Below are 56429 nucleotides of genomic sequence, written 5' to 3'. Positions count from 1 at the left end.
GAGGCCGAGGCCGTGGCCGAGCGGGCCAAGGGTGAGGCGCGGGGCGCGGCGATCAAGGCAGAGTCCGACGCCTACCAGGCCTTCCCCGAGTCCGCCCGCCTGCAGATGGTCCTCGACGCGCTGCCGAGGATGGCGCAGCCCTACGCGGACGCGCTGAGCAGCATCGACGACATCACCGTCATCGACAAGGACGGTGCCTCCAGGCTCACCTCCCAGGTCGCCGTCGGGGTCCAGGAGCTCGGGACGCTCCTGAAGGCGCAGACCGGCATCGACCTGCTCGAGCTCGTCCGCGGCGACCGGTCACGGCCCGACGGGTCCGGAGGGGAGGGTGCTCCCGACCGGGACGAGGACGGTCCTGCGGCGACCTAGACTGCTGGGCATGTCCTCCTCCCGCTCCGTCGCCGTGGTCACCCTCGGGTGCACCCGCAACGAGGTCGACTCCGAGGAGCTCGCGGGACGGCTGGCCGCGGAGGGGTGGACCCTGGTCGAGGACGCGTCCGAGGCCGACGTCGCCGTCGTCAACACCTGCGGCTTCGTCGAGCAGGCCAAGAAGGACTCGATCGACGCGCTCCTGGAGGCCAACGACCTCAAGCGCACCGGGCGCACCCGCAAGGTGGTCGCCGTCGGGTGCATGGCCGAGCGCTACGGCGAGCAGCTCGCCGCCGAGCTTCCCGAGGCGGACGCCGTGCTCGGGTTCGACTCCTACGCCGACATGTCAGGGCACCTCCAGCGCATCCTCGCCGGTGAGCGCCCCGCCTCCCACGTCCCCCGCGACCGACGCACGCTCCTCCCGCTCGCCCCGGCCGCACGGCATACCGCCGGGCAGGGGGTGGCGCTGCCGGGTCACCAGCAACCCACCCCCGAGCCCGAGGTCCCCCTCGGGCAGGTCGCACCGGCCAGCGGCCCCCGCGTGGTGCGCGCCCGGCTGGACGGCCGGCCCTGGGCCCCCCTGAAGATCGCCTCGGGGTGCGACCGTCGCTGCGCGTTCTGCGCGATCCCGATGTTCCGGGGCAGCTTCGTCTCCCGGCGGCCCGAGGAGATCCTCGCCGAGGCCGCCTGGCTGGGGGAGCGGGGCGTCAAGGAGGTCTTCCTGGTCAGCGAGAACACCACCTCCTACGGCAAGGACCTCGGCGACCTGCGGCTGATCGACGCCCTGCTGCCCGAGCTGGCCGGCACACCCGGGGTCGAGCGCGTACGGGTCTCCTACCTGCAGCCCGCGGAGATCCGTCCCGACCTGCTCGACGCGATGGCCCGGACCCCCGGTGTGGCGCCCTACTTCGACATCTCCTTCCAGCACGCGAGCGGGCCCCTGCTGCGCCGGATGCGCCGGTTCGGCGACCGTGCCTCCTTCCTCGCGCTGCTGGACCAGGTGCGGGAGCGGCTGCCCGAGGCGGGTGTGCGCACGAACGTCATCGTCGGCTTCCCCGGTGAGACCGAGGACGACCTCGCCGAGCTGACCGCCTTCCTCGAGGAGGCGAGGCTGGACGTCGTGGGGGTGTTCGGCTACTCCGACGAGGACGGGACCGAGGCGGAGGGCTTCGGGGGCAAGCTCGACGCCGCGACCGTCGCCGAGCGGGTCGCGCGGGTGGGGGCGCTCGTCGAGGAGCTCACCGCGCAGCGGGCCGAGGAGCGGATCGGCAGCGTCGTGGACGTGCTCGTCGAGGGTGTCGACCTCGACGATGCGCAGCCCCGCCTCGTCGGCCGCGCCGGGCAGCAGGGGCCTGACGTGGACGGGGTCACCTACCTGGTCACCGACGACGGGGGTATGCCGCAGCTCGCCCCGGGCGACATCGTCGCCGCCGAGGTGGTCGCCACCGAGGGCGTCGACCTCGTCGCCGTCCCCCTGCCCGGTGCGGGCACCCGACGCGCGGCCGGTGGTCCGGCCCACCCCGAGGAGGGCTGAGCGGTGCTCGGACCCCACGACCCCGACGGCCCCGAGATCGCCACGGCGCCCGAGGCCCCGCAGGCCTCCGCGTGGAACCTGCCGAACGCCCTGACCATGCTGCGGGTCGTGCTCGTGCCCGTCTTCGTCTGGCTGCTGATGCGCGACGCCGGCTACGACGACGACGGCGGGGTCACCGGGTCCTGGGCGGTGGACCGGTGGTGGGCGACCGGGGTCTTCGTGGTCGCGACGGTGACCGACTGGGTCGACGGTGACCTGGCGCGGCGCAAGGGCCTGATCACCGCCTTCGGCAAGCTCATGGACCCGATCGCGGACAAGGCGCTCATGGGGTCGGCGCTCGTCTGTCTCTCGCTGCTGGGTGAGCTGCCGTGGTGGGTGACCGTCGTCATCCTGGTCCGTGAGGTGGGCATCACCCTGATGCGCTTCGTCGTGATCCGCCGGGGCGTCATCCCCGCCAGCCGCGGCGGCAAGCTCAAGACCGTCCTGCAGGCCGTGGGCCTGATCCTCATGCTCACCCCTCTCCTGGGCCTCGTCGGCACCCTGGGGCTGTCGGTGATGTACGCCGCGCTCGTGGTGACCGTGGTGACCGGCGTCGACTACGTCCGGCAGGCCTTCGGCCCGCCGTCGACGTCGTCCGGATGAGCGCCGCGGCGGCGCGCGTCGTTGACCTGCTGAGGGAGGCGGGACAGACGGTCGCGACGGCGGAGTCGCTGACCGGCGGGCTGGTGACGGGGGCGCTGACCGACGTCCCGGGCTCCAGCGACGTCCTCGTCGGTGCGGTCGTGGCCTACGCGCCCGAGGTCAAGGTGCGGCTGCTGGACGTGCCGGCCGAGCTGCTGGCCGTCGAGGGGGTGGTGTCGCAGGCGTGCGCGGAGGCGATGGCCGAGGGGGTGCGGCGCCTCCTCGGGACGGACTGGGGCGTCGCGACGACCGGGGTCGCCGGGCCCGGGCGAAGCGACGGGCACCCGGCGGGGACCGTGCACGTCGCCGTCGTCGGGGAATCCGGGCGGACCCACCGGGCGTTGCACCTGGACGGCGACCGCGACACGGTGCGCAGCAGCACCGTGGAGCTGGCCCTCCGACTGCTCGAGGGGGTTCTGCTCAGCGTCCTGTCAGTGCCGGGAGGTACGGTAGAGGTCTCAGAGCTGGACGTGTCCGGATGAGCGGAGGAGGTTGACGATGGTGCTGCTACGACGTGAGCTCGGTGACGTCCTGCGCGAGAAGAGGCAGGGTCAGGGGCGCACGCTCCGCGAGGTCAGCTCCCTCGCCGCCTGCTCCCTGGGTTACCTGTCCGAGGTCGAGCGCGGCGAGAAGGAGGCCTCCTCCGAGCTGCTGGCCTCGATCTGCCGGGCCCTGGACGTGCCGCTGTCGGAGATGCTCTCCGACGTCGCCGGCCGAGTCAGCCTCGCCGAGGCGTCCCAGATCCAGATGACCGCGCTCCTGAACGACGGCCTGGCCCAGCCGATCCGCTCGCGGTCGGTGTCCCCGGGCCGCAACGCGGTCGTCTCCGCCGCCTGACCGGCAGCAGACGCCGACTCTCCCCGGGTGGTTGGCCCCCGCACCCTCAGGCCGGGACCGGTGTGACCCCCACCCGGTAGCCCCACGCGGGCAGCTCCCACACCGAACCCTCCGCGTAGTCCACCGGCGCACCGTCGAACGCGTCGACATACCCCAGCTCCTGCCCGGGCGCCGCGGCGAGGGTGACGCGCGCGGGTCGGTCGGAGAGGTTGAAGGCTGCCACCACCGCGTCCCCGGTGCCGTGCACGCGCACGAAGCTGATGACCTGGTCCTCCCCGTCGTTGGGGACCCGCTCCATCCGGGCGCCCCAGGCGGCGTTCCACAGCGCCGGGTGCGCCTTCTTCAGCGAGAACAGGGTGCGGTAGAGCTCGCCCTGCGGGTCCTCGCGCCAGGTGATCTCGTCCTTGTCGAAGAAGGTCAGCCGCCGGTCGTTGCCGGCCTCCTGGCCGTTGTAGACCATCGGGATGCCCTCGGAGACGACGGACATCACGACGGCGGCGTCAAGCATGGGGCCGAACTGCTCGTACTCCGTCCCCTCCCACGCGTTCTTGTCGTGGTTGGAGACGAACAGCATGCGCATCGCGTCGGCGGGGTGGGCCCGCTCGTTCCAGGCGTAGTAGACCTTGAGGTCCGCCGCGCTCGCGCGGCCCGTGGCGATGTGGTGCATGGTCTGGTTCCACGACCAGGCGTAGGTGGCGTCGAAGGCCCCGACGTGCAGGTCCCGGTTCTCCCACTCGGCGAGCAGGAACACGGGCTTGACCGCCTCCAGCTCGGCGCGGGCCGTCTCCCAGAAGTCGACCGGCACGTAGCCCGCGACGTCGCAGCGGAAGCCGTCGACGTCGGCCTCGCGCACCCAGTAGGCCATCGCCCCCGCCATGTACTCGCGCAGCCCCGGCTGGTCGTAGTCGAGGTCGATGACGTCGTCCCAGTCCCACCACGGGGTGGGCACGAAGTTGCCGCGCCAGTCCTTGCGGTACCACTCGGGGTGCTCACGGGTCAGGGGGTTGTCCCAGGCCGTGTGGTTGGCCACCCAGTCGACGATCACCCGCATCCCGAGGTCGTGCGCGGCGGCGACGAAGGCGCGCAGGTCCTCGAGGGTGCCGAACTCGGGGTTCACCGCGAGGTAGTCCTGGACGGCGTAGGGGGAGCCGAGGACGCCCTTGCGGTTCTCCTCGCCGATGGGGTTGACCGGCATCAGCCAGAGGATGTCGACACCGAGGTCGCGCAGGCGGGGCAGGTGCTCCTGCGCCGCGGCGAAGGTGCCCTCGGGCGTGAAGTGGCGCTGGTTGATCTGGTAGATCACCGCGTCGCGGCTCCACTCGGGGTGGGTGAGGCGGACAGGGGCAGCAGGGGTGAATCGCTCGTCGACGGGCACGGTCGACCAGCCTAGTGCCGGCCGGGGCCGGCCGCTCACTCGTAGCTGCGCCTCCCGTGGCCCAGCGGCGTCTGCCGGGCGCCCCCGTCGGTCGGCGCCCGCCCGCCCTGGCAGGTGGGGCAGTAGAACATCACCCGTTCCTGGGGCTGCCGGCCGATGGTCGCCAGCCGGACCGTGGTCCCGCATCGCTTGCAGGGCAGCCCGACCCGGCCGTGGACCCAGGCGTCGTCGGCGTTGACGTCGGCCCTCCCGGTGATCGTCGTCCGACCGGTCCGGCAGCTGAGCACGAGCATGCGCCGCGCGGTCGCGAGCAGCTGGCCGACCTGCTCCTCGCCGACCTCGCCGACCGGTGACCAGGGGTGCACGCCGTGCACGAAGAGCGGCTCGGCCGTGAAGATGGTGCCCATCCCCGCGACGTTGCGCTGGTCGAGCAGCGCCTCCGTCACGGTGCGCCCCGGGTCGGCGAGCACGTTCGCCCGGGCCAGCGCCTCGTCATACCCGGGGTCGAGGAGGTCCGGGCCGAGGTGGCCGACGACCCGGTCCTCCTCGCTGGTGCGGACCAGGTCGAGCATGCCGAGGCTGTCCCCGACCGCCACCCGCTCGCCGGTCCACAGCAGGGCCCGCACGGTATGCCGCGCGGACAGCGCGTGCCGGCGCGCCACCGGGTGCACCCGCCAGGAACCCTCCATCCGCAGGTGGCTGTGCAGGGTGAGGTCTCCCTCCACCCGGTGGAGAAGGTGCTTTCCCCGGGGCACGACCTCGATGGTGCGGCGGCCGGACAGGTCGCTGGTGGCCACCGCGGGCACCCGCAGGTCGCTGCCCTCGAGGACCTGCCCGGCCAGCCCGCGGTGCAGCCGGCGGGCGGTGCGCCAGACGGCGTCGCCCTCAGGCACCCGGCGCCCGTCCCTGCGCGTGGTACTCGACGTTCGGGACCATGGCCAGGGCGGTGGAGATGCGGTTCGTCATGTTGAACATGCCGATGACCTGGACCGCCTCGAGGATCTGGTGGTCGTCCAGCCCGACCGCCCGCAGCGGCGCCAGGTCCTCGGGGGTGACGTCGGCGGGGGTGAGCGTGAGCTTCTCCGCGTAGTCCGCGAGCGCCGTCTCCCGGTCCGGCAGGTCCGCCTGCCGCCAGTTCACGGCGACGAGGTCGGCGGTGACCGGGTCCCCGGTGTGGTGGCGCAGCGCCGCCCCGTGCGAGACCGCGCAGTAGGTGCACCGGTTGAGCCCGCTGACCACGACGGCGAGGAGCTCTCGCTCGGCGTTGGTCAGGTGGCCCTCCTTGTTGACGAGGAGGTTGAAGTAGCTCCACCAGGCCTGGAACTGCTCGCCGTTGTACGCCTGCGCCACGAAGACGTTGGGCACGAAGCCGAAGACCTCCCGCGACCTGTCCCACAGCCGGCGCACTCCGTCCGGCACGTCCTCCGCGGAGGGGAGGGGCAGGGCGGAGATCGAGGGGTCGGCGGCGGTGCTCATGGGGTCAATCTAGGACGCCGCGCCGGCGGTCCCGCCCCGGGGGAGCCGTCCCGGCCAGCCGCTATGCTCGCGACCACCGGCCGCCAGGTCGGACCCGCCGACGACGTCGAGGAGGGGCCGGGCCACATGGACGACGACGCCGAGGGCCGGCCCTCGCCGCTCGCCGCCTGGGGCGTGGCCGCCGGCCTCGGGCTCCTGGCGCTGCTCGCCACCTCGCTCGCCAACTCCCTGCTGGCCGAGCGCTTCGCCGACGCCGTCCGGCCCGACGACCTGCTCTTCGAGCTGCTCCCGTACGTCCGCCCGGCGCGCTGGCTCACCGTCCTCGCGCTCGTCCTCGGCTTCGCGATCCTCCTTGTCGACCTGCTGCGGCGAGACCTGCACCGGCTCCCTGCCGTCGGCACGGTGTTCGCGGTGATGTACCTGCTGCGGGCCGGGATCATGGTGCTCACCCCCCTCGCTCCCGCCCAGGGGGAGGGGCCCTTCATCTTCACGCCGCAGAACTACGGGATGTTTCCCTCCGGCCACGTCGCCGCCATGACCCTGCTGGCCCTGCTCACCCCGGTGGACCGGCCCGGTCTGCGGCGGCTCCAGTGGCTCCTGGTCCTCCTCATGTCCGCGGGGCTGCTGCTCGCCCGCGGGCACTACTCGATCGACGTGGTCGGCGGCTTGCTCCTGGCCTCCTTCGTCGTGCACACGTGGCGGCACGGACGGCTATTCGCGCGGCTGTCGCGGGTCACCGGCGCCTGACCGGTGCCGCACCCGTAGGCTCACCACCATCGGTCGCTGCCGCGGATCGCGGCTGTCACCGGAGGAGGACGGATGTTCTGGACGGGTCGACGGCTGGCGCGCGGGCGGCGTGACGGGCGGCTCGTGACGGACCTGCCGACCATGCGCCGGGTCGTCCCGCACCTGATGCGGACCCGGGTGGAGTCGACGGTCTACTACCCCCAGCGCCTGGACGTGGACCGCCTCGTCCACTGGCTCGAGGTCGTCAACGCCGACCGTCCGCAGCAGGAACGGCTGCGCTTCTTCCACGTCTTCCTCACCGCCCTGGCCCGGCTCTACCTCCTGCGGCCCGAGCTCAACCGGTTCATCGCCGGGGTCGGCGGGCGCACCTACGAGCACCGCGACATCACCTTCTCCTTCACGGTCAAGCAGGCTCTCACCGACGAGGCGCCGGAGGTGCAGGCGCAGCTCCGCTTCACCGGGACCGAGACCGTGGACGAGGTGCGCGAGATGGTCGACACCGTCCTGGCGCGCTCCCGCGGCGCTGACCGCGACGACACCGACCGGCTCGTCGACACCCTGGGCCGCCTCCCCGGTCCGGTCCTGGCGGGAGTCGCCCGGACGGTCTGGACCCTGGACGGCCTCAACCTGCTGCCGCGTGTCCTGCAGGACGCGATCCCCGTCTACGCCAGCGCCTACCTGGTCAACCTCGGCTCCCTCCAGGCGGAGGCGCCGTTCCACCACCTCTACCAGCAGGGCACGGCCACGGTGTTCGTCTCGATCGGCACGATCCGGCCCGAGCCGGTGGTCGACGCCGACGGCGCGGTCGTGGCGCGCCGGCGGGTCGACGTGGTCTACACCGTCGACGAGCGGGCCACCGACGGGTTCTACCTGGTGCGCAGCGCCCAGATCCTCCAGGCGATGTTCGAGGACCCCGACGTCCTCACCCGGCGGCCCGGCTGAGGCGGCGTCCGGGCACGGCCATGACCAGCAGGCTGAGCACGACCACAGCGATCCCCGTGGTTGTGAGCGGCGCCAGCCTCTCGCGCAGGACCAGCACCCCGAGCAGCGTCGCGGTCACCGGTTCGGCGAGGGAGAGGGTCGCCACCGTGCGTGCCGACAGGTGCGAGAGCCCCCGCTGGAACAGCAGGTAGGACACACCGGTCGCGACGACACCCAGCCACAGCACCATGAGCACGCCCGGGCGGGTGGTCAGCCAGCCGAGGTCCGTCACGAGGAGGGTGGGGGCCAGGAGCACGGCACCCAGGGCGAAGAAGGCGGCCATCACCGTGGTCCCGCGGACCCCACGCACCAGGAGGGTCCGGGCGGCGACGGTGTAGCCCGCGTACGACACCCCGGCCCCCGCGGCAGCGACCAGCCCGAGGGGGTCGGGCGTGTCCGTTGCGGCGCCGGCTCCCGTGCCGAGCACCAGCAGGCCGACCCCCACGACCGCGCCGCTCGTCGCGACCGCCCAGCGGGCGTCCGGCCGCTCCCCGAGGAGGAGCCCGAGCAGCCCGGTGGCCAGCGGGGCGACCCCGAGCGCGACGACGGTGCCGACCGCCACGCCCGCGCGGTCGACGCCGACGAAGAAGCACGCCTGGTAGGCCGCCACGCAGACCCCGCCGAGCAGCACCACCGCGGGGCCGGGGAGCCTGCCGGGGAGCCCGGAGCCGGTCAGTGCCGGCCCGGAGGGGCGGCGGAGGGCGAGCACTCCGAGGACCAGGGCACCGAGCAGGATGCGCAGCGCGCCGACGGTGACGGGGTCCGTGCCGTCCGGGCCGAGTTCCTGTGCGGTCCCGGTCGTCCCCCACAACGCGGCGGCGCCGACCGCGGCCAGCGCCGCACCGGGAGAGCTGTTCCGTCGCGTCACCGGCACAGTGGACCACACGCCTCAGCGCTGGTCGGGCGGCCCCTCCAGGTGGAGCCGCTCCCCGGCCCAGTCCTCCCGCAGCCACCGGTCGTGGGTGGCCACGAGGACGGCGCCGGGGTAGTCGGGCAGGGACAGCTCGAGCTCGGAGACGAGCAGCAGGGACAGGTGGTTGGTCGGTTCGTCCAGGAGCAGCACGTCCGGCGGGTCGGCGAGCAGGACCGCCAGGTCCAGGCGCCGGCGCTGACCGACGCTCAGCGTCCCGACCGGCCGGTTCTCGTCCCGTCCGGCCACCAGGCCGAACGACGACAACGGGGTGAGTCCGGCCAGGCCGGCCCCGACCGCGGCCGCGTAGCTGGCCCGGACGCTCCGTCCGGGGTCGCGCCGGACGGGCTCCTGGGCGAGCAGCCCGACCCGCAGCCCCGGGATCCGGGTCACCGAGCCGGCGTGGGGTGAGAGCTGGTCGGCCAGGACGGAGAGGAGCGTGGACTTCCCGGAGCCGTTCGCGCCGGTGACCAGCAGGCGCCCACGCGCGGGGAGGCTCAGGCTCGTCGGTGCCAGGCGCCCCGGGACCGACACGGCGTCCGCCGAGAGCACGGGCGGGGCGGCGTCCGCCCGGGCGGCCGGACGGCTCCCGGGCGGCCCGAGCCCGCGGAAACGCAGTCGCGCGGGGGGCCTGCGGACCTGTCCCTCCTCCAGCCTCGTCAGCGCGGTCCGTGCGTCGTCGACGCGGCGCGCCACCACCTTGGCGTTGCGGTCGGCGTAGAACTTCCTGCTGCTACGCACCTCGCTGGGTGGCGGCCGGTCGACGTGACCGACGGTGTGGACGTCCCGCAACCGGGCCCGCAGCCGCGCCAGCTCCGCCTGCTCCTCCCGGTACCTGCGCGACCACCGGGCCCGCTCGTCCCGCCGCTGCCGCAGGTATGCCGTGTAGCCGCCGGTGAACCTGGTCACCCCGAAGCCGGAGCCGGGTGAGTCCAGGTCGTACCGGACGAGCGCGTGGGGCGTCGGCGCGGGGTCGAGGTCGAGGAGAGTGGTGGCGACCTCGTCCAGGAAGGCCCGGTCGTGGCTGGCCACCAGCACGGGGCCGGACCATCCGCGCAGCAGCTCGACGAGGAGGGCGGTGCCCTCGTCGTCGAGATGGTTGGTCGGCTCGTCGAGGAGCAGCGTGTCGGGGGAGCGCAGCAGCAGCCAGGCCAGCGACAGGCGGGACACCTGCCCGCCCGAGAGAGCCTCGGCCCGTCGCCCGCGTGCGAGCCCGCCCAGCCCCAGTCCCGCCACCACCCGGTCGACGCGGTGGTCGACGTCCCAGGCGTGGCGACGACCGGCGGCCTCGATCGCCTCGGGGAGGCGGGTCGCCGCGCCGTGGTCGCCGTCCGCCAGGGCCTGCCCCTCGTGCTCTACGCGGAGCGCGAGACCGCGGACCTCGGCCACGGCGTCGTCCAGCACCTCCGCGACGGTCAGGCGAGGGGAGAAGGGTGGTTCCTGGTGGAACAGCCCGACGGTGCCGGGTGCGGAGACCGTGCCGGCGTCGGGCACGTCATACCCCGCGGCGATGCGGAGCATCGTCGACTTCCCCGAGCCGTTCTCGCCGACGAGGCAGGCCACCTCGCCCGCGGGCACGACGAAGGACACGTCCGTGAGGACGCGACGGTCGGGGAAGGAACGTGAGACACCGTCGACGCGCAGGTGGTCCGACCGGGTCGAGGTGGGGGTGGGGAGCAGGAACGGCTGGGTCATGGCACTCCGGAGGTCGGGTCGGGGCCCCGTTCGCGCGCGTCGGGTGCGGCGGCGCAGCGGGTGCGGCGGGTGCGGCGCTCAGGACATCCACATGCGGCAGACGCTAGGGCGGGGTCCTGCCCGGAGGCAACACCTTTCCGCTGGGCCCGGGTCGCCGGCCGGGCGCCCACGGTGGTGGACCAGCTGTGGGCCTCGGTCCACGGACCCGATCGGTGCGGCCTACCGGCGCAGTCTCAGGCCCTGCGGCGCCGTGTGGAAGCCGGCCTCCACCAGGGCGGTGGCGAGGGGGGAGGCCGAGCCGATCGAGGGCGCGCCGTCGACCCGGGCGATCGTCAGGCTGCGCAGCGCGCCCGACCGCACCACGCCCACGAGGGACGTCGCCACCGCGCCCCACACCGCGGCGTCCGGCAGGTCGACCGGCGGGGGGAAGGTCAGCGCGGTGCGACCGCCGCGCTCGAGGTAGAGCACGAGGGCCCCGTCGACGAGGACGACCATGGACCCCGCCTTGCGACCGGGCCGGTGGGTGGCCGCCACGGTGTCGGCCGGGCCTCCGCTCGATGACCCGTCCGGGGCCTCGCCGGCCTGCCGGTCGGGCCAGGGCACGCTTGCGCCGTAGGGGTTGGCCGGGTCGGTCGCCGCCAGCAGCACCACCTCCGCAGCCCGCCCCGGCTGGTCCGCCCCCGCGCCGCCCTCCAGCGCGCGGAGCCGGTCGATCGCCCCGGCCGTGCCGAACTGCGCCGCCCCGAGGCCCTCGACCACGTAGCCCCGCCGCACCCGCCCGGCCTCCTCCGCGCCCGCCAGCACGCGGTAGACCCCGGCATACCCGCCGGCGATCCCCTCCGCGACCACCGACCCCCGGGTGAGGACGCCGTAGCGGTCGAGGAGCTGCTCGGCGGTGGCGAGCGAGCGGACGGTCGGGTCGGTCTCGACCGGCGGCAGGAGCGACCAACGCCCGGTGGCGCTGGGCGGGCCGGAGCGGACCGGCATGGCCGGGCGGGAGGGACGCTGGCCCAGGGCCACGGACGAGCGGGACCACCGCCCGGCACGGGCAGGTGCCCGGCGGGCGCGGTGGGCCGTCCGGCCGCCCCCGAGGAGGGCTCGCACGGGCGCGAAGGTGTCCGCGCTCACGTGTCCGGACCACACGAGGTCCCACAGCGTCGTGACCAGCGCCTGGTCGTCGGTCAGGGAGAGTGCGTCGGAGAGCGAGCGGAAGAGGTAGGCGCCCCCCGGCACCCGCTCCAGCAGCTCGAGCACCCGGGCGGTGGCCTCGTCCTGCAGGGGCTCGGGAGGGGACAGCGTCAGGTATGCCGTGTCCGCCAGGTGGAAGGAGACCCACCCGTCGTCCCCGGGCAGGCTGGCGTGCCCCTGCCAGAGCACCTCGCCGGACGTCATCAGCTCGTCGAGCAGCGCGGGGGAGTAGTCGCGCACCCGCGCCGGGAGGATCAGGGACTCGACGGCCGAGGCCGGCAGGCGGGCGCCGGCGAGCTGCTCCACGGCACGCAGCACGCCGTCGACCCCGCGCAGCTGCTCGCCCTCCCCGGCGCCGAGCAGGGTCGCCCCCTGCCAGCGCGGCAGGAACCGGGCGTAGGACGTCTGCGGGACGGGCTCGACCTCCTGGCGCAGGGCGGCCAGCGAGCGTCGGCGCAGCAGCCGGAGCACCTCGGCGTCGCAGAGGTCCTCGGCGCCCGTCCCGTGCGGGACCAGCGCACCCTCGGCGAGCCGGCCCGCGGACGCGAGCCTGCGGGTGGCGTCGCGCACGACCGCCGGCCCGAGCCCGAGCCGCGTCGCGAGGTCCGGCAGGGTGAACGGGGTGTGCGTGCGGGCGTAGCGGACGACGAGGTCGCCGAGCGGGTCGTCGACACCCTCGAGGTAGGCGGCCGGCACCCCCACCGGGATGGCCGTCCCGAGGGCGTCGCGCAACCGGGCCGCGTCCTGGGCGTCCGCCCACCGCTGCTCACCCGCGACCCGCACCTCGATCACACGTCGGGCCTCGGCCAGGTCCGACAACCAGCCGGGGACGGCGTCGCGGACAGGTTCCTGGCTGCGGGCCAGGACCTCCCCGGTCGACAACGGCCCGAGGACCCGCAGGAGGTCCAGCACGTCCTGCGCGTCGCGGGCGGCGCGCTCGGGGGTCAGTCGCTGCAGCTCGGCCTCGGTCCGGGCGACGACCTCCGGGTCGAGCAGGTCGCGCAGCGAGGCACCCTCGCCCCGTCCCAGCAGCTCGGCCAGCAGGGCGGGGTCGAGGGAGAGCGCGGCTGCGCGGCGCTCGGCCAGGGGTGAGTCACCCTCGTAGAGGTACTGGGCGATGTAGCCCATGAGCAGGGACCGGGCGAAGGGTGACGGCGCGGTGCTCGCCACCGGCACGACCCGGACCTCCCGGCTCGCGACGCGTCGCATGAGGTCCACGAGCGCGCTGACGTCGAAGACGTCCTGGACGCACTCGCGGACCGCCTCGAGGACGATCGGGAAGGTGGGGTAGCGGGCGGCAACCTCGAGCAGCTGCGCCGACCGCTGCCGCTGCTGCCACAGGGGCTGGCGTCGGCCGGGGTTGCGGCGCGGCAGCAGCAGAGCCCGGGCCGCGCACTCGCGGAACCTCGAGGCGAAGAGCGCCGAGCCGCCGATCTCCTGCGTGACGAGGTCGGCGACCTCCTCCGGGTCGAGGGTGAGCAGCTCGGCGATCTCGGCGTCCAGCCGCGCCTGCTCCTCGCGGGAGTCGGTCCGGGACCCGGACTCGTCCCACCCCCCGAGGTCGGGCAGGCGCAGCACGATGCCGTCGTCGGCCGCGAGCGCCTGCACGTCGGTGCCGTAGCGCTCGCGCATCCGGGCAGCCAGGCACAGCGCCCAGGGTCCGTGCACCGGACGGCCCCACGGCGAGTGGACGACCACGCGCCAGTCGCCGATCTCGTCCCGGAACCGCTCCACGACGACGGTGCGGTCGTCGGGCAGGTGCGAGGTGGCCTGCCGCTGGTCGTCGAGGTAGGTGACGAGGTTGTCGGCCGCCCACGGGTCGAGGCCGTGCCCGGCGAGCTCCTCCAGGGCGGCGGTGCGCGGCATACCCGCGACCCTGCGCACGAAGGCGCCCACGGCGGCCCCCAGCTCCGCCGGACGGCCCTGCGCCTCGCCCTTCCAGAAGGGCAGCCGCCCGATCTGCCCCGGCGCGGGGGTGACGAGCACCTGGTCGTGGGTGATGTCCTCGATGCGCCAGCTCGTCGTGCCCAGCGTGAAGACGTCACCGACGCGGGACTCGTAGACCATCTCCTCGTCGAGCTCGCCCACCCGACGGCCCGGGCCTTCGCCGGTGGCCAGCATGACGGCGTAGAGGCCGCGGTCCGGGATCGTGCCGCCGGAGGTGACGGCCAGCAGCTGGGCGCCGCGCCGCGCGGTGAGGGTGTCGGTGACCCGGTCCCACTCCACGCGCGGTCGCAGGTCGGCGAAGTCCTCGCCCGGGTAGCGGCCCGCCAGCATGTCGAGCACGGCCTCGAAGAGCGCCCTCGGCAGCGCGGCGAAGGAGGCGGCGCGGCGCACGAGGTCGAAGAGCTCGGCGACCGACCAGTCGTCCATCGCCACCATCGCCACGACCTGCTGGGCGAGCACGTCGAGCGGGTTGGCGAGGACGTGGAGCTGCTCGATCATCCCGGCGCGCATCCGCTCGACGACGACCGCGGTCTGGACGAGGTCGGCGCGGTGCGTCGGGAAGAACACGCCCTCGCTCACCGCCCCCACCTGGTGTCCCGCCCGGCCCACCCGCTGCAGACCGGAGGCCACGCTCGGCGGGCTCGCGACCTGGACCACCAGGTCGACGGCCCCCATGTCGATGCCGAGCTCCAGGCTGCTCGTGGCGACGACCGCGGGCAGCTGGCCGGTCTTGAGGGCGTCCTCGATGATGGCGCGCTGCTCCTTGCTCACGGAGCCGTGGTGGGCGCGGGCGAGGGCCGGTGCGGCGCCCCGGCTGGCTCCGGACTGCGCCATCACCTGCGTGGGGGCGGCGGGGGTATGCCGTGCGCGGCGCCCCTGCGCCGGACCTTCCGGCCCGTCCCCGGTGCCGTCGGGCGTCTCCTGGCGCTCCTCCCAGTCCTCGTTGAGCCGGGCGGTGAAGCGCTCGGCGACCCGGCGCGAGTTGGTGAACACGAGGGTGGAGGTGTGCCCGGCGATGAGGTCGGTGACCCGCCGTTCGACGTGGGGCCAGATGGAGGCGCGCTCCGCAGGGTCCTGCGAGGGCGCCCACACGTCCTCGGCGACCTGGCCGTCGTCGTCGAGGTCGGGGAGCTGGGGGCCCGGGCCGGTCGCCCAGTCGTCCGGATGCTCGACGCGGTCCTGAGCTGTCGTCCGGCGGGCGGGTGGGGCGGCCGGGACGTCGGCCTGCTCGGTCGCCCCCGGGTCGGCCATGTCCGGCACCGGCACGACCACCTGCAGGTCCCACCGCTTGGTGGAGGGGGGCTGGACGGTGGTGACGGGGCGCCCGCCCGCGAGGTAGCGCGCCACCTCCTGCACCGGACGGACCGTGGCCGACAGGCCGATGCGCTGGGCGGGGCGTTCGAGGAGTGCGTCCAGACGGTCGAGGGTGATCGCCAGGTGCGCCCCCCGCTTGGTGCCCGCCACCGCGTGCACCTCGTCCACGATGACGGACTCCACGCCGCTCAGCGCGGCCCGGGCCTGGGAGGTGAGCAGGAGGAACAGCGACTCCGGGGTGGTGATGAGGATCTCCGCCCCCTCCCGCGCGAAGGTCCGGCGCTCCGCGGCGGGAGTGTCGCCGGAGCGGACGGCCACGGAGACGGCGGGGGACGGCATACCGAGTCGGGTGGCGGCGTGGCCGATGCCCACCAGCGGTGAGCGGAGGTTGCGCTCGACGTCGACGGCGAGCGCCTTGAGCGGGGAGACGTAGAGGACGCGGCAGCGACCTCTCTCGACCTCGGCCGCGCCCCGGTCGGCCGCCGGTGCTGGCGTGGACCGGCGGGCGCGCGCCCGCTCCGCGGACCGTGGCGTCGGGGGCGGCGAGGTGACGATGCGGTCGATGGCCCAGAGGAAGGCGGACAGTGTCTTTCCCGAGCCGGTGGGGGCGACGACCAGGGTGTGCTCCCCGCGGCTGATCGCGTCCCAGGCGCCGGTCTGGGCGGCGGTGGGACCGGGGAAGGACGCCGTGAACCACGCCCGCGTGGCGGGGGAGAAGCGGTCGAGGACCGCTGCGTGGTCCAGGTGCTGGGTGGTCACGCGCTCACTGTGCCACCCGGCACCGACAGACGTCGTGCAGATCAGTCCCGGTCGCCGGACTGCGGGACCAGACGACGCCGCTTGCCCAGGTCCACCCGGTTGCCGTAGGCGCCGGTCACCTGCGGCACGGCGGGCCGCTCCATGTCACGCACCTCGTGGTGCAGGGTCCGGTAGGTCGGACGCCACAGCTTCAGCGCGACGAGCGGCTTCTGCCACCAGGCGAGGTCCTGCCGAGTGCTCACGAGTCCTCCAGGGGTCGGGGTGTCTTCGCCCATTCTGTCATCCCCCAGGACGGCCGGGACCGCGGCTGGGCCGCGGTCGCGAGGCTCAGTGGCGGAGGTGCTCGACCGGACGGTAGCTCTCGCCGACGCTGGCCAGCGCACGGCCGCCGCGGCCGACAGTCCGGGCCAGCCCGGAGGGGGTGGCGCCGCGGGAGCCGACGGCCCGGCCCAGGAGGAACAGCGCGATGACGGACAGGGTGAGGAGCAGGACCAGCTCGGGCACGGGGGCCTCCGGGGAAACGGTGCGGGTGGTGGCCGGACGACCACCGTGAACAACATTTGCAGGTTCATCTGATTAGCACAAGTCACCTGAACTACCGGGTATGTGTAAGGATGACTACATGTTTAGTCCGGAGCAGCTGATGACTCTGCAGGCCGTCGTGGAGGAGGGGACGGTGCAGGCCGCCGCGGACCGGCTGCGGGTGACGCCGTCGGCCGTCAGCCAGCAGCTGGGGCGGCTGCACCGGGCCGTGGGTCATCCGGTGATGGTCCGCCGGGGTCGACGGCTCGTCCCCACGGACGCCGCCGCCGTGCTCGTCGACGCGGCCCGGGAGCTGCAGGGCCTCGACGAGCGGACGCGCGCCCGCCTCGAGGCGCTCCGGGAGGAGGTGGCCGGCCCTCTCGTGCTGGCCGGCTTCCCCACGGCGCTGCTCGGCCTGGTCGTCCCTGCGGTCGGGCTGCTCGCCGCGCGCCACCCGGACCTCGAGCTCACCGTCCACGAGATGTCGCCCGAGGCGTCCATGCACGCGCTGCGACGGGGTGAGGTCGACATCGCCGTCGTGCACGACTGGACCGACCGCGAGGTCGTGGTCGGCGGCGGGGTGCAGGCCCACCTGCTGGGTCTGGACCCGGTGGACCTCATCGCCCCCGGGTCCTCCCGGTTGAGGGCCGGGCCGGACGGGGTGGACCTGGACGACCTCCGGGACCATGTGTGGGTGGACGACTCCCCGGGCGTCTACAGCGACTGGCTGCGCGGTGCGCTCACGGCGCGCGGGCTGGAGCACCGGATCGGCGCGACCGTCGAGTCCTCGGCGCCCCGGCTGGCCCTCGTGTCCCAGGGGTTCGGGCTGTGCCTGCTGCCCCGGCTGGGGCGGGAGTCGTTGCCGGAGGGGCTCGTGGGCCTGCCGTTGGCCGAGGCGCCGACCCGTCGGATCCACGCGGTGCACCGGGAGGACAGCGCCCGGCGCCCGGCGGTGGCGGTCGCGCTGTCCGCCATGCGGGAGGTGTGGCGGGAGCAGGAGTCGCTGCCCGACGGCTGAGGTCGCGGCCCCGGCGCGTCCCCGTCGAATAACCCGTGGAGGTGCGTCGGTGCTCACGCCTACGCTGGAGCACGCCATGCGCGACTTTCCCCCGAACGTGACTGCCTGGACGCCAGGCTCGTCCGCCACGCCCGACACCCGCAGCCCGGGCCGCTACCTGTGGTGGCTCCTGCGGCAGCAGACCGACCTCATGCTGGCGGCCTGCCTCTGCAGCCTGGTCTGGATGCTGCCCACCGCGCTCACCCCGTGGGTCTTCGGCCGGGCGATCGACGAGGGCATCGTGGCCGGCGACGTCGACCGGACCCTGCTGTGGTGCCTCGTGCTGCTGGGCATCACCCTGGTCGGGGCGAGCAGCGGCGTCTTCTACCACACCGTGGTCGTGCGCTCCTGGCTCGTCGCGTCCTACGGCCAGACCGGCCTGGTCACCAACAAGACGACCCGGATGGGCCACGTCCTCACCCGCCGGGCACCGACCGGCGAGGTCCTGTCGGTCAACGGCAGCGACGGGGAGCAGTTCGGCCACTTCGTCGAGATCGTCTCGCGCCTCGTCGGCAACGTCATCGCGTATGCCGTGGTGGCCCTGATCGTGCTGAACATCTCGGTCCCGCTCGGGCTGGTCGTCCTCCTGGTCGCGCCCCTGCTCGTGCTGGTCTCGACGGTGCTCCTGCGACCCCTGTCGGCCGCCCAGACGCGCGAGCGCTCGCGGGACTCCGAGCTCACCTCGATGGCGACCGACATCGTCGCCGGGCTGCGGATCCTCCGCGGTATCGGCGGGGAGCGGATCTTCGGCGACAACTACGCCGCGCAGAGTCAGCGGGTGCGCCGCGCCGGGGTCCAGGCGGGTGGGTGGGCAGCCTTCGTCGAGGCGGTCGGCGTGCTCCTCTCGGGCCTGTTCGTCGTCGCGCTCATGGTGCTCGGCGTGCGCGCCGTCGGACGCGGGGAGCTGCAGATCGGCCAGCTGGTGACCTTCCTCGGCTACGCGCTCTTCCTCGTGCAGCCCATCAGGGTGGTCTTCGAGGCGGCCCAGCAGATCACCCGCTCCTTCGTCGCCGCCCGCAAGACCATCGGCGTGCTCGGCACGCCGGACCCGTGGCCGGCACGCCCCCCGTCGGCGCTCGACCCGGCCGACGACCTGGTGGACGAGGAGAGCGGGCTGAGCGTGCGGCCGGGCCGGCTGACCATGGTGGTCAGCGCGCTCCCCGACGACTCCGCGGCCCTCGCCGACCGGCTCGGACGCTACCTCCCCGGGAGCGACACCCTCTCCGCGGAGGAGGACGACGAGGCGTCCGGGCGGGCGGCCAGGCGGGCCCGCCGGGAGCGCGAGCTGGCCCGGGCCCGGCTGGCCGCCCGGGACGAGGAGCGCGCCTCCCGGCCGTGGGGCGTGCGTCTCGGGGGCGTCGACCTCGCCGACGTCCCGCTCGAGGCGGTGCGGCGGACCGTCCTCGTCAGCGACACCGGCGCGCACGTGTTCGCCGGCACGCTGCAGGACGCGGTCGACCCGCACCGTCGGCTGACCCGGGAGCAGGCCGAGTCGGCACTGCACGCGGCCGCGGCGGAGGACGTCTTCGACATCGTGCCCGGCGGGTGGCAGGGCTTGCTCGACGAGCGCGGCCGGGGGCTGTCGGGGGGTCAGCGCCAGCGGCTGGTCCTCACCCGGGCCCTCGCCGCGGACGCCCCCGTCCTGGTGCTGGTCGAGCCCACCTCCGCGGTGGACGCCCACACCGAGGCCCGGATCGCCGAGCGGCTCCCGGAGCACCGGCAGGGTCGGACCACCGTCGTGATGACCGCCTCACCCCTCCTCTTGCACCACGCCGACGAGGTGGTGCTGCTCGAGGACGGCCGCGTCGTGGCGGTCGGCACCCACGACGAGCTCGTGGCCACGCACGAGGGCTACCGCCGCACCGTGCTCCGCGGCGGCGACACCGACGCAGCCGTTCCGGCGGAGGCGGGGACGACCTCCGCACCGCCCGTCGGGACGACGACCGAGGTGGCGGGGGCTGCGCCAGCAGCCCCGAGGCTCCCGGTGCACGGCGGACCCGACACGTGGGAGGTGCCTGCCCCGACCGACCAGCCCCACGTCATACCCGAGCACCACCCCGAGGAGGTGACCCACCGATGAGCCTGGACACGCACCTGGGCGCCGACCCCGTGCGCGCCGCCGAGTCGGCACGCACCTGGCGCGAGGCGGGCGAGCGGGCCCCCGCCGTGCCCCCGGACCTGCGTCCTCCTCCCCGCGGCACGGTCAGCCTGCGGGAGCGGCACCGGCTCCTGTGGCAGCGGCACCGGCTGCGCCGGGAGCGGGCCCGAGCCAACCTCCTGCAGAGCCGGACGCCGGTGCGGGGCCTGCCCGTCGCGGCGCCGCGCACCGTCGTGGACTACCTGCGCGACCTGCTGCGCCGCCGTGCCTGGCTCGTCACCCTGGTGACCCTCGCGAACGCCCTGGCTGCCGCGGCCGGCCTGGCCGTGCCCTTCCTCCTGGGCCGGCTCGTGGACCGCGTCGTCGCCGCCCAGGGCGGTCCGGCGCCCGGTGTCGTCACCGACCTCGCGCTGGTGGTCGTGGGGATCCTCGTCGCGCAGGCCGTGCTCACCTTCACCGCCAAGTGGCTGGCGTCGGTGCTCGGGCAGGACGTGCTCGCGGAGGCGCGCGAGCACGTCATCCGGGCCGTGCTGCGGCTCCCCCTGGGCAAGGTGGAGTCCGCCAGCACCGGAGACCTGGTGACGCGGGTGACGCGGGACGTCGGGTCGATGAGCTCGGCCGTCCGGTGGGCGCTGCCCGAGTTCATCATCGGGGTGGTGACGGTGCTGCTCACCGTCGTGGCGATGGTGCTCAACTCCTGGGCCCTCGCCGTGCCGACGCTGGTCACGGCGTCGCTGTCGCTGTGGCAGGTGCGTCGCTACCTGCAGCACGCCCCGGCCGCCTACCTGCTGGAGGGTGCGACCTACTCGCTCATCAACACGTCGTTGACCGAGACCGTCGAGGGGTCCCGCACCGTGGAGGCCTTCGGGCTGCAGGAGGAGCGCCGGCGCGCCTCGCTCGAGGACGTCGAGGTGAGCGCGCAGGCCGAGCGCTACGGCCTGACCCTGCGCAACATCCTCTTCGCGGTGATGGACATGGCGTTCTCGCTGCCGCGGGTCATCACCCTGGTGGTCGGTGCCGTCCTCTACGCCCAGGACGCGGTGACGCTCGGCCAGATCACCGCCGCGATGCTCTACATCGAGACCTTCTACGGCCCCTTCGACCGCCTCGTCGGCACAGTGGACCAGCTGCAGGTGGGGGTGGCGTCGACGACGCGCCTCCTCGGGATCGCCGAGGTCCCGCCCGACCGGACCGCCGGCGCGGCCAGGCCGGTCGGGAGCGAGCTGGCCGGTCGGGACCTGCGCTACGCCTACCGCGAGGGTCAGGACGTCCTGCACGGGGTCGACCTCGAGCTGGCGCAGGGGGAGCGGCTGGCGATCGTCGGGCCCTCGGGATCCGGCAAGTCCACCCTCGGCCGGCTCCTGTCCGGCATCCACGGGCCCCGCTCGGGCTCGGCGACGGTCGGTGGGGTCGAGCTGGTCGAGCTGCCGCTGGACCTGCTGCGTCGCGAGGTCGCCCTCGTCACCCAGGAGCACCACGTCTTCCGCGGCTCGGTGCGCGACAACGTCGTGCTGGCCCGGGACGGCTCCTCCGACGAGGAGGTATGGCGTGCCCTCGCCACCGTGGACGCCGCCGGCTGGGTGCGGGCCCTGCCCCAGGGGCTGGACACCGTGCTGGGCTCGGGCCACCAGGCGCTCACGCCGGCGCAGGCCCAGCAGGTGGCGCTGGCCCGGCTGATCCTCGCCGACCCGCACACCCTGGTCCTGGACGAGGCCACCTCGCTGATCGACCCGCGGACGGCCCGGCACCTGGAGGGGACGATGAGCGCGCTGCTCACCGGGCGGACCGTCGTCGCGATCGCCCACCGGCTGCACACCGCCCACGACGCCGACCGGATCGCGGTCGTGCAGGAGGGTCGCATCGTCGAGCTGGGCAGCCACGACGAGCTCATGGAGCAGGACGGCGAGTACGCCGCCCTGTGGCGGGCCTGGACCAGCTGACCCGGGCCTGGGTGGGTCGGCGTCGCGTCAGTCGGCGTCGGCCGCGAGCTTGCCCAGGGTCCTCGGGCGCAGCCTCTCGTCGGCCTTCTGACGCAACCGGCGAGGGGTGAGACCGACCTGGCGGTTGTACCCCTCCACGATCGCCACGCGCAGCTCGCGGGCGGTGAGGTAGGGGTCCTCCTCGTCGGTGACGATCACGTCGACCAGCCCCTGGTGGCGCAGGTCGTCCGCGGAGGCACGCATCGTCTCCAGGGTCATCGCCACCTGCTCGACGCTCGGGTTGGACTCGTTGTAGAGGATGGTCGCCGTCGAGCGCGGCTCGGAGACGAAGCCCAGGGCGCTGTCGAGCATGACGGTGTGGCGGCCGAACGGTGTCGTCGCGAGCCCTCCGCCGCTGCCCATCGCCCCGGCGATGACCGACACGGTGGGGAACGGGTGGGAGGCGGAGGTCTTGATGCTCTGGGCGATCGCGCGGGACTGGCCTCGGCGCTCCGCGGCCATGGTCGGCAGGGCCCCGAGGGTGTCGGTGAAGAAGACGATGGGCAGCCCCCAGCGCTGGGCCGCCTGCATCATGCGGACGCCGTACTCGAAGTCCTCGGGGCCGGGGTTGGCGGGGGACTTGCCGACGTAGCCCGCGGAGACCTGGTAGCACGGCTGGTCGCCGATGACCATGAAGGTGGTGTCCCCGATGATGCCGAGCCCGGCGATGATGTTGGGGTACTTCTTCTCCTCCTCGAACCGGAGGTGGTTGTAGAAGGGCACCGCGGAGTCGAAGACGTTCTGCAGGTAGAACTCGGTGTCGAGCCGTCCGGCGCCCGCGGCGATCTCGTTGTAGCGGGCCATCAGCGCCTCGCGGGGCGGGGTGTCTGGCTGGTCGCGGCGGGCGCGGGGCACCTGCACGACCTGCTCGGTCACCTGGTGGTCCCACAGCGCGGCGCTGAAGCCCTCCGGTCCCGTGGTCACGGGCCGTCCGCCCGGCAGGACGTCAGCGGGGCGCGTAGGCCCCTCGGACCGGGCCCGGATCCGGTGCGTCGACCGGCCGGCGTCGAAGATCCGACCGAGCCACTCGATGAGCTCGTCCACGTCCTTCACCAGGAGGTCGACGTTGCGGTCCAGGTAGTTGGCCTCCGCGCTCTGCATGCCCTTGGGCACCGCCCGGCCCTCGAAGGTCTCGATCACCCGGCGCCCGGCGAAGCCGTAGTCGGTCCCCTCGAGGGCGACGACGAGGTCCGCGACCGGGACCGCGCTGGCGGACATGCCGCCCCAGACCTGGCCCGCGAGCACCGAGATGTAGGGGCGGTTGGTGGTGTGCTGGAACTTGTTGGCCGCCGCGGCCATACGCTGCATCTGGATCAGCCCGAGGACGTTCTCGTGCTGCCGGACGCCGGAGGAGGCGCCCATGCTGACCAGCGGCAACCTCTCGCGCTCGGCCAGCTCGGCGGCCTGCACGAACTTCTCCCCGGCCACCTCGCCCAGCGACCCTGCGAAGAAGGCCCAGTCCACGACGTAGACCACGGCTCGCTGGCCGTTGAAGTGCCCGATCCCGAACTTGGCCGACTCGGTCGAGCCGCTGCGTGCCTCCGCGTTGAGCAGCTTGTCCCGGTAGTGCTCGATGGTGTCGCCCACGCGGCGCTGCAGGCCGATGAGGTCGTCGACGACGCGCATGTGGCCGTGCCGCTCCTGCAGGTTGACCGCCTCCAGGAACCTGCCGATCGCCTTGGTGGGGTTGAGCCCGGGGCGGGTCTCGTACAGCGTGGAGACCGTGCGCGGGACGACCGGGCGGCGGTCGAGGAGGTCGCGGGTGACGCCGCCGTCGCCGGTCTCGTAGTCGGCGTGGGCGTCCGGGTGGGGCCTGCCGGGCTGCTCGTCCCGCACATCGCTCATTCGAGAGAGGCTAGCAGCGCGGACGGCCGTCGCCCCGCCCGAGCAGGCCCTCTCAGGACGCCGGATAATCAGTCCCCGTGGTGGCCGTCCTGCAGGGTTTCTGGCTGATCGCGGCGGTCGTCGCGGTCGGCTGGCTGCTGGCGCACACCCGGCTGTTCGGGGTCGACGAGCAGCGGATGCTGGCGCGGCTGACCTTCTGGGTGGGCTCCCCGGCGCTCCTCTTCCTCGTGGTGGCCGACGCCGACGTCGGGGTGCTGTTCTCCGGCTTCCTGGTCGCCACGCTCGCCGGGATCGTGGTGACGGGCGCGGCATACCTCGTCATCGCGCGGTGGGTCCTGAGGCGACCGCTCACCCACGCCATCATGGGCGGGATGGGGGTGAGCTACGTGAACTCCAACAATCTCGGCGTCCCCATCGCGGTCTACGTCCTCGGGGACGCGCAGTGGGCGGCGCCGATCATCCTGGTGCAGCTCCTCCTGCTGCAGCCGGCGTGGCTCGGCGCCCTCGATGCGACAGGGCAGGGGCGGGTGTCGGTCACCCGGCTCCTCCGCTCCCCGTTCACGAACCCCCTCACCATCGGCAGCCTGCTCGGGCTGCTCGTGGCGGTGACCGCTCTCTCGCTGCCCGCGGTGGTCCGGGCACCGGTGGAGCTGGTGGGCGGGCTGGCGATCCCGGGGATGCTGCTGGCGTTCGGCATCTCGTTGCGGCTCTCGCCCCCGCCGCGGGGGAGGGGCAACCTGGCCGAGCTGGCGCTCATGGTGGTGCTCAAGCTGGGTCTGATGCCGCTCGTGGCGGGCCTGACCGCCCTCGGGCTCGGCCTGTCCCGGGTGGAGGTGCTGGCCGCCGTGGTGATGTCGGCGCTGCCGACCGCCCAGAACGTCTTCATCCTCGCCGTCGCCTACGGTCGCGGTGAAACCATCGCGCGCGACTGCGTCTTCGCCACGACGATGCTCGCCATGCCCGCGATGCTGCTGATCGTCGGGCTGAGGGGCGGCGGTTAGGGTGGGCCGGTGCGGCTGAGCGAGTTCTGGTCCCTGATGGAGCAGGAGTTCGGACGGGGGTATGCCGCGATCGTCGCCGACCAGCGGGTGCTGGGGTCTCTGGGAGGGCGCACGGTCGACCAGGCGCTCGCCGACGGCGAGCCGATCCGGCAGGTGTGGGAGGCGGTCGTGCGCGACCTCGACGTGCCTCCCGAGCACCAGCTCCTCCCGGAGCCGCGCCGCCGCCGCTGACCTCCCTCCCGCGCCCCGCCCCGACTCGCCCCGCCCCGACTCGCCCCGCCCCACCCGGCGCCGCCCCCGCCCCGACTCGCGACTCACAGGCGCGAAGGCATACCTCCGGGCCCATGCATCCGTCGGTCAGGAGGGATCGAGCCTGTGAGTGGGGAGTGGGGGAGCGGGGAGTGCGGAGTGCGGAGCGGGGAGTGGGGAGGGGGGGTGAAGGGTGAGTCAGCCGTGGCGCGGGGCGTCGACGGCGGTGTCACCGACCGGCGGGTCGCCCGCGATCCCGTCGGACAGGGCGGCCCGGATCTTCTCGATCATCTGCTGCTCCTCGGCGGCGACGCCGTCAGAGGCAGCGGCCACCCGGTCGGAGGCCGCGAGGATGACGTCGCGGTAGGCCTGGGCCTGCGTCGGGGCCTTGGCGCGCAGCACGCGCATCGTCTGTCCGAGGTCGGCCAGGAGCGTCTCCTCCACCTCCTCCGGCGAGCCGGCGGGCGGTGTCGGGAAACCTCCCTCGCTCAGCAGCGCCTTGACACCCTCCGGTGCCTCCTGCAGCGCCTTGGACCCGGCCATCGACTCCTTGAACATCGAGAAGAAACCCGGGTCCGAGCGCGAGACGAGGGCGATGGCGCCGAAGGCGGACCGCCGGATGAGCTCGTGCTCGTCGTCGGTGAACGGGGTGCTGCCGGGCTGGCTGGTGTCGTCGGTCATGGCCCCACTCTGGCAACTGCCGTCGCCCGTGTCCTGTCGGCGTGTCCGGGCAGGCTGCAGGGAGCTGGGGTTCAGGCGCGGTCGAGCTCCAGCAGCCGCTCGGCGATCTGCACGGCGTTCAGGGCGGCACCCTTGCGCAGGTTGTCGTTGCTGACGAACATCACCAGCCCGCGGCCGTCGGGGACGCTCTGGTCGACGCGGATCCGGCCGACGTAGGACGGGTCCTGGCCGGCGGCCGTCAGCGGCGTCGGGACGTCGGCGAGCTCGACGCCCGGGGCGTCGTCGAGCAGCTTCGTGGCCTGCTCCGGGGTGATGGGCGAGCCGAACTCGGCGTGGATCGCCAGGCTGTGACCGGTGAACACGGGCACGCGCACGCAGGTGCCGGAGACGGCGAGGTTCGGGATGCCGAGGATCTTGCGCGACTCGAGGCGCAGCTTGACCTCCTCCGACGTCTCGCCATCCTCGACGAGGTCGCCGGCCAGCGGGAGGACGTTGAACGCGATCGGCGCCACGTAGGTGGCCGGGGCGGGCATCGTCACCGCCGAGCCGTCGTGGGTCAGCGACTCGACCGGGATGCTCCCCGTCAGCGCGGCCCGGACCTGGTCGCCCAGCTCGCTGACCCCGGCCAGACCCGAGCCGGAGACCGCCTGGTAGGTCGCCACCCGCAGCCGTTCCAGCCCCGCCTCCTCGTGGAGGGGGCGCAGCACCGGCATCGCCGCCATCGTCGTGCAGTTGGGGTTGGCCACGATCCGTGACGCGCCGGGCCCGAGCGCGAGCCGGATGTCGTCCGGGTTCACCTCGCTCACCACGAGCGGTACCCGCTCGTCCATCCGCCAGGCCGAGGAGTTGTCCACGACCACCGCACCGGCGGCCGCGAAGCGCGGGGCGTGCTCGCGGGAGGCCGCCCCACCCGCGGAGAAGAGGGCGACGTCGATCCCCGTGAGGTCGGCCGTCGCGACGTCCTCGACCACGATCCGGCGCGGCGCGGCATACCCGTCCAGGCCGTTCGGCGACCCGTCCCACGCCAGCTCGGTGCCGGCCGAGCGCGAGGAGGCGAGGTAGCGCACCGAGGCGACCGGGAAGGCCCGCTCGCAGAGGAGGCGGCGCATGACCGCACCGACCTGACCGGTGGCGCCGACGACGGCGACGTGGAGGTGCCTGCTGCTGTGCGCCATACCGCTCACCGTCCCGTCCCGCCGTAGACCACGGCCTCGTCGTCGGCGTCCAGCCCGAACGCGGTGTGCACCGCGCGCACGGCGTCGGTGATGTCGGCCTGGTCGCAGATCACCGAGATCCGGATCTCCGAGGTGCTGATCATCTCGATGTTGACACCCGCGTCGGCCAGGGCCTGGAAGAGCTGGTGGGCCACCGAGGGGTTGGAGCGCATCCCGGCCCCGATGAGCGAGAGCTTGCCGACGTGGCTGGTGTAGAGGACGTCGGCGAAGCCCATCGCCTCCTGCAGCGCGCGGACCGCGGCGACCGCGACCTGCCCGTCGGTCTCGGGGATGGTGAAGGAGATGTCGGAGGTGTGCGCGTCCGAGGTCGAGACGTTCTGCACGATCATGTCGATCGAGACGCCGGCCCGGGCGACCGCGCCGACGACCGCCGCCGCCGCCCCGGGACGGTCGGGTATGCCGACCGCCGTCACCTTGCCGAGGGAGGTGTCGTGGGCGATGCCCGAGATGATGGGGTCTTCCATGGTGTCCTCCGTGAGGGGTCGTCCGACCAGGATCCAGGTGCCCTCCTTGTCGGAGAAGCTGCTGCGGACGTGGAGCGGGACGGTGAAGCGGCGGGCGTACTCCACGGCGCGCAGGTGCAGGATCTTGGCGCCGTGGGCCGCCATCTCGAGGGTCTCCTCGATGGTGAGGCGGGTGACCCGGCGGGCGCTGGGGACGATGCGCGGGTCGGCGGTGTAGAGGCCGTCGACGTCGGTGTAGATCTCGCAGACGTCCGCCTCGAGGGCCGCGGCGAGGGCGACGGCGGTGGTGTCGGAGCCGCCGCGGCCCAGGGTGGTGATGTCGTCGTCGGTGGAGATGCCCTGGAAACCGGCGACGATCGCGACCGCACCCTCGTCGAGGGTGCCCCGGACGCGCGCGGGCTGGACGTCGAGGAGGCGGGCGCGGCCGTGCGCGGTGTCGGTGCGCATGCCGGCCTGGGCGCCGGTGTAGCTGCGGGCGGACACCCCGAGCTGCTGGATGGCCATGGCGAGCAGCGCCATCGAGATGCGCTCGCCCGCGGAGAGGAGCATGTCCATCTCGCGCTCGGGCGGGGTGCCGGGGGCGATCTGCCCGGCCAGGTCGAGCAGCTCGTCGGTGGTGTCGCCCATCGCCGAGACGACCACGGCCACCTGGTTGCCGGCTCGGTGGGTCGCGACGACGCGCTGGGCGACCCGGCGCACGGCCTCGGCGTCGGCGACCGAGGAGCCGCCGAACTTCATCACGAGCAGGGCCATGGGACTCCCGGGCGAGGTAGGACGTGGTTCGGGCTGACGCCGGTGTCGAGGGTCCCGAGGGGTTGGGGCAAGTGTAGGCGGGAACGGCGGTTGACGTTGACGTCGGGGAAGCGGGGCGTCGGCGGGCCGGATGGCGTCGACACGCCGGTGCGGCGACGGGTCTTCGTACAGACATTCGATTAATGTTGTCCACACGGTGCCGGCCACGGTGCCCGTCATCCACAGCCTCAGGGTTACGGGGCGGGTCTGTCGGTGCGAGCACCTAGCGTCTGACAGCACACGGGCGAGGCGTCTCCGGCAGGAGGCCCGACGGCCGAGGACTGTCGAAGGCAGGCGCGCTCACCACGAGGACGAAGGAGCAGGACATGGCCACGAAGACGGCACCCGCCAGCAGCGCGGAGCGCGTCGGCAGCGACAAGCTGCGCGCGCTCGACACGGTGATGGCCCAGATCGAGAAGCAGCACGGCAAGGGCTCCGTGATGCGCCTCGGCGACGAGGACCGACCGCCGATCCAGGTGATCCCGACCGGCTCCATCGCGCTCGACGTGGCGCTGGGAGTCGGTGGTCTGCCCCGCGGGCGCGTGGTGGAGATCTACGGCCCGGAGTCCAGCGGCAAGACCACGGTGGCGCTGCACGCCGTCGCCAGCGCGCAGCGCGCCGGCGGCATCGCGGCCTTCATCGACGCCGAGCACGCGCTCGACCCCGACTACGCCAAGGCGCTCGGTGTCGACACGGACGCGCTGCTCGTCAGCCAGCCGGACACGGGGGAGCAGGCCCTGGAGATCGCCGACATGCTGATCCGTTCCGGGGCGCTCGACATCATCGTCATCGACTCGGTGGCGGCTCTCGTGCCCCGCGCCGAGATCGAGGGCGAGATGGGGGACAGCCACGTCGGTCTGCAGGCCCGGCTGATGTCGCAGGCCCTCCGCAAGATCACCGGTGCTCTCAGCACCACCGGGACCACCGCGATCTTCATCAACCAGCTCCGCGAGAAGATCGGCGTGATGTTCGGCTCGCCCGAGACGACCACCGGCGGCAAGGCGTTGAAGTTCTACGCCTCGGTCCGCATCGACGTGCGCCGCATCGAGACGCTCAAGGACGGCACCGACGCGGTCGGCAACCGGACCCGCGCCAAGATCGTCAAGAACAAGGTGGCGCCGCCCTTCAAGCTGGCCGAGTTCGACATCCTCTACGGGCACGGCATCTCCCGCGAGGGTGGGCTCATCGACATGGGCGTCGAGCACGGCTTCGTGCGCAAGTCCGGCGCCTGGTACACCTACGAGGGCGACCAGATGGGCCAGGGCAAGGAGAACGCCCGGCAGTTCCTCAAGGACAACCCGGACCTGGCCGACGAGATCGACCTCAAGATCAAGACCAAGCTCGGTGTCGGCGTCCGACCGGTCACCGTCGACGACCTGCCGGCCGGGGTCGACCCGGTCACGGGTGAGGTCCCGGTCGACTTCTGATGCCGGAGACGGACCGGTTGTCGGCCGCCCGGGAGGCGCTGGCGGCCGCGGAGGCGGCGGCGAGGGCCTCCGGGCTCCGCCCGTCGGTGTCTTCGCCCAGCACGTCGAGCTCGACCACCCCGACGACCGGGACCGGCGGGCCGACGCGCCATGGCGGGTCCGGGACGGCCGGGACCGAACCCGACCCGGACGCGGCCGCCCGTCGCATCGTGCTCCGCCAGCTCGCGATGGGCCCACGGACCCGGCGGCAGCTCGAGGACAAGCTGCGTGACCGTGACTGCGCCCCTGAGGTGGCAGCGAGGATCCTCGACCGCATGAGCGAGGTCGGGCTCGTCGACGACGAGGCCTACGCCGAGATGTTCGTGCGCTCCCGCCAGGAGACCAAGGGACTGGCGGCCGAGGCCATACGCCACGAGCTGCGCGCCAAGGGGGTGGCCGACGTCGTCGTCGAGGCCGCGCTGGAGGAGGTCGACCCCGAGCGTGAGCGGGAGCAGGCCCGTGCCCTCGTCACCCGACGGCTGCGCACGATGCGCGGTCTCGACCGAGAGGTGCAGACCCGGCGGCTGGCGGGCTTCCTGGCCCGCAAGGGCTACGGCGCGGGGGTGTCCTACCAGGTCATCCGGGAGGCCCTGGACGACCTGCCGGAGCACCTGCGCGACTGACCCCGGCTGCCCCTACTCGTCCTCGTCCTGGGCGGGAGCGTCGGAGGGCAGCCACTCCTCCTCCACCAGGTCGTCCTCGTCGCCGCCGTCCACGTAGTGCATGGCCGACTCCTCGGGGGAGTCCCAGCTGGTGGCCTGCCCCTCCCGGGCGATCATCCTGGCTTCCCGGTCCGACCCGTTCCCCTCGTCCGGGGCGACGATGCGGCCGACCCGTCCGACCTCACCGCCGTAGTGGTCGAGCTCGGCGCGGATGGCGTCGGGGTCGTCCCCGCCGATCATGCCGTCATCCTTCTCCATGCCGGACTCGTCGTCGGGCGCGCCATAGGCGGAGTAGGGGTCAGGGACCTCCTGGCGGATGCGCTGGTCGATCGTCTCCTCGCTGCGCTGCTCCTCGGCCGTGACACCGAAGGCCAGCGAGCCGTGCAGGCGATCGGCGGCCACGTATCCACGGTCCAGCGGGTCGCCGTCACCGTCCAGGGTGTCCTCGGGCTGCAGCTGGTCCTCGGCGTCGACGCTCCACACCCCGAGGTCGTCGCCCATCTGCTCCCGGTCCGCCTGGTCGCTCATGGCTGCTGCTCCTTCGCTGCTGGTGCCGTCGGCCCCACCTTACGCCGCCGTGCCCCGGCCACCACCGCGAGGTGACGAGGTGTCGCTCACCCCGACAACCCGCTGGTCGGAGGTCGGTCCCGGTGTGGTGGGCTGGGTCCGTGACCCTGCCTGACTGGCACCTCCTCCGGCTGGCCGGGGCGGTCCGGGACGAACGACTCAACCGCCACCTGGCCTACCTCCTCGCCTGGGTCGCGGGCGTGCTCAACTCCGTCGGCTTCGTCGCCGTCGGCTTCTACACGTCACACATGACCGGCATCACCGCGGGCGTCGCCGACCAGCTCGTCCTCGGCGGGGGACGCCTGGTCGGCCTGGGCCTGGTCTCCATCGCCTTCTTCCTCCTCGGCGCCATGGCCTGCGCCGTCCAGTTCAACTGGGCCCGCCGCCGGGCCCGGGGCGACCGCTTCGCGCTCGTCCTGCTGACCGAGGCGGTCCTCGTCCTGGTCGTGGGCGGGCTCGCCGACGAGGTGACGTGGGCCCACCGCGAGTGGTTGCTCGTGGCGGTGCTCTGCTTCGTCATGGGCCAGCAGAACGCCCTCATCACCAAGGTCTCCGAGGCCACCATCCGCACCACCCACGTCACCGGGATGGTGACCGACATCGGGATCGAGCTCGGCAAGCTGGCCTACCGCAACCGCCTGGCCGACGCCGAGCCCGTCCGGGGTGACCGCGGCAAGCTCTGGATGCTCTCCGCCCTCGTCGGGCTGTTCTTCCTCGGCGGGGTGCTGGGGGCGGTCGGCTACGTGGCCCTCGGCTTCGTGGTCCTTCTCGTGCCCGCCGGGCTGCTGCTGCTCGTGGCGGTCCCGCCCCTCCTGGACCACGTACCCTGGACGGTGCGATGAGCACCAAGACCTATGACGTGCGCACCCACGGGTGCCAGATGAACGTGCACGACTCCGAGCGCCTGGCCGGACTCCTGGAGACGGCGGGCTACGTCGACCTCGCCAGCGTGCCGACGCCCGACCGGCCCTCCGTCGCGGATGTGGTCGTGTTCAACACCTGCGCCGTCCGGGAGAACGCCGCCAACAAGCTCTACGGCAACCTCGGCCAGCTGCGCCCCGCCAAGGTCGCCAACCCGGACATGCAGATCGCGGTCGGCGGCTGCCTGGCCCAGAAGGACCGCTCGACCATCGTCGAGCGCGCGCCCTGGGTCGACGTCGTCTTCGGCACCCACAACGTGGGCTCCCTCCCGGCGCTGCTGGACCGGGCCCGCCACAACAGGGCCGCCGAGGTGGAGATCCTCGAGTCGCTGGAGGTCTTCCCCTCCACCCTGCCCACCCGGCGTGACTCGGCTTACTCCGCCTGGGTCTCGATCTCCGTGGGCTGCAACAACACCTGCACGTTCTGCATCGTGCCCGCGCTGCGCGGCACCGAGAAGGACAGGCGTCCCGGGGAGATCCTCGCCGAGATCGAGGCGCTCGTGGCCCAGGGGGTCGTCGAGATCACCCTCCTGGGCCAGAACGTCAACACCTACGGCGTCGAGTTCGGCGACCGGCTGGCCTTCGGCAAGCTGCTGCGCGCCTGCGGCGAGGTCGCAGGGCTGGAGCGGGTGCGCTTCACCAGCCCCCACCCGGCCGCGTTCACCGACGACGTCATCGCCGCGATGGCCGAGACGCCGAACGTCATGCCCAGCCTGCACATGCCGCTGCAGTCCGGCTCGGACCGGGTGCTGCGGGCCATGCGCCGCTCCTACCGCGCCGGGCGGTTCCTCGGCATCCTGGACCGGGTTCGCGACCGGATCCCGGACGCGGCCATCACCACCGACCTCATCGTCGGCTTCCCCGGCGAGACCGAGGAGGACTTCCAGGGCACCCTCGACGTGGTCCGTGCCTCCCGGTTCTCCAGCGCCTTCACCTTCCAGTACTCCATCCGGCCCGGCACGCCGGCGGCGACCATGCCGGACCAGGTGCCCAAGGAGGTCGTGCAGGAACGCTTCGACCGGCTCATCGCAGTGCAGGAGGAGGTGTCCTGGGCGGGCAACCGGGCCCTGGAGGGCCGTGAGGTCGAGGTGCTCGTCGCGCCGGGGGAGGGCCGCAAGGATGCCGAGACTGAGCGCCTGTCGGGTCGTGCGCGCGACAACCGGCTGGTCCACGTGGGCGTCCCGCCCGGCGCCGAGCGTCCGCGCCCCGGTGACGTGGTCACCGTCGGGGTCACCTACGGCGCGCCCCACCACCTCATCGCCGACTCCGGCGTGCGGGGTGGCGGGTATGCCGTGCGCCGCACCCGGGGCGGGGACGCGTGGGCGGCCCTCCAGGGCGACGGGGCCGTCACGGACGGGGTGACGCGCAAGCCTGCGGTGAGCCTCGGCATACCCTCCGTCGGCGCGCCCGTGCCGCGCCAGACCCCCGTCGCGGTCTGCTGCCCCACCGACTGAGCGTCCACGACCGTGAGCCGGGGGACGATCGGTGACCTGCGGGGCGCCTCCAGGGTCCTCGTCTACGGCGTGACCGGGTCCGGGAAGACCACCGCAGCAGTGCGGCTGGGAGAGGTGCTCGGGCTGCCCGTCCACCTCGTGGACGACGAGGTCGGCTGGCTGCCGGGCTGGGTGGAGCGGCCGACGGAGGAGCAGCGGCAGATCGTCTCGGGGCTGGTGGCCGGTGAGCGGTGGCTGATGGACAGCGCGTACGCGAAGTGGTCGGACCTGGTCCTGCCGCGGGTGGAGGTCGTCGTCGCGCTGGACTACCCGCGCCTGCTCAGCCTCGCCCGGCTCCTCCGGCGTACGGCGCACCGGTGGCTGCTGCGCACCGAGGTCTGCAACGGCAACCGGGAGACGCTGCGGCAGATCGTGTCCCGCGAGTCGATCCTGGTGTGGCACTTCCGGAGCTTCGCCCGCAAGCGCAGGAGGATCCTGGCCTGGGAGGGCGAGCCCGGCGGCACACCCGTGCTGAGGCTGACCCATCCGCGCGACCTGGGGCGTCTCCTCCGGGAGCTGGGTCCTGCGGATGACAGTGCGCCCGTGCGACCTGGGCGAGGGTCCGGCGTGGCCCGGACCGAGGGCGGCCTCAGCCCTCCTTGATCGCCGTGAGGCGGCGTCGTGCCTCCTTGCGGGCGGCGACCCGGCGACGGTGGGCGGACTCCATCCGGACCAGCTCCGCGATGGAGTCGGGACGGTGGTGGAAGCGGCGGACGGAGTAGACGAGCAGGCCGATCGCGATGACGCTCGAGCCGATCATGGTCCAGCCCACGGCAGGGCCCCCGAAGAGCCACCACTGCTCGGCCAGCGGCCACCAGCCCGGGGCCGCAGGAGACAGCACCCAGTAGATGCCGACCGCGGTCATGACGAGGCCGACGAGCGCGGACAGCGCGATCCGCGGTCGGGTCTCCACACCCTCGGCGGCACCGCGCAGGGCCTTGATCTTCACCGGCTGGGTCAGGTTGCGGGCCCAGGTGTACTGGGTGGCCAGCACGGCCAGGCCCGCGAAGGTCAGCAGGAGGCCGGGGCCGGGGAGGAAGAGCGCGAGGAGGCCCAGGCAGAGCACCGTCCAGCCCAGGATCTCCAGGGCCAGACGCTTGGCGGCGCCGGCGGCGATGTCGCGCATGGTGGACAGGGTAGGTGCCGACCCTGACGGTGCGCTGGGTCGGTCGACGCCGCCGCCTACGATGGCGCGCATGCCCGTCAGCGACCCCCGGCCCGACGACGCGGCCGCCGCGCCGCCCCGCAACGCCACCACGGACCCGACGCCCAGGGAGCTGCTCGCCGGGCGGACCGCGGCCGCCCTCGTCGGGCTCGAGGCCCTCGCGCTGGCCGGGATCGCCGTCTTCTACCTCTACGAGCTCGCGATCGGGGCGGGCTCGGACCCCCTGGTCATCATCATGTCGGTGGTGACCATGGTGGTCTTCGTCATCGGGCTGTCCTACACGGCCAGGGGCCTGTGGCAGCGTCACCCTCGGGCGCAGGCCCCGGCGATCGCGGCGAACTTCCTGCTGGTGGCCCTCGGCATCGCGATGTTCCAGTTCGCGCCGTGGTGGCTCGCGGGGCTCGTGCTCATGGCGAGCGTCGCGACGGTGGGCTCGACCTTCCTCATGGGGAGGCTGGAGGGTCACGGGCCCGCCACCTGAATCCGGGTGCATCTCCCGCGCTGCACCAGCACGCCCCGGCCCGGGATGCGCGGGTCCCCGAGGGGAGGTCGCACTCCCAGAAGCGAGCCGTGCTGGGCGGACGAGGGCTGGAGGATGACCCCCGTGCCGCGCTTCGCCACCTGCGGCACCAGCCCGCGGTAGAGGTTGACGCACTCGTCCAGCACGCCGCCGACGAGCAGGCGTCCCCCGGTCCGCCCGGCCCACTCCAGGATCAGGTCCTCCAGGGCCTGCCCGGCGAGGAGGTGGACGTCGTCCACGACGACCGTGGACACGGACGACGACGCGAGCTGTCCGGCCAGGTCCGCGGCGTCTCCGGCTCCAGCGGTGACCGACACCGTTCGAGCGTCTGCGTCGGCGTCGCCCTGCTCGGTGAGAAGGCGACGCAGGGTCGTGCTCACGCCGGAGCGGGGCGGACCGACCACGAGGACCGATCCCGCAGGGACGGGCAGGGGTCTCGCCAGGTCCCCGCCGACCGCCCAGCCCGTGGCGGAGCCGACCCGGGCGGGCAGGGACACGAGGTGCGGCGGGACGACGTCCTCGGGAGTGACGTCCACGGCAGGGTCCGCGGGAGGGTCGTGTGGCGGGAGGACGACCTGGGCCACCACCCCGTCGCGGGTGCGTACGGCGCGACCGGGTGGCTGGTGCGCTGCTGCGTATCGGCCCGCCAGCCCGGCCAGCGCCAGGTCAGCCTGGTCGTTGAGCCGCAGCGCCCACACCTCGGGCAGCTCTGCCGCGACGCGTCCGGTGAGGAGCGAACGGTCGCCGCTGAGGGCGAGGACCACCTGGGCGGAGGGGCCCTCCCGCAGCAGGCGGAGGGCCAGCTCCACGCCCCTGCCGGAGTCGAGGTCGGCATACTCGGCGACCCACCGGTCCCACCCGTCGACCAGGACGACGACGGGGATCCGGTCCGACGTGGGTGCGGCGCGCCGCTCGTCGACCATGTCGTTGAGCACCTCCAGAACGCGCAGACCGTGCGCACGATCGCCGGGCTGGACCCAGGCCAGCACCCTGGGGTGCTGGCGCAGGAACGTGGTGCTGAGGCCGCGGCCCGGGTCGAGGACGTACAGGAAGGCCTGGCCCACGCTCCCAGCGAGGGTGGCCAGCGCGGTCGTCCGGCCGGTGCGCGCGGCACCGACCAGGCCGACGTGCGCCCGGCCTGTCCACACCATCGGTTCTCGCCGCTGCAGGTCCGGTCGGTCCGCGAGTGCCCAGGCCGGGGGAGTGCCACCTGCCTGCGGCAGGTCGTGCAGGACGTCGTCCCTGCTGAGCGTCGCGGGGAGCGGCGGCAGCCACACGCGCGGCGACTCCTCCCGCCCGTCGGCGGCCGCGCGGCTCAGCAGGTCAGGCAGACCGGCGAGCCCGTCCCTGGTCGAGGGGGAGCCCTCCGCCCGGTGGAGGGTCCGCCAACCGTCCCAGACGTCCCGCACCTCGTGCACGGACCACCCGTCGTCGTCGTGGTGGGTGGTGGGGGGGCCGACCGGTGCGACACGGAGCGACGACGGCGGTTCAGCTCCGCTGCGCACCAACGCCACACCAGGCTCGGACTGCGGAAGGCCTGCGGCGTCGGGGCACTCCAGGACGTCGCGGCTGTCGGCCTCGTCCCGGACCCGCAGCGCCACGCGGAGGTTGACGTTGGCCCGCAGGTCGGAGGTGACCACTCCAGCCGGACGCTGGGTGGCGAGCACCAGGTGGAGGCCCAGGCTGCGGCCGACCGTCGCGACCCTGACCAGACCGGGCACGAAGTCCGGGATCTCCTCCGCGAGCACCCGGAACTCGTCCACCACGACCACGAGACGTCCGACGTCATCGCCGCGGTAGTCGCGCAGGTCGCGGACCCCGGCGACGCCGAGGACCCTCTCGCGGCGCACGAGCTCGGCCCGCAGAGAGGTGAGCACGCGGTCGGCGAGATGGGGGTCCAGGTCGGTGACCAGGCCGGTCGAGTGCGGGAACCGGGCGCACTCACCGAGGGAGGATCCGCCCTTGTAGTCGATGAGCAACATCGAGAGGCGGCTGGGTGGGTTGTTCAGGGCGAGAGAGGTGACCAGGGTCCTGAGCAGCTCGGACTTTCCCGAGCCGGTCGTGCCGGCGATCAGGGCATGGGGGCCCTGCCGGTCCAGGTCGAGCACCACGGGACGGCCGTCCTCTGCCGTCCCGACCGGGACGTCGAGCTGTGCGTGCGGTGAGGACCAGCCGCTCAGGACCTCGCAGGTGGTCGAGGGCCACGGCACCAGGTCCCCCAGCATGGTCGTGCGGACGGTGCCGGTCGTCCCGGCGGAGCCGTCGTGGAGGCCGGCGAGGCACCTGGCCAGCGCCCGCGACCTCAGCCGGCCGACCAGGGTGGGACGGAAAGTCCTCGGTGGCTCCCCGGGTCGCTCCAGGACGCCCCGGGTGGTCCCCACCACGTGGACCCGGGCCAGCCCGGGGGGAGCGTCGGCCACCTCCTCGACGAGGATCAGGTCGGTACCCCACCTCAGGGTGAGGGACGCCCGCGGTGAGCCGTGGGGGACGGTGTGGGGAAGCCACCCGAGGAGGTCGAAACCACCTGGGGGCTCGTCAGGGTCCACGGTGATCGACAGGGCGCCAGGAGGGATGGAGGTGGCGAGCTGCAGGATCCAGGAGCGCACCGCCGCGTCACGCAGCCCCGGTGGACCGATCACGACCACCGGGTCGGAGAGGTCCAGGGTGACGGGAACCTCGTCCACCGGCACCGGTCGGCCGTCGAGGCTGGTCAGCGAGATGTCGGTCCCCTCGCCCAGCACGACGGTCGGTGCCTCCGCAGCCCGGGCCCACAGCGCCGTCGTGGGCCGCGGCACCAGGGCACGGACGACGCCGGCGATGCCGGGGTCACGGTCCCGGCGCACCTTCCGCTCGCGCTCGACGGCACGACGGACCTGGGCGTCCGCGTCGGCAGCGGCTGCCGCCCAGGCGCGGGTCGCGACCTCGTGCTCGACCCGCGAGCTGCGTCGGTCACCGAGATGCTGCCCGAGCACCATCGTCGGCCCGAGCAGGCCGAAGACCAGGAGGAGCGGCATCCGCAGCAGCAGGGCGGCGAGCCCGGCAGCGACGAGCGGCAGCGCCCAGGACCAGGCGCTGGGTGGCTGCACGTGCCGCCGGGCCGGACGCCCGGGCGTGCGCAGCTCGGTGGCCGACGGCAGGGGGGCGACCCTCGGCCACGGCGTGATGACGAGTCGTCCGTCGTGCTCACGGCCGGTGGCGTGGGGTGAGTCGGTGGTCTCCAGGCGGACCACGGAGCCCCCGATGCGCAGCCGCGTGCCCGGGGAGAGCGCCGTGCCCCCACCGTCGTCGAGGGGGTGGACGCCGTTGGTCGAGCCGAGGTCCTCCACCTCGAACCCGTGGCGGCCGTGACGCACCCGCAGGTGGCGCCGGGAGAGCCCGGGGTCGTCGATGACGAGGTCGCACTGGGGGTCCCGGCCTACCGTCCGCCATCGACCCGGGGGGAGGGCGAGCCAGCCCCCGGCGTCCGGTCCGGCGTCCACCACCAACCTGCCCAGGGTCGTCGGACCGGGAGGGGACGTGGTCCCCGTCGGCCTCGACCCGGTGGGGGACGACGGTCCGTCCGGCGCGAGGTCGCCACCTGGTGCGTCCACGGCATACCCGTGTCGCACCGCCCGACCCGTGAGGTCGGGGGCGCACCCCCGGCCGAGCCGGGGGAGCAGCTGGCCGAGGGTGGTGGCGCCCGGCGCCCGGACCACCCAGGTGCGCGGTCCTCCGGCTCCGGCTGTCGTGACGATGATCCGCACACCCCTCATCGTGGGCTTCCCGACCTCATCGACGGGGCCGTCATCCACAGGGCGCAGGTTGTCCACAGGTGCGGCCCGTGAGTTGGTCAAGATTTGGCAAAGACCCTTTACATTGCGGTGGCAGGGTTGATGACATGGGCGCGAGCGGGCGCCTGGGGGCCCCGCGGGAGGCCCAACCTGGGGAGGGAAAGACGTGCAGGCGACCGCCTGGCAGGAGCTGGAGGACGACGTCCGCGAGCTGATCCGTGAACGGCGGCTGGATCCTTCCCGTGACGACGTGGAGGTGCGGTCCCTGGTCCTGGAGGTGCTGGACGACTACGACGAGCGTGCGCTCCACGGTGGGCTGGCGCCCGTGCGCGACCGGAAGGAGGCGCACCGCCTCCTCGTCGAGTCGGTCGCCGGTTTCGGCCCGCTGCAGGCCTTCCTCGACGACCCGACGGTCGAGGAGGTATGGATCAACGAGCCGAGCAAGATCTTCGTCGCCCGCAACGGGCGCCCCGAGCTCACCTCCATGTTCCTCACCGAGAACCAGGTCCACGACCTTGTCGAGCGGATGCTGCGAAGCTCCGGGCGTCGGGTGGACCTGAGCAGCCCGTTCGTCGACGCCTCGCTGCCGGACGGTAGCCGGCTCCACGTGGTCATCCCCGACATCACGCGCCGCCACTGGGCCGTGAACATCCGCAAGTTCGTCGTGGCCGCCGACGACCTCGCGGACCTGGTCAGGCTGGGAAGCCTGACCCAGCAGGCAGCCCGGTTCCTGGAGGCGGCCGTGGCCAGCGGGTTGAACATCCTCGTCGCCGGAGGGACCCAGGCCGGAAAGACCACGACGTTGAACTGCCTCGCGGCCGCTATCCCGGCGCACGAACGGGTGGTGACCTGCGAGGAGGTCTTCGAGCTCAAGGTCAACCTGCGCGACGTGGCGTCCATGCAGTGCCGGCAGCCCAGCCTGGAGGGGACGGGGGAGGTCCCGCTGCGCCGGCTCGTCAAGGAGGCACTGCGGATGCGTCCCGGTCGGATCATTGTCGGGGAGGTCAGGCAGGCCGAGAGCCTGGACCTGCTCATCGCTCTGAACAGCGGCCTTCCCGGGATGTGCACCCTGCACGCCAACAGCGCGCGGGAGGCCGTGACCAAGATGTGCACGCTCCCGCTCCTCGCCGGGTCGAACGTCTCGGCGAGCTTCGTGGTCCCCACGGTCGCCTCGTCCGTCGACATCGTCGTGCACCTGGGGCTCGAGGCGGACGGCCAACGGCGGGTCCGCGAGATCGTGGCGCTGCCCGGACGGGTGGAGGGTGAGGTGGTGGAGATCGCGGACCTCTTCGTGCGCAGGGGCGGGGAGCTGGTGCGCGCGGACGGGTTCCCCCCGCACGTCGACCGGTTCGAGCGTGCTGGTCACGACCTCCGCCAGCTCCTGGCGGGTGCGTGATGGCGGGCGCGGCGTGGGGACTGATGCTGGGGCTGGGTCTGGCGAGCGTGTGGTGGTCGTTCTGGCCGCGGGACAGGTCACCGCAACCGCGCCCAGGGCATGGGCGGATCGAGCGGCTCGGGGACCAGATCGTCCTCGCCGGCATCCGGGGAACCGGGCCGTGGACGCTCATCGGTGTCGCGGTGGTGCTGTCACTGATCGTCCTCGTGCTGGCGTACTCCGTCACCAGGGTGCTGCCCGTCAGCCTGTGCTTCGCCGCCATGGCCGGGTGGGCACCCTTCGCCGTCGTCGCGGGCCGGGCGCGGCGACGACGGTCGAGCCTCCGGGAGGTGTGGCCCGACGTGGTCGACCACGTGCACTCGGCGGTGCGAGCCGGGCTCGCGCTTCCGGAGGCCCTGATCCAGCTGGGCGAGCGCGGGCCCGAGGAGCTCCGCCCCCAGTTCGTGGAGTTCGGGCACGACTACCGGGCCACCGGAAGGTTCTCGGACGCGCTGGACCGGCTCAAGGAACGACTCTCGGACCCCGTCGCGGACCGACTCGTGGAGGCGCTGCGGATCGCCCGGGACGTGGGCGGCACCGACCTCGGTCGGGTCCTGCGCACCCTCTCGACCTTCCTGCGGGAGGACTCCCGAGCACGGGCCGAGCTCGAGGCCAGGCAGAGCTGGACGGTCAACGCGGCACGCCTCGCGATGGCTGCGCCGTGGGCCGTCCTGCTCCTGCTCGCGACACGAGGAAGCACCCTGGCGGCGTACAGCTCACCGGCGGGTGCGGCCGTGCTGCTCGTCGGGGCCGGGCTGACGATCGTCGCCTACCGCCTCATGGTGGCGATCGGCCGGCTGCCCGAGGAGCAGAGGGTGCTCCGATGACAGGTGCGCAGTGGTGGGGGGCCGTGCTCGGCCTCATGCTCTCCCTCGGGGTCGTTCTCATCCACGCGGGATCGCCGCTGAGCAGGCGGGTCGACCTGGCGGACCGCATCGAGCCGTATCTTGACCGCCCACCCGAACGCACGCGGCTGCTCCGCCTCACCGAGCCCCGTCCGTGGCACCTCTCCGACGTGGGCCGTCCCCTCACCCGCCGCGCCGGAGCAGTCCTCGACCGGGTGCTGGGCGGCAGTGACAGCGTCAGCACGCGCATGCAGCGGGCGGGACTGCCGGCGGACGTCGAGGGGTTCCGCATCCAGCAGGTGCTGTGGGGAATCGCTGCCGCAGTCCTGGCCGCGGGCGCCGGTTCGCTCCTCTGGTGGACCCGCGGCGCCAGCCTGCCCGCGCTCACCGTCCTCGTCGGCTGTGCCTTCCTGGGTGGCGTGGTCCTGCGGGACATGCTCCTGAGCCGTGCAGCCACGAGGCGCGAGCGGCTCATCATGGCCGAGTTCCCCTCCGTGGCCGAGCTGCTCGCCCTGTCCGTGACCGCGGGGGAGGGCACCGTCCAGGCGCTGGAACGGGTGGCCAGGCTCTCGCGCGGTGAGCTCTCGGGAGAGCTGCAGCTGTGCCTGGCGCAGGCCCGCACCGGCGCCACCCTCCCGGAGGCTCTCCAGGCCCTCAGCCTGCGCACCGGCTTGAGCCCGATCGTGCGCTTCGTCGACGGGATCGTCATCGCGATCCAACGGGGCACCCCGCTCGGCGAGGTGCTGCGCGCCCAGGCCGCCGACGCCCGGGAGTCGGCCCGCCAGGCCCTGATCGAGGAGGGGGGCAAGAGAGAGATCACGATGATGGTGCCGGTCGTCTTCCTCGTGCTCCCGGTCACCGTGCTGTTCGCCGTCTTCCCGGGAGCCTCCATGCTCCGGATCTCCCTCTGACCTTGACCGACACATCACACCACCACCTGGAGGAAGCATGAACCGTCGTCTCACCCGCACTGTCGTCTCGCCTCTGAACAACAGGCTCCGCGCCTGGTCGGCGCAGCCCGAGCGCGGCGACGTCCCGGGCTGGGTGCTCATCACCATCATGACCGCGGGTCTGGTCGCCGCACTGTGGCTCGTCGCCGAGCCGCTGCTCACCGGCATGTTCACCGATGCGGTCAGCAGCGTGGGCGGGTGAGGACGAGGACGGCCACAGCCCTTCGCGCTCACACAGAGCGCGGGTCGGCCGTCTCCGAGTTCGCGATGATCGCCGGTCTTGTCAGCATCCTCGTGCTGGCAGCCGTGCAGCTGGCCTTCGCGCTGCACCTCCGCAACACTGCCACCGCCCACGTCATCGAGGGTGCCAGGCACGGCGCGCGGGCGGACCTCGGCCCTCAGGACGGGGCCCAGCGTGCGCGGGCGCTGATGGCGGGAAGCGTGCCTGGCAGTGGTGGGGGCACGGTGACAGCCACGCGGGCGGTGGTGGGAGGTGTCGAGGTGGTCCAGGTCACCGCACGTCTGGCGATGCCGGTCTTCGGCCCCTTCGGCCCGGCCGGGTCGATGACGGTCACCGGGCAGGCGTACGCGGAGGACCAGTGACCGGCGCCGCCCCCTCCCGCGACCGCCCAGCACAGGGGGCCGCGCGGTGCGGGCTGAACGGGGACCGTGGATCGATGACGGTCGAGGTGGCCTTCCTGCTCGTCCTCCTCGTCGTTCCGCTCTTCTACCTGGTCGGCACGCTCGGCAGAGTCCAGGCGGGCGCCTACGCGGCGTCGGCCGCGGCCCGCGAGGCTGGTCGGGCGTTCGCCACCGCGGACTCCGTCGACGCGGCGCCCGGCCGGGCGCTCGCAGCCGCGGGGCTGGTGTACTCGGCCCACGGGTTCGAGGACGGGGAAGGGTCGGTCACGACCGGGTGCGAGGGGCCGTGCCTGTCCCCTGGCGGACGCGTCGTCGTCGACGCCGCCGTGAGCGTCCCCCTGCCCCTCGTGCCCGACTTCATGGAGGGCGCGGTGCCGACCTCGATCATGCTGACGGCGCGCCATACCGAGCCGGTGGACGAGTTCCGGGAGGCGGGGTGAGGACCGGTACCCCGACCCAGGACGAGGACGGCGGTCAGATCAGCATCCTCCTCGTCGGGCTCGTCGCGGTTGCCCTCACGGTGATCTTCGGCGTCGTAGGGGTCACCTCGGTGCAGCTCGGCCGCATCCACCTCCTGGACGCGGCGGACGCAGCTGCGCTCGACGCGAGCGACGCCCTCGCACGGGACCGGGTGTATGCCGAGGGGCTGGGGGAGGGGATACCGCTCTCGGACGAGACCGTGGTCCAGGCGGCCACGGCCCACCTCGCGGCTCGGGACCTCCCCGCACGGGTCGCCGGATGGAGCGTCGCCCCCGGGACGGGGACCCCGGACGGCAGGAGCGCGGTGGTGGTGGTCACGGGCATCGCCCGGATCCCCGTGGTCAGCCCGGTCCTCGAGCCCTTCGGGGGCGGCGTGACGATCACGGTCACGTCGACGGCGCGCAGCGACCTGGCCGGCCCGTGAGCGAGACTGGGCCGATGCGCGACGTCACTCTGGCGACCTTCGACGCCGTCCTCTTCGACAACGACGGCACCCTGACCGACTCCACGGCGGCGGTGGAGCGCTCCTGGCACGCGTGGGCGGCGCACCACGGTGTTCCCCCCGACCGGCTGGGAGGCTTTCACGGGGTGCCGAGCCGCGGCATCGTCGAGGCGGTCGTGGACCCAGGGGTGGACGTCGCCCAGGCGACGGCCGACATCGACCGGCGCGAGCTCCGGGACGCGGAGGGCGTCGTCGCTCTGCCGGGCGCCGCGGCGGCGCTGGCAGCCGTGGGAGACCGCGCCGCGATCGTGACCTCCGCGGGGCGTGAGCTGGCCGTCCTGAGGCTGGGTGCCGCGCAGCTCGAGCCGCCGGCGGCCTTCGTCACGGCGGACGACATCACCCGGGGCAAGCCGGACCCTCAGCCCTACCTGATCGCCGCCCGGAAGCTCGGGGTCGACCCGACCCGCTGCCTCGTGGTCGAGGACGCGCCGGCCGGCCTGGAGGCGGGCCGGGCGGCGGGAGCGACGACGCTGGCCGTCACGACGACCAGCGCGGCGGGGGCGCTGGAGCCACTCGCCGACCTCGTGGTGCCGGACCTCTCGTCCGTCCTCTTCCTCCGGGACGGGGACGGCATCCGCGTCCGGCTACGCCGGGAACCCGGGTGACGCCGAGGGTTGGTCCGCCGCGGCGCTTGAGGACCCGGGTCGCGCGCTGAAGGGCTCCTCGTGGCCGACCAGGACCGAGCCCCAGGCGGAGGATCCCACCTGCTGCCGGTCGACGACCGGGACCTCGAGCTCGGCCAGGAGCGCCCGCACCCGGGCCTCGAGGTCGTCGGCGACCCGTCGGGCGGTGTCGAGGTCCTGACCGTGGGGGTCCTCGACGTCCCAGTGCACCGCCCGCCTCCCGACCAGGTCGGTGTCCGAGCGGCTGCACCCGATGCAGACGATGACGTCGGCGGCGTCGAGGGCGTCGGCGTGGATGGTCGAGGGCAGCGGGTTGCGCAGCTCCACCCCGCGCTCGGAGAGCACCAGCACCGCGTGCGTGCTGAGCCGGCCCGTGGGGCGGATGCCGGCGGCGCGCACCACGACGGCACCCCCGGAGAGGTGCTCGGCCAGAGCGCCGGCGACCTGGGCACGCCCCTCGCCGTGCTCGCAGACGAAGAGGATCTTGGGCAGCGGAGTCAGGGGGCGGCCCTCCGACCGGGCGCGGGCGAGCAGCTCGTCCCGGGCCCAGTGCTCGAGCAGGGCGGGGATGAACTCCGGGTGCCGGCCCCCGTCCTCGAGCTGACGACGTCCCGCCGCGACGACCGAGCGCACCTCCTCGGCGACGAAACCTGCGCTGAATCGATCGATGAGGTCAGTGGTCACGCGCGCGATGGTGTGCTCGTACAGAGGGCTTCCGGTCCGCATCAGCGTGCCTCCCGCGAGGTGAACAACAGGTTAACGCCAAGTGTACGCGCGGGGGGCTGGCCGGCGCCCAGGGATGCCGGGGTGGGCAACGGGGGTCGCCCGGGGCGACAGGGGGAGGTAGTTACGCTACCGTAGGTTACGCGACCGAAACCTACGTCTGCGTAGGTCGTCCCCGAACCCGAAGGTGCCACCCCGTATGGCCGCTGTCTCCGCCGAGTCCATCGCTCCTCCCCACGACGCGCACCCCGCCCGCCCCGAACCCCGCCGGCCCGTGGTGATCCAGGGCGGCATGGGCGTGGCGGTCTCCGGGTGGCGTCTGGCCCGCGAGGTAGCCGCCGCCGGCCACCTCGGAGTGGTCTCGGGAACCGCGATGGACGCCGTGCTCGCGCGCACGCTCCAGGACGGAGACCCAGGCGGTCACTACCGCCGCGCCCTCGCCTCGTTCCCGAGCCCGACGATGGCGGCCCGCGTCCTCGAGAAGTACTTCGTGGAGGGCGGGAAGCCGAGCGACGCACCATACAAGCCCATCCCCAAGCTCACCCTCGACACGGCGCGTGCCGGCAAGGAGCTGGCCGTGCTGGGCAACTTCGCCGAGGTCTGGCTCGCCAAGGAGGGGCTCGGCCCCCAGGCCGTCGTCGGCATCAACTGCCTGGAGAAGGTGCAGATGGGCACCCCGGACGCGCTGCTCGGGGCGATGCTCGCCGGTGTGGACTACGTCCTCATGGGTGCCGGCATCCCGCGTGAGATCCCGCAGCTGCTGCGCTCCCTCGCGGCCGGGCAGAGGGGTTCGATCACTGCGGACGTGGCTGGCGGCCGGCTGCGTCGGACCATCAGCGTCGACCCCGTCGACCTGCTCGGCGCCGAGCTGCCGCCGCTGCTCAAGCCGGACTTCCTCGCGATCATCTCCGTCGACCAGCTCGCGACCTACCTGCACCGCGACCCCGACATCCGCCCCGACGGCTTCGTCGTCGAGCGCCCGCCGGCGGGCGGCCACTCGGCACCCCCGCGCGGCAAGCTCCAGCTCGACGAGGGCGGCGAGCCGGTCTACGGGGCGCGGGACGAGGCTGACCTCGCCAAGATGGCGGCGATCGGTCTGCCGTTCTGGATGGCCGGCGCCTACGGCACCCCGGAGCAGGTGGCCGAGGCGCTGCGCGCCGGTGCCGTGGGCGTGCAGGTCGGCACTCTCTTCGCGCTGTCGCTGGACTCCGGCCTCTCGCAGGAGGCCCGCGGGAAGCTCCTCGAAGACCTGCGGTCCGGTGAGCTGGAGGTGCGCAACGACCCCCGGGCGAGCCCGACCGGTTTCCCGTTCAAGGTGGCCAGCCTGCAGGGCACGGCGAGTGAGGTCGAGGTGTATGACGCCCGCCCGCGCCTCTGCGACCTGTCCTACCTGCGTCAGCCCTACGAGCGCGAGGACGGCGAGGTCGGCTACCGCTGCGCGGCCGAGCCGATCCACATGTACCTCAAGAAGGGTGGGGCGCCCGAGGAGACCGTCGGGCGCAAGTGCCTGTGCAACGGGCTGATGGCCAACATCGGGCTGGGCCAGCACCGCAAGGACGGCTATGTCGAGGACCTCCTCGTGACCCTCGGCCAGGACCTCGCCGGTGCCTACGAGCTCATGCGGCGCCACACCCAGGGCTGGCGCGCCGTCCAGGCGCTGCAGTACCTCCAGGAGCACCTGCCGCAGGTGCGGCTCGCGTCCGTCTGAGAAGGCTCGCCGTCAGGTCGCGGCTACTCGCCCGTCTCCCCGTCGATCGCCTCGCGCAGCAGGTCGGCGTGCCCGTTGTGGCGGGCGTACTCCTCGATCATGTGCACGAGGATCCACCGCAGGGAGACCGCCGCCCGCCCGCCCCAGGCTGGGGAGGTCTGGCCCAGACCGTCCGACCGTCCGCCCAGCAGGCGCGCGGTGACCTCCCGCGACCGTCCCACCGACCGCTCCCAGGTCGTGCGCAGCGTCACGGCGTCGTCCTCGAGCGCCGAGTGCCACTCCCAGTCCTCGTCCTCGTGCCAGTCGACGTCCGTCCACGGCTCGGGCATCGGCGCCCGGCCCGCGGTGTGCGTGAACCAGTGGTCCTCCACCCAGGCGAGGTGCTTGAGGAGGCCCGCGAGCGCCATACCCGTGGGGTGCAGCCGCCGGCGGAGCGCGTCCTCCGCCAGCCCGCGGGTCTTCCACCCCAGGGTGGCCCGCTGGTAGTCGAGGAAGCCCAGCAGCGTGGCCGCCTCCTCCGCCGCCAGGGGCGGCTCGGGGCGGCCCTGCTCGTCGACTGCCGGCTCGCTCACGGCGGGGACGCTACGGCAGCGGTATGCCGTACGCCACCGGTTTGCCACGGCGGCTCCCCGGCGGCCGTCGCGTAGGCTAGATCCTCGTGGCCGTGGACTTCGAGAACGAGATCAAGCACCTGCGCTCGACCATGTCGTCGGTGCGTGAGGTGACCGACCTGGACAACCTCCAGGCCCAGATCAGCGACCTGGAGGCGCAGGCCTCGGCGCCCGACCTGTGGGACGACGTGGACAAGGCCCAGCAGGTCACCTCGACCCTGTCGCGCGCCAAGGCCGAGCACGACCGGGTGACGGGCATGGAGACCCGCATCGGCGACCTCGAGGCGCTCGTCGAGCTGGGTGTCGAGGAAGGTGGGGAGGAGGGCCGCGGCGTCCTGGTCGAGGCGGAGAAGGAGCTGGCCGTCCTGCGGCGCGACGTCGAGCTGCTCGAGGTCCGCACCCTGCTCAACGGCGAGTTCGACGAGCGCGAGGCCGTCGTGACCATCCGCTCCGGCGCCGGTGGCGTGGACGCCGCCGACTTCGCCGAGATGCTCATGCGGATGTACCTGCGCTGGGCCGAGCGGCACGGCTACCCCACCACGGTCCTGGACACCTCCTACGCGGAGGAGGCCGGGCTGAAGTCGGCGACCTTCGAGGTGAAGGTGCCCTACGCGTTCGGCACCCTCGCGGTCGAGGCGGGCACCCACAGGCTCGTGCGGATCAGCCCGTTCGACAACCAGGGGCGCCGGCAGACCAGCTTCGCGGCCGTCGAGGTCATCCCCCTGATCGAGCAGACGGACAGCATCGAGATCCCCGAGAACGACCTGAAGATCGACGTCTTCCGTTCCTCCGGACCTGGTGGCCAGTCGGTCAACACCACCGACTCGGCCGTCCGGATGACGCACATCCCCACCGGGACGGTCGTGTCCATGCAGAACGAGAAGTCCCAGATCCAGAACCGTGCCGCCGCGCTCCGCGTCCTGCAGTCCCGCCTGCTGCTGCTCAAGAAGGCCGAGGAGAGCGCCACCCGCAAGGAGATGGCGGGCGACGTCAAGGCCAGCTGGGGCGACCAGATGCGCTCCTACGTGCTGCACCCCTACCAGATGGTCAAGGACCTGCGCACCGGCCACGAGGTGGGCTCGACCTCGGCCGTCCTCGACGGTGACATCGACGACTTCATCGCGGCGGGCATCCGCTGGAAGCGCTCCGCCGAGAAGGCGGCCGGCTGACCGTGACGGCGGGGTATGGCGAGACCGTCGCGCTGCTGAGGCACCCGGTCACGGCAGGCGTGACCCGTGACCTCACGTGGCGCCGGGCACAGCTCCGGGCGCTGCGCGCCCTGGTCGTCGAGCACGAGGACGAGCTGACCCGCGCCGTCGTCGCGGACGTCGGCAAGCCCGCGCTGGAGGTGCGCCTCACCGAGCTCTCCTTCGTGGTCCAGGAGATCGACACCCTGCTGGCCAACCTCGCCCGCTGGACCGCGCCCCGGCGCGTCCCGCTGCCGGCCACCCACCTCCCCGGGTCGGCAGCCGTGCACCTCGTGCCCAAGGGCGTGGTCCTGATCATCGGGCCCTGGAACTACCCCGTCCAGCTCGTCCTCGCACCGCTCGCCGGAGCGCTCGCGGCGGGCAACACCGTCGTCGTCAAGCCGAGCGAGCACGCCCCGACGGTGGCGGCGCTCCTCGCCGAGCTGGTCGGACGGCACCTCCCGGCGGACGCCGTGCAGGTGGTGACGGGCGGGGTCCCCGAGACGACGGCCCTGCTGCGGGAGCGCTGGGACCACATCTTCTTCACGGGGTCCTCCGCCGTCGGTCGCGTCGTCATGCGCGCCGCCGCCGAGCACCTCACGCCCGTGACCCTCGAGCTCGGCGGCAAGTCGCCGACCTTCGTCGACGGCACCGTCGACCCGGACCTCGCCGCCCGCCGCATCGCGTGGGGCAAGTTCACCAACGCGGGGCAGTCGTGCGTGGCGCCGGACTACGTGATGGTCACGCCGGACGCACGCGAGGGCCTCGTCGCCGCGCTGGACGCCGCGATCGGCGACTTCTTCGGGGACGACCCCAGCGCCAGCGCCGACCTGGGGCGGATCGTCAACGACCACCACCATGCCCGCCTGGTGGAGCTGGTCGGGGCCTCCGGCGGGGTCGTCACCACCGGTGGCGGCCACGACGTCGACGACGGGCACTACCTGGCCCCCACGGTCCTGACCGGGGTCGCCCACGACTCCCCGGTGATGGCGGAGGAGATCTTCGGCCCCGTCCTCCCGGTCGTCGAGGTGGCCGACGCCCGGGCCGCCGTGGACCTCGTCAACGCCCGGCCGCGTCCCCTGGCGCTCTACGTCTTCTCCGACGACGCGGCCACGCGTCGGCTGTTCGAGGAACGGACCACCTCGGGCGGCCTGGCCCACGGCGTGCCCCTCATCCACCTCGCCGTGCCCGGCCTCCCGTTCGGCGGGGTGGGGGAGTCCGGCATGGGTCGCTACCTGGGACGCGCCTCGATCGACGAGCTCAGCCACCACCGCTCGGTGCTCAGCAAGCCGCTGCGCCCCGACACCCTCGCGGCGATCTACCCGCCCCACCCGACCTGGAAGGCGTCCATGATCCGGGGTGTGATGGCGCCGCTGGGCCGGGGACTGCGCGCGAGCGAGGTCCCCGCCCTCGTCGCGCGCAGCATCCGCGGCGTCTCCTCGCGCCTGCGGGGCGTCGGCTGAGCGGACCCGTCGCGGTGGGGTCCGGCGCCTCGCCACGACCCGAGGTTGCACGGACCCACGAGTCACATCCGTTACCGTGAGTCACGGCCGTCCCCCCTGCCACGGAGAACACCGCACCCGATGATCACGCTCGAGCACGTCAGCCTGCGCTATACCAAGGGCGACCCCTGGGCGCTGCAGGACGTGGACCTGGACGTGACGCGCGGGGAGTTCTGCTTCGTGGTCGGTCAGTCCGGCTCCGGCAAGAGCTCGCTGCTGCGCCTGGTGATCGTCGAGAACGCGCCGACCCTCGGCCGGGTCCTGGTGGCGGGCCACGACCTCGGGCAGCTGCCACGTCGGCGCGTGCACGTCCTGCGTTGTCAGATCGGCACGGTGTTCCAGGACTTCCGGCTCCTCTCCGGCAAGACCGTCTCCCAGAACGTGGCCTACGTCCTGCAGGTGCTCGGTGCGCCCGGCCACGAGATCCGTCAGCGCGTGCCGGAGACGCTGGCCCTGGTCGGTCTGGAGAACAAGGGCAAGCGGCTGCCGCACGAGCTCTCCGGCGGTGAGCAGCAGCGCGTCGCGATCGCCCGGGCTATGGTCAACAAGCCCCCGATCCTCCTGGCGGACGAGCCGACCGGCAACCTCGACCCCGACACCTCCGCGGAGATCGTCGCGATCCTCGAGCGCATCAACCGCTCCGGCACGACGGTGCTCATGGCCACGCACGACACCACCATCGTCGACCAGTTCCGCAAGCGCGTGGTGCAGCTGCACGAGGGCCGGGTCGTCCGCGACCAGGCCGAGGGAGGCTACCGCGAGGTGGTGCGGTCGTGAGGCCGGGCTTCCTCCTGGGCGAGATCGGCAACGGGCTGCGCCGCAACGTCTCCATGGTGGTCTCGGTCGTGCTCGTGACGATGGTCTCCCTGTTCTTCCTGGGCATCGGGCTGCTGGCCCAGCAGCAGGTGAGCACCGCCAAGGGCTACTGGTACGACCGGGTGCAGGTCTCGATCTTCCTCTGCACCCCCGACAGCACGGACGTGGCCTCGTGCGCCGGCGGGGCGGTCACGCAGGACCAGCGCGACCAGATCGCCGCCGACCTGGAGGGCCTGGACCCGCTCGTCGCGGAGGTCTACTACGAGTCCAACGCCGACGCCTACGAGCGCTTCCGCGAGCAGTTCCGCAACTCCCCGGTGCTGGACTCCATCCCGCAGGAGGCCATCCCCGAGTCCTTCCGGGTCAACCTGTCCGACCCGAGCAGGTACGAGGTCATCCGCCAGGCGTTCGAGCAGGCTCCCGGCGTGGAGAGCGTCGAGGACCAGCGTGAGGTCGTCGACAAGCTCTTCACCTTCCTCGGGGTCCTCAGCGTGGGGGCGCTGGCGCTCGCCGTGGCGATGGTCGCCTGCGCGGTGCTGCTGATCTCCACGACGATCCGGCTCACCGCGTGGAGCCGGCGTCGGGAGACCGCCATCCAGCGGATGGTCGGCGCGTCGGCGTTCTCGATCTACCTGCCGTTCATCCTGGAGACCGTGCTCGCGACCCTGCTGGGGGCGGGTCTGGCCATCGCCCTGCTGTGGGGCACGGTCCGGTTCGGGATCACCGGCTTCCTGTCCGAGCTGCTCGCGGGGGAGAGCGGCCTGATCAGCCTGGTCGGGGAGCGCGACCTGTGGCTGATCACCCCGTTCCTGGTCGGCGGGGCACTCCTGCTGGCCGTGCTCACCGCCTGGACGGCCCTGCGCCGTCACGTGAGGGTCTGAGGAGAAGTCATGAGCGAACCCCGCCGCACCCCCGCCGAGCCCACCACCTCGCGTTCGCGCGCCGTCCGGCGTCGGGCCCGCGCCGCGGTGGCGCTGGCGCTCGCCGGTGCCCTCGTGGGCGGCCCGGCGCTCGCGGACGACCTCGACGACATCCGTCAGCGCATCCGCGAGGTGGAGCAGCGGGAGAGCCGGACCTCGACCGACAAGGGCCGGTCCCAGGAGGCGGCGGCCGACCTCGGCGAGCACCTCGAGCACACCAGCGCCGAGCTGGAGGCTGCGGACCGGCGGCTGCAGGAGACGACTGCGAAGGTCACCGCCGCGCGGGTGGTGCTGGAGGAGGCGGAGGCGGACCTGGCGGACGCCGAGGCGGAGGCGGAGCGGATCGAGGCGGAGCTGGCCGTCGCCCGGGCCAACGAGGCGAGCATCCAGGAGTCGCTGCAGGTCAACGAGGAGCAGCAGCAGGAGAGCCGGACCACCGTCGGGGCGATCGCGCGCGACAGCTACAAGCAGGGGGGTATGGGGTCGCTCGCCACCACCCTGGAGCTCCTCTCGGGCGAGGCGGACGCGGTCGACCGGATGGCCATGGCGCGTACCGTGCTGCGCGTCCAGGACCAGCAGATCCGGGCGCTGGCCACGCAGGAGGCCCAGGGCGTGGCCGAGCAGGACCGGCTCGCCGGGGTGCGTCAGGACATCGCCTACCTGCTGGCTCAGGCCGAGGCCAACGTCGTGGCGATGGAGCTCGCGCGGACCGCGGCCGAGGAGGCCAAGGTGGCGCTGGAGGCGCTGGAGGCCCAGCAGGTGCAGGACAAGGCCGCCCTGGAGGCCGAGAAGGCCAAGGTGGAGAGCGAGCTGAAGGCCGAGCAGGAGCGCTCGGACCAGCTGACCGCCGAGCTGGCGGAGCTCGCTGCCAGCAAGCAGGAGCTCAAGGGCGAGGAGCAGGCGGAGGTCGAGCGACTGGCGGAGGAGGCCCGGCGCAAGGCGGCCGAGGAGGCGCGGCGCCAGGCCGAGGAGGAGGCCCGTCGCCAGGCGGCCGAGGAGGCGGCGGCCCGTGCGGCCGCCGAGGAGGCCGCCCGCCAGCAGGCCGCCGAACGGGCGGCGGCCCGGGAGGCGCAGCGTCAGCGGGAGGTGGCCGCGGAGGCGGAGCGTCGTCGTGACCAGGAGGCCGCGGCGGAGGCGCAGCGCCGGGCGGAGGCGGCACAGGCAGAGGCCGACCGCGCGGCCCAGGCAGCTCGGGACGCCGCAGCCCGGGAGGCGGCTGAGCGCCGGGCGGCCGACGAGCGGGCCTCCCGCGACGCGGAGCGGGAGCGCGAGGCAGCAGTCCAGGCCTCGAGCGGCTACCTCTCCTACCCCATGAACGCCCCGACGACGAGCGAGTTCGGCAACCGGCTCCACCCCATCCTCGGGGTCTGGCTCCTGCACTCGGGGCTCGACTTCGGGGCGCCCTGCGGGACCCCCGTCACCGCGGCGTCCGACGGTGTGGTCTACGGGACGCTCTACGACGACAGCCGCGGCAACTATGTCGTCGTCGACCACGGGGTGCAGCGCGGCGTCAACCTGACGACGGCCTACCTGCACCTCGAGAGCTTCGCGGTGTCCTCAGGCCAGAGCGTGTCCCGCGGGCAGGTCGTCGGCTACGAGGGGACGACCGGCTCCTCGACCGGCTGCCACCTGCACTTCGAGACCCGGGAGAACGGCACCCCCGTCAACCCGCGCACCTGGCTCTGACCGGCGTCTCGCAGCGGCACCGCCCGCCGGGACAGCTCAGCGTCGGCGCTTGAGGTGCGCCGACATGGCGCGGTCGGCCTCGCGGCGGTCCTGCCGCTCGCGCAGCGTCTGCCGCTTGTCGTGCAGCTTCTTGCCCTTGGCCAGGGCGATCTCCACCTTGGCGCGCCCGTCCTTGAAGTACAGCGACAGGGGGATGATCGTGTGCCCCGCCTGCTCGGCCTTGCTGACGAGCTTGTCGATCTCCTCGCGGTGCAGCAGCAGCTTGCGCCGACGCCGCGCGGAGTGGTTGGTCCAGGTCCCCTGGCTGTACTCCGGGATGTGCACGCCCTCGAGGTAGAGCTCACCGCCGTAGCTGATGGCGTAGCCGTCGACGAGCGACGCGCGGCCCTGTCGCAGCGACTTCACCTCGGTCCCGGTCAGCACGAGCCCGGCCTCGACGGTGTCCTCGATGAGGTACTCGTAGCGGGCCTTCTTGTTGCTCGCGATGAGCTTGCGACCGGTGTCCTTGGGCATGGCCGACCCAGTCTAGGCGAGCCCGAGGTATGCCGTCTCCCGGCTTTCCGCCGCCTGCGCCCCCGGTTGCCCGGCCCGGCCGGCCCCGGCAGGGTGGGGTGCACGCGCACGACATACCCCGACCCGGAGGAGCGAGATGACCACCGCACGAGAGATCATGACCGCGCAGATGCACACCGTCACGGAGGACCAGAACCTGGTCGAGGCCGCGGCGCTGATGCGCGACCACGGTGTGGGCGCGCTGCCCGTCCTGGGGTCGGACGGTGGGCTGGTCGGCATCGTCACCGACCGTGACATCGTCGTGCGAGGGGTGGCGGACGGCGCCGACCTGGCCGGCATGACAGTCGGTGCGGTGGCCCACGGGATCGTGTCCACGGTGGCGCCGGACGAGGACGTCGACCGGGTGCTCGACACGATGGGGGACCAGCAGATCAAGCGGCTGCCCGTCGTGGAGGAGGGCCGGCTCGTCGGGATGATCAGCGAGTCGGACCTGGCCCGGCACGTCGCCGACGACAAGGTCGCCCACTTCGTGCAGATGGTCTACGGGCGCGGCTGAGCCCACTCACGGTCGCCGGCCGGGCTGCCGTAGGACGCGCTCCTGCTCCACCCGCCGCTGCACCACGGAGGGTCGGGCGAACAACCACATGCCCGCGAGGGCGAACATCGCCGGGATCACGTAGACCGTCACGTTCATCGGATCGCTCACGACGGCCAGGATGAGACCGAGGATGGCGGGCGCCTCGACGAGCGAGGTCCGCATCACGACGACCGGTTGGACGACGGCCGTCGTCGACGCGCCCGGAGCCGTCGCGGTGGGCACGGGGCTGAGCACCACGAGCAGCCAGGCACCCGCGGTGGCCAGGACGACGACGAGCAGCATCCACAGGGGCGGCGTGAGCAGCTCGGCGCCGATGAGGACGAGCACCACGCCGATGAGCACCAGCCCGAGAGCCATCGACGCGACGATCGTGCCCAGCGCGCGCTCGGCGGGTTGCGCCCTACCGCCCTTCGACTGGCCGTCCGGAGCGAGTGTCATGGCCAGAACCCTGTCACACGCCGCGGCGAAGACTCGTCGTCCGTGCGGGAATCTGCGTGGCCACCGAGCCGTTGACCCCGTAGAGTGAGACGTCGGCCGGGCACCAGCCTGGCGACCTTGACAACTGCACAGCGTGAGACACCCCCACGGGGGTGATCGGTTTCGACGTCGTTCGGCATTTCAGGGGAAGCGGGTCGAGGATGCAAGGTCATCTCGTCAACGCTCCTTGCGAAACCAATAGCTGCCAATTCTTCGCGCAGCGACTTCGCCCTCGCCGCCTGACGGCGGGCTCGAAGTCTGTCAGCCTGAGGTTGTCCTCGACTCAGGACCTGGCATCAGCTAGAGGACTTGCTGCACCGTCAGGTCACGGGACGGTGCGGGACTGCTACGTGGCTGGGCCTGTCAGGGAACGTGTGCGCGCGAGCCCTGGGGCCGAGAAAATCCGTAGCGCACTGCACCCGGAGAAGCCCTGGTTTCCCGGCGACGGACGCGGGTTCGATTCCCGCCACCTCCACCCACGTGTCTCACGCTGTGCGAGTCGTCGCACGTCAGCCCCCGTTTTCCGCACAACCACGCGGAATTCGGGGGCTTCGTCGTTGGAGCACGTCCGAGCAGATGTAGGCTCTTTTCAGCACCCGACTTGTCACAGGGTTGTCACAAGCCTTCGGAGGGTGAGGAAGTGGGTAACTAGCGCGTGAAAGAACCCAAACTGCCCAGCGGCATCACCCTGTATCGGGGTCGCTACCGAGTTCGACTCCATCGCGAGGGCAGGACGCACGCCCTTGGCGTGTACGACACCCTCACAGACGCGCGCGCCGCGCTGGACATTGCTCGAGCCGAGTCTGCGCGGGGCCTCTTTGTAGCGCCGTCAGCGCGTCGCGCGGCGCGGAGGATGCAGGATGAGCAGACCGAAGCCGAGGCCCTTACGCTCAAGGAGTGGTCAGAGGTCTGGTTGGCACGGCTGGAGGCCAACCCTGACCGGTCGCGGGCCACCGTTCTCTCCTACAGATCGGTCATGAAGAACCACCTCTGGCCCGAGCTCGGAGAAGTTCGCCTGCAGGATCTGACGACGCAGCAGGTCGCGGACCACCTGGCACTTCTGGCGAGCCGCCCCAGCAAACGTCACCCCCGGGCCAGGGTCAATGGTGTGACACCCAACGTGGTGATCGCGCTCCGCTCCTGCCTCAACGCCGCGGTCAAGGCCAAGGCAGGAGGCCTGGAGTCGTTCACCTTTCCCGAGGCGCCCAAGCACCGCCGGGTCCGCCCAGAGGACGAGCACGGAGACGTCGCCACCCCCGAGGAGGTCCGGGCCATGACTCAGGCCATGCCCGAGCGCCTGCGCATCGCTGTACCGCTCGCAGCGTGGTGCGCCCTGAGGCTGGGGGAGGTGCTCGGGCTGGAACGTCGAGACCTCGAGCACCTCGACGACCCCGAGAAGGCTGTTCTGCACGTCCGCCGCCAGTTCAACGTCAAGGCGAACACGCTCACCCCGCCGAAGGCCGACAGCGCCCGGACCATCGCCATCCCTGCCGCGTTGCTGCCCGCTCTGCGTCAACACCTGGATGCCTACACCCCCGCCGCTCGAACCGGCCCCGTCCTGGCCGGGCCATCGGGCCAGCGCATCTCCCAGACAACGCTGGATCGACACTGGAGAGCCGCCCGAGCTGAGGCCGGGCGTCCCGGCTTCCACTTCCACAACCTCCGGCATACGGGTCTGAGCGCGTATGCCGTGCAAGGGGCGACCCTGGCCGAGCTGCTGCACAGGGGCGGCCACACGGACGTGACGGTCGCGCTGCGCTATCAGCACGCGACGGCGGCCCGGGACAGGGCGCTGACCGAGCGACTGAGCAGAGAGATCGCCCTCTAACCTGGCCTCCGTAGCGGTCGTAGAGGTCGGCGGCCCAGGGGTTGGCGTGGCGGCTGTCGCCGGCGAAGTCGGTGACGGCGTCGC

At 73.1% G+C, this 56429-nt stretch carries 53 protein-coding genes and 1 other RNA gene (1 of these 54 running past the window's edge); 35 read left to right on the top strand and 19 right to left on the bottom strand.

Annotation, left to right across the window (positions count from 1 at the left end; translation table 11 throughout):
* The 5 genes in view from D4B81_RS14615 to D4B81_RS14595 are tightly spaced (at most 16 nt apart) and all read left to right on the top strand, a layout consistent with a single transcriptional unit that may run on beyond the window.
* Nucleotides 1–369, top strand: partial view of a flotillin family protein gene (locus D4B81_RS14615; RefSeq protein ID WP_122263413.1) — the 3' end only. 1185 nt of this gene lie to the left of the window's left edge; 369 of the gene's 1554 nt are visible here — the last part of the coding sequence; its start codon lies beyond the left edge, outside the window; its stop codon occupies nt 367–369.
* A 10-nt stretch (nt 370–379) separates the two neighbouring features.
* Nucleotides 380–1903, top strand: coding sequence for a 30S ribosomal protein S12 methylthiotransferase RimO (gene rimO, locus D4B81_RS14610; protein WP_122263411.1), 1524 nt, complete (start codon nt 380–382; stop codon nt 1901–1903).
* A gap of 3 nt (nt 1904–1906) precedes the next feature.
* A complete protein-coding gene (pgsA, locus tag D4B81_RS14605) occupies nt 1907–2545 on the top strand; it encodes a CDP-diacylglycerol--glycerol-3-phosphate 3-phosphatidyltransferase (protein WP_122263409.1) in 639 nt (212 codons plus the stop codon).
* Complete coding sequence (locus D4B81_RS14600) at nt 2542–3066, top strand: CinA family protein (RefSeq protein ID WP_122263407.1); 525 nt, start codon at nt 2542–2544, stop codon at nt 3064–3066. The genes pgsA and D4B81_RS14600 overlap by 4 nt, the downstream gene beginning before the upstream one ends.
* A gap of 16 nt (nt 3067–3082) precedes the next feature.
* Nucleotides 3083–3421: a helix-turn-helix domain-containing protein gene (locus D4B81_RS14595; protein WP_097187988.1), complete on the top strand. Its 339-nt coding sequence runs from the start codon at nt 3083–3085 to the stop codon at nt 3419–3421.
* Nucleotides 3422–3467: 46 nt separating this feature from the next.
* Here the strand turns inward: D4B81_RS14595 and D4B81_RS14590 are convergent, their stop codons facing one another.
* The 3 genes from D4B81_RS14590 to D4B81_RS14580 are packed head-to-tail and all read right to left on the bottom strand — an operon-like array spanning nt 3468 to nt 6272.
* Entirely contained in the window at nt 3468–4796 is a 1329-nt protein-coding gene (locus D4B81_RS14590) for an alpha-amylase family glycosyl hydrolase (RefSeq protein ID WP_122263405.1), read from the bottom strand.
* A 35-nt stretch (nt 4797–4831) separates the two neighbouring features.
* The gene (locus D4B81_RS14585; RefSeq protein ID WP_122263403.1) at nt 4832–5689 is read right to left on the bottom strand and encodes a DNA-formamidopyrimidine glycosylase family protein; all 858 of its coding nucleotides are present in this window, start codon (nt 5687–5689) and stop codon (nt 4832–4834) included.
* On the bottom strand, nt 5682–6272 hold the full coding sequence (locus tag D4B81_RS14580) for a peroxidase-related enzyme (RefSeq protein WP_122263402.1): 591 nt from the start codon (nt 6270–6272) through the stop codon (nt 5682–5684). Before D4B81_RS14580 ends, D4B81_RS14585 begins: the two co-directional genes overlap by 8 nt.
* A gap of 63 nt (nt 6273–6335) precedes the next feature.
* On the opposite strand from D4B81_RS14580, the gene D4B81_RS14575 reads away from it, so the two are divergent.
* Both D4B81_RS14575 and D4B81_RS14570 read left to right on the top strand, forming a co-directional pair.
* Nucleotides 6336–7019 carry a phosphatase PAP2-related protein gene (locus tag D4B81_RS14575; RefSeq protein WP_122263400.1) on the top strand — a complete coding sequence of 228 codons (684 nt, stop codon included), beginning with the start codon at nt 6336–6338 and terminating at the stop codon, nt 7017–7019.
* Between the two features lie 72 nt (nt 7020–7091).
* A complete protein-coding gene (locus D4B81_RS14570; RefSeq protein WP_122263398.1) occupies nt 7092–7961 on the top strand; it encodes a 2-oxo acid dehydrogenase subunit E2 in 870 nt (289 codons plus the stop codon).
* Here the strand turns inward: D4B81_RS14570 and D4B81_RS14565 are convergent.
* From D4B81_RS14565 to D4B81_RS18205, 5 genes are all read right to left on the bottom strand, one after another.
* Nucleotides 7942–8868 carry a DMT family transporter gene (locus D4B81_RS14565; protein ID WP_202613711.1) on the bottom strand — a complete coding sequence of 309 codons (927 nt, stop codon included), beginning with the start codon at nt 8866–8868 and terminating at the stop codon, nt 7942–7944. The genes D4B81_RS14570 and D4B81_RS14565 overlap by 20 nt on opposite strands.
* A gap of 21 nt (nt 8869–8889) precedes the next feature.
* Nucleotides 8890–10605 carry an ABC-F family ATP-binding cassette domain-containing protein gene (locus tag D4B81_RS14560; protein ID WP_122263396.1) on the bottom strand — a complete coding sequence of 572 codons (1716 nt, stop codon included), beginning with the start codon at nt 10603–10605 and terminating at the stop codon, nt 8890–8892.
* A gap of 219 nt (nt 10606–10824) precedes the next feature.
* The gene (locus D4B81_RS14555) at nt 10825–15813 is read right to left on the bottom strand and encodes an Lhr family ATP-dependent helicase (RefSeq protein ID WP_237566021.1); all 4989 of its coding nucleotides are present in this window, start codon (nt 15811–15813) and stop codon (nt 10825–10827) included.
* A gap of 41 nt (nt 15814–15854) precedes the next feature.
* Nucleotides 15855–16055 (bottom strand): hypothetical protein, encoded by a 201-nt coding sequence (locus tag D4B81_RS14550; protein WP_122263394.1) that lies wholly within the window; start codon nt 16053–16055, stop codon nt 15855–15857.
* 85 nt (nt 16056–16140) lie between these two features.
* Nucleotides 16141–16317, bottom strand: coding sequence for a hypothetical protein (locus D4B81_RS18205; RefSeq protein ID WP_161965186.1), 177 nt, complete (start codon nt 16315–16317; stop codon nt 16141–16143).
* A gap of 118 nt (nt 16318–16435) precedes the next feature.
* Between D4B81_RS18205 and D4B81_RS14545 the strand changes: the two genes are divergently transcribed.
* From D4B81_RS14545 to D4B81_RS14535, 3 genes are read left to right on the top strand one after another with little or no spacing between them, the layout of a single operon-like run.
* Entirely contained in the window at nt 16436–17353 is a 918-nt protein-coding gene (locus D4B81_RS14545; RefSeq protein WP_161965185.1) for a LysR family transcriptional regulator, read from the top strand.
* Nucleotides 17354–17402: 49 nt separating this feature from the next.
* Nucleotides 17403–19472, top strand: coding sequence for an ABC transporter transmembrane domain-containing protein (locus D4B81_RS14540; protein ID WP_237566020.1), 2070 nt, complete (start codon nt 17403–17405; stop codon nt 19470–19472).
* Nucleotides 19469–21430: an ABC transporter ATP-binding protein gene (locus D4B81_RS14535; RefSeq protein ID WP_202613710.1), complete on the top strand. Its 1962-nt coding sequence runs from the start codon at nt 19469–19471 to the stop codon at nt 21428–21430. The genes D4B81_RS14540 and D4B81_RS14535 overlap by 4 nt, the downstream gene beginning before the upstream one ends.
* A gap of 27 nt (nt 21431–21457) precedes the next feature.
* On the opposite strand, the gene D4B81_RS14530 is transcribed toward D4B81_RS14535, so the two are convergent.
* A complete protein-coding gene (locus D4B81_RS14530; protein WP_097187976.1) occupies nt 21458–23314 on the bottom strand; it encodes a carboxyl transferase domain-containing protein in 1857 nt (618 codons plus the stop codon).
* A 77-nt stretch (nt 23315–23391) separates the two neighbouring features.
* On the opposite strand from D4B81_RS14530, the gene D4B81_RS14525 reads away from it, so the two are divergent.
* On the top strand, nt 23392–24315 hold the full coding sequence (locus D4B81_RS14525; RefSeq protein WP_122263390.1) for an AEC family transporter: 924 nt from the start codon (nt 23392–23394) through the stop codon (nt 24313–24315).
* A gap of 9 nt (nt 24316–24324) precedes the next feature.
* A complete protein-coding gene (locus D4B81_RS14520) occupies nt 24325–24546 on the top strand; it encodes a DUF3046 domain-containing protein (RefSeq protein WP_122263388.1) in 222 nt (73 codons plus the stop codon).
* 216 nt (nt 24547–24762) lie between these two features.
* Here D4B81_RS14520 and D4B81_RS14515 read toward each other — a convergent pair whose 3' ends face one another.
* The 3 genes from D4B81_RS14515 to D4B81_RS14505 form a co-directional block, all read right to left on the bottom strand.
* Nucleotides 24763–25245, bottom strand: coding sequence for a hypothetical protein (locus tag D4B81_RS14515; RefSeq protein ID WP_122263386.1), 483 nt, complete (start codon nt 25243–25245; stop codon nt 24763–24765).
* A gap of 71 nt (nt 25246–25316) precedes the next feature.
* The gene (locus D4B81_RS14510) at nt 25317–26420 is read right to left on the bottom strand and encodes an aspartate-semialdehyde dehydrogenase (RefSeq protein ID WP_122263384.1); all 1104 of its coding nucleotides are present in this window, start codon (nt 26418–26420) and stop codon (nt 25317–25319) included.
* A 5-nt stretch (nt 26421–26425) separates the two neighbouring features.
* Nucleotides 26426–27697, bottom strand: coding sequence for an aspartate kinase (locus tag D4B81_RS14505; RefSeq protein WP_097187971.1), 1272 nt, complete (start codon nt 27695–27697; stop codon nt 26426–26428).
* Nucleotides 27698–28062: 365 nt separating this feature from the next.
* Between D4B81_RS14505 and recA the strand changes: the two genes are divergently transcribed.
* Together recA and D4B81_RS14495 are read left to right on the top strand one after the other, a co-directional pair.
* Entirely contained in the window at nt 28063–29163 is a 1101-nt protein-coding gene (gene recA, locus D4B81_RS14500; RefSeq protein WP_097187970.1) for a recombinase RecA, read from the top strand.
* Complete coding sequence (locus D4B81_RS14495) at nt 29163–29825, top strand: regulatory protein RecX (RefSeq protein ID WP_122263382.1); 663 nt, start codon at nt 29163–29165, stop codon at nt 29823–29825. The genes recA and D4B81_RS14495 overlap by 1 nt, the downstream gene beginning before the upstream one ends.
* 12 nt (nt 29826–29837) lie before the next feature.
* Here the strand turns inward: D4B81_RS14495 and D4B81_RS14490 are convergent, their stop codons facing one another.
* Nucleotides 29838–30392, bottom strand: a complete 555-nt coding sequence (locus D4B81_RS14490; RefSeq protein ID WP_122263380.1) for a DUF5709 domain-containing protein — start codon at nt 30390–30392, stop codon at nt 29838–29840.
* A gap of 140 nt (nt 30393–30532) precedes the next feature.
* Between D4B81_RS14490 and D4B81_RS14485 the strand changes: the two genes are divergently transcribed.
* Genes D4B81_RS14485 through D4B81_RS14475 form a run of 3 tightly spaced genes read left to right on the top strand, consistent with a single transcriptional unit; the run spans nt 30533 to nt 33447 of the window.
* Entirely contained in the window at nt 30533–31273 is a 741-nt protein-coding gene (locus D4B81_RS14485) for a YoaK family protein (protein ID WP_202613709.1), read from the top strand.
* Nucleotides 31270–32805 carry a tRNA (N6-isopentenyl adenosine(37)-C2)-methylthiotransferase MiaB gene (gene miaB, locus D4B81_RS14480; protein ID WP_122263378.1) on the top strand — a complete coding sequence of 512 codons (1536 nt, stop codon included), beginning with the start codon at nt 31270–31272 and terminating at the stop codon, nt 32803–32805. The genes D4B81_RS14485 and miaB overlap by 4 nt, the downstream gene beginning before the upstream one ends.
* Nucleotides 32806–32817: 12 nt before the next feature.
* Complete coding sequence (locus tag D4B81_RS14475) at nt 32818–33447, top strand: P-loop NTPase family protein (protein ID WP_202613708.1); 630 nt, start codon at nt 32818–32820, stop codon at nt 33445–33447.
* Here the strand turns inward: D4B81_RS14475 and D4B81_RS14470 are convergent.
* Nucleotides 33434–33970, bottom strand: a complete 537-nt coding sequence (locus D4B81_RS14470; RefSeq protein ID WP_122263376.1) for a PGPGW domain-containing protein — start codon at nt 33968–33970, stop codon at nt 33434–33436. The two genes, D4B81_RS14475 and D4B81_RS14470, sit on opposite strands and share 14 nt — an antisense overlap.
* Nucleotides 33971–34040: 70 nt before the next feature.
* Here D4B81_RS14470 and D4B81_RS14465 point away from each other — a divergent pair, with 70 nt between their 5' ends.
* Entirely contained in the window at nt 34041–34490 is a 450-nt protein-coding gene (locus D4B81_RS14465) for a hypothetical protein (protein ID WP_161965184.1), read from the top strand.
* Here the strand turns inward: D4B81_RS14465 and D4B81_RS14460 are convergent.
* On the bottom strand, nt 34472–38272 hold the full coding sequence (locus D4B81_RS14460; protein WP_161965183.1) for an FtsK/SpoIIIE domain-containing protein: 3801 nt from the start codon (nt 38270–38272) through the stop codon (nt 34472–34474). The two genes, D4B81_RS14465 and D4B81_RS14460, sit on opposite strands and share 19 nt — an antisense overlap.
* Before the next feature lie 193 nt (nt 38273–38465).
* On the opposite strand from D4B81_RS14460, the gene D4B81_RS14455 reads away from it, so the two are divergent.
* From D4B81_RS14455 to D4B81_RS14420, 8 genes are all read left to right on the top strand, one after another.
* Nucleotides 38466–39695, top strand: a complete 1230-nt coding sequence (locus D4B81_RS14455) for a TadA family conjugal transfer-associated ATPase (RefSeq protein ID WP_122263370.1) — start codon at nt 38466–38468, stop codon at nt 39693–39695.
* Nucleotides 39695–40561, top strand: coding sequence for a type II secretion system F family protein (locus D4B81_RS14450; protein ID WP_122263368.1), 867 nt, complete (start codon nt 39695–39697; stop codon nt 40559–40561). Before D4B81_RS14455 ends, D4B81_RS14450 begins: the two co-directional genes overlap by 1 nt.
* On the top strand, nt 40558–41490 hold the full coding sequence (locus tag D4B81_RS14445) for a type II secretion system F family protein (protein ID WP_122263367.1): 933 nt from the start codon (nt 40558–40560) through the stop codon (nt 41488–41490). Before D4B81_RS14450 ends, D4B81_RS14445 begins: the two co-directional genes overlap by 4 nt.
* 37 nt (nt 41491–41527) lie before the next feature.
* Nucleotides 41528–41731 carry a hypothetical protein gene (locus D4B81_RS18560; protein WP_122263365.1) on the top strand — a complete coding sequence of 68 codons (204 nt, stop codon included), beginning with the start codon at nt 41528–41530 and terminating at the stop codon, nt 41729–41731.
* On the top strand, nt 41728–42132 hold the full coding sequence (locus D4B81_RS14435; protein WP_237566019.1) for a TadE family protein: 405 nt from the start codon (nt 41728–41730) through the stop codon (nt 42130–42132). The genes D4B81_RS18560 and D4B81_RS14435 overlap by 4 nt, the downstream gene beginning before the upstream one ends.
* Nucleotides 42133–42206: 74 nt before the next feature.
* Nucleotides 42207–42611 carry a pilus assembly protein gene (locus tag D4B81_RS14430; RefSeq protein ID WP_122263363.1) on the top strand — a complete coding sequence of 135 codons (405 nt, stop codon included), beginning with the start codon at nt 42207–42209 and terminating at the stop codon, nt 42609–42611.
* Complete coding sequence (locus tag D4B81_RS18200; protein ID WP_161965182.1) at nt 42608–43075, top strand: pilus assembly protein TadG-related protein; 468 nt, start codon at nt 42608–42610, stop codon at nt 43073–43075. The genes D4B81_RS14430 and D4B81_RS18200 overlap by 4 nt, the downstream gene beginning before the upstream one ends.
* Nucleotides 43076–43089: 14 nt before the next feature.
* A complete protein-coding gene (locus D4B81_RS14420; RefSeq protein ID WP_122263359.1) occupies nt 43090–43758 on the top strand; it encodes an HAD-IA family hydrolase in 669 nt (222 codons plus the stop codon).
* Here the strand turns inward: D4B81_RS14420 and D4B81_RS14415 are convergent.
* Nucleotides 43738–44502 carry an arsenate-mycothiol transferase ArsC gene (locus tag D4B81_RS14415; protein WP_122263357.1) on the bottom strand — a complete coding sequence of 255 codons (765 nt, stop codon included), beginning with the start codon at nt 44500–44502 and terminating at the stop codon, nt 43738–43740. The genes D4B81_RS14420 and D4B81_RS14415 overlap by 21 nt on opposite strands.
* 196 nt (nt 44503–44698) lie before the next feature.
* Here D4B81_RS14415 and D4B81_RS14410 point away from each other — a divergent pair, with 196 nt between their 5' ends.
* Nucleotides 44699–46207: a beta/alpha barrel domain-containing protein gene (locus tag D4B81_RS14410; RefSeq protein WP_122263355.1), complete on the top strand. Its 1509-nt coding sequence runs from the start codon at nt 44699–44701 to the stop codon at nt 46205–46207.
* 23 nt (nt 46208–46230) lie between these two features.
* On the opposite strand, the gene D4B81_RS14405 is transcribed toward D4B81_RS14410, so the two are convergent.
* Nucleotides 46231–46779 carry a DinB family protein gene (locus tag D4B81_RS14405; RefSeq protein WP_122263353.1) on the bottom strand — a complete coding sequence of 183 codons (549 nt, stop codon included), beginning with the start codon at nt 46777–46779 and terminating at the stop codon, nt 46231–46233.
* A gap of 86 nt (nt 46780–46865) precedes the next feature.
* Between D4B81_RS14405 and prfB the strand changes: the two genes are divergently transcribed.
* The 5 genes from prfB (at nt 46866) to D4B81_RS19185 (ending at nt 52929) form a co-directional block, all read left to right on the top strand.
* Nucleotides 46866–47987, top strand: coding sequence for a peptide chain release factor 2 (gene prfB, locus D4B81_RS14400; protein WP_097187953.1), 1122 nt, complete (start codon nt 46866–46868; stop codon nt 47985–47987).
* Between the two features lie 2 nt (nt 47988–47989).
* Nucleotides 47990–49468, top strand: coding sequence for an aldehyde dehydrogenase family protein (locus D4B81_RS14395; protein WP_202613707.1), 1479 nt, complete (start codon nt 47990–47992; stop codon nt 49466–49468).
* Between the two features lie 120 nt (nt 49469–49588).
* On the top strand, nt 49589–50284 hold the full coding sequence (gene ftsE, locus D4B81_RS14390; protein ID WP_122263349.1) for a cell division ATP-binding protein FtsE: 696 nt from the start codon (nt 49589–49591) through the stop codon (nt 50282–50284).
* Nucleotides 50281–51204 (top strand): permease-like cell division protein FtsX, encoded by a 924-nt coding sequence (gene ftsX / locus D4B81_RS14385; RefSeq protein WP_122263346.1) that lies wholly within the window; start codon nt 50281–50283, stop codon nt 51202–51204. The genes ftsE and ftsX overlap by 4 nt, the downstream gene beginning before the upstream one ends.
* A gap of 9 nt (nt 51205–51213) precedes the next feature.
* Nucleotides 51214–52929, top strand: a complete 1716-nt coding sequence (locus D4B81_RS19185; RefSeq protein ID WP_122263344.1) for a peptidoglycan DD-metalloendopeptidase family protein — start codon at nt 51214–51216, stop codon at nt 52927–52929.
* Nucleotides 52930–52965: 36 nt separating this feature from the next.
* On the opposite strand, the gene smpB is transcribed toward D4B81_RS19185, so the two are convergent.
* Nucleotides 52966–53442: an SsrA-binding protein SmpB gene (gene smpB, locus D4B81_RS14375; protein ID WP_122263342.1), complete on the bottom strand. Its 477-nt coding sequence runs from the start codon at nt 53440–53442 to the stop codon at nt 52966–52968.
* Between the two features lie 136 nt (nt 53443–53578).
* Here smpB and D4B81_RS14370 point away from each other — a divergent pair, with 136 nt between their 5' ends.
* Complete coding sequence (locus D4B81_RS14370) at nt 53579–53998, top strand: CBS domain-containing protein (protein WP_122263340.1); 420 nt, start codon at nt 53579–53581, stop codon at nt 53996–53998.
* Between the two features lie 6 nt (nt 53999–54004).
* Here D4B81_RS14370 and D4B81_RS14365 read toward each other — a convergent pair whose 3' ends face one another.
* Nucleotides 54005–54478 (bottom strand): hypothetical protein, encoded by a 474-nt coding sequence (locus tag D4B81_RS14365; protein ID WP_122263338.1) that lies wholly within the window; start codon nt 54476–54478, stop codon nt 54005–54007.
* 148 nt (nt 54479–54626) lie between these two features.
* On the opposite strand from D4B81_RS14365, the gene ssrA reads away from it, so the two are divergent.
* Both ssrA and D4B81_RS14355 read left to right on the top strand, forming a co-directional pair.
* Nucleotides 54627–54995, top strand: a transfer-messenger RNA (tmRNA) gene (gene ssrA / locus D4B81_RS14360).
* Nucleotides 54996–55265: 270 nt separating this feature from the next.
* Nucleotides 55266–56345, top strand: coding sequence for a tyrosine-type recombinase/integrase (locus D4B81_RS14355; RefSeq protein ID WP_122263336.1), 1080 nt, complete (start codon nt 55266–55268; stop codon nt 56343–56345).
* The last annotated feature ends 84 nt before the right edge of the window (nt 56346–56429 follow it).

It is taken from the genome of Ornithinimicrobium cerasi, from assembly GCF_003702705.1.
GTDB lineage: Bacteria > Actinomycetota > Actinomycetes > Actinomycetales > Dermatophilaceae > Ornithinicoccus > Ornithinicoccus cerasi.
This window is presented reverse-complemented; position numbering and strand designations above follow the sequence as displayed.

Coding starts and splice junctions, on each gene's coding strand:
- ftsE (WP_122263349.1), top strand. CDS start 49,589: ATGATCACGCTCGAGCACGTCAGCCTGCGCTATACCAAGGGCGACCCC.
- D4B81_RS14505 (WP_097187971.1), bottom strand. CDS start 27,697: ATGGCCCTGCTCGTGATGAAGTTCGGCGGCTCCTCGGTCGCCGACGCC.
- D4B81_RS14470 (WP_122263376.1), bottom strand. CDS start 33,970: ATGCGCGACATCGCCGCCGGCGCCGCCAAGCGTCTGGCCCTGGAGATC.
- D4B81_RS14515 (WP_122263386.1), bottom strand. CDS start 25,245: ATGACCGACGACACCAGCCAGCCCGGCAGCACCCCGTTCACCGACGAC.
- D4B81_RS14575 (WP_122263400.1), top strand. CDS start 6,336: ATGCTCGCGACCACCGGCCGCCAGGTCGGACCCGCCGACGACGTCGAG.
- D4B81_RS14445 (WP_122263367.1), top strand. CDS start 40,558: ATGACAGGTGCGCAGTGGTGGGGGGCCGTGCTCGGCCTCATGCTCTCC.
- D4B81_RS14490 (WP_122263380.1), bottom strand. CDS start 30,392: ATGAGCGACCAGGCGGACCGGGAGCAGATGGGCGACGACCTCGGGGTG.
- D4B81_RS14495 (WP_122263382.1), top strand. CDS start 29,163: ATGCCGGAGACGGACCGGTTGTCGGCCGCCCGGGAGGCGCTGGCGGCC.
- D4B81_RS14535 (WP_202613710.1), top strand. CDS start 19,469: ATGAGCCTGGACACGCACCTGGGCGCCGACCCCGTGCGCGCCGCCGAG.
- D4B81_RS14570 (WP_122263398.1), top strand. CDS start 7,092: ATGTTCTGGACGGGTCGACGGCTGGCGCGCGGGCGGCGTGACGGGCGG.
- D4B81_RS14545 (WP_161965185.1), top strand. CDS start 16,436: ATGTTTAGTCCGGAGCAGCTGATGACTCTGCAGGCCGTCGTGGAGGAG.
- D4B81_RS14595 (WP_097187988.1), top strand. CDS start 3,083: ATGGTGCTGCTACGACGTGAGCTCGGTGACGTCCTGCGCGAGAAGAGG.
- D4B81_RS14465 (WP_161965184.1), top strand. CDS start 34,041: ATGCCCGTCAGCGACCCCCGGCCCGACGACGCGGCCGCCGCGCCGCCC.
- D4B81_RS14410 (WP_122263355.1), top strand. CDS start 44,699: ATGGCCGCTGTCTCCGCCGAGTCCATCGCTCCTCCCCACGACGCGCAC.
- smpB (WP_122263342.1), bottom strand. CDS start 53,442: ATGCCCAAGGACACCGGTCGCAAGCTCATCGCGAGCAACAAGAAGGCC.
- D4B81_RS14580 (WP_122263402.1), bottom strand. CDS start 6,272: ATGAGCACCGCCGCCGACCCCTCGATCTCCGCCCTGCCCCTCCCCTCC.
- D4B81_RS14600 (WP_122263407.1), top strand. CDS start 2,542: ATGAGCGCCGCGGCGGCGCGCGTCGTTGACCTGCTGAGGGAGGCGGGA.
- D4B81_RS14430 (WP_122263363.1), top strand. CDS start 42,207: ATGACGGTCGAGGTGGCCTTCCTGCTCGTCCTCCTCGTCGTTCCGCTC.
- D4B81_RS14560 (WP_122263396.1), bottom strand. CDS start 10,605: ATGACCCAGCCGTTCCTGCTCCCCACCCCCACCTCGACCCGGTCGGAC.
- D4B81_RS14510 (WP_122263384.1), bottom strand. CDS start 26,420: ATGGCGCACAGCAGCAGGCACCTCCACGTCGCCGTCGTCGGCGCCACC.
- D4B81_RS19185 (WP_122263344.1), top strand. CDS start 51,214: ATGAGCGAACCCCGCCGCACCCCCGCCGAGCCCACCACCTCGCGTTCG.
- D4B81_RS14420 (WP_122263359.1), top strand. CDS start 43,090: ATGCGCGACGTCACTCTGGCGACCTTCGACGCCGTCCTCTTCGACAAC.
- D4B81_RS14415 (WP_122263357.1), bottom strand. CDS start 44,502: ATGCGGACCGGAAGCCCTCTGTACGAGCACACCATCGCGCGCGTGACC.
- D4B81_RS14450 (WP_122263368.1), top strand. CDS start 39,695: ATGGCGGGCGCGGCGTGGGGACTGATGCTGGGGCTGGGTCTGGCGAGC.
- D4B81_RS14370 (WP_122263340.1), top strand. CDS start 53,579: ATGACCACCGCACGAGAGATCATGACCGCGCAGATGCACACCGTCACG.
- rimO (WP_122263411.1), top strand. CDS start 380: ATGTCCTCCTCCCGCTCCGTCGCCGTGGTCACCCTCGGGTGCACCCGC.
- D4B81_RS14365 (WP_122263338.1), bottom strand. CDS start 54,478: ATGACACTCGCTCCGGACGGCCAGTCGAAGGGCGGTAGGGCGCAACCC.
- recA (WP_097187970.1), top strand. CDS start 28,063: ATGGCCACGAAGACGGCACCCGCCAGCAGCGCGGAGCGCGTCGGCAGC.
- D4B81_RS18560 (WP_122263365.1), top strand. CDS start 41,528: ATGAACCGTCGTCTCACCCGCACTGTCGTCTCGCCTCTGAACAACAGG.
- D4B81_RS14530 (WP_097187976.1), bottom strand. CDS start 23,314: ATGAGCGATGTGCGGGACGAGCAGCCCGGCAGGCCCCACCCGGACGCC.
- miaB (WP_122263378.1), top strand. CDS start 31,270: ATGAGCACCAAGACCTATGACGTGCGCACCCACGGGTGCCAGATGAAC.